This window comes from Polynucleobacter sp. AP-Sanab-80-C2 (assembly GCF_035012965.1).
In the GTDB taxonomy this organism is placed as follows: Bacteria; Pseudomonadota; Gammaproteobacteria; order Burkholderiales; family Burkholderiaceae; genus Polynucleobacter.
Genome location: NZ_JAYGQS010000002.1, coordinates 173,015 through 228,688 on the forward strand (window position 1 = coordinate 173,015; position 55,674 = coordinate 228,688).

The 55,674-nt window shown below is 44.3% G+C and carries 65 protein-coding genes (1 of these 65 running past the window's edge); 46 read left to right on the forward strand and 19 right to left on the reverse strand.

Features of this window, described 5'->3' with window-relative positions; all coding sequences use genetic code 11:
* The 13 genes from VC178_RS04025 to VC178_RS04085 all read left to right on the forward strand — a co-directional run.
* Positions 1–296: the 3' portion of a L,D-transpeptidase family protein gene (locus tag VC178_RS04025; protein ID WP_323481675.1), read on the forward strand. The gene continues 775 nt to the left of window position 1, outside the view; 296 of the gene's 1,071 nt are visible here — the last part of the coding sequence; its start codon lies beyond the left edge, outside the window; its stop codon occupies positions 294–296.
* A gap of 391 nt (positions 297–687) precedes the next feature.
* On the forward strand, positions 688–1,086 hold the full coding sequence (locus VC178_RS04030) for a CBS domain-containing protein (protein WP_323481676.1): 399 nt from the start codon (positions 688–690) through the stop codon (positions 1,084–1,086).
* A gap of 59 nt (positions 1,087–1,145) precedes the next feature.
* A complete protein-coding gene (locus VC178_RS04035) occupies positions 1,146–2,762 on the forward strand; it encodes a hypothetical protein (RefSeq protein ID WP_323481677.1) in 1,617 nt (538 codons plus the stop codon).
* Between the two features lie 130 nt (positions 2,763–2,892).
* The gene (locus VC178_RS04040; RefSeq protein WP_255534249.1) at positions 2,893–3,939 is read left to right on the forward strand and encodes a fumarylacetoacetate hydrolase family protein; all 1,047 of its coding nucleotides are present in this window, start codon (positions 2,893–2,895) and stop codon (positions 3,937–3,939) included.
* Positions 3,940–4,008: 69 nt separating this feature from the next.
* The gene (locus tag VC178_RS04045; protein ID WP_088524989.1) at positions 4,009–4,359 is read left to right on the forward strand and encodes a hypothetical protein; all 351 of its coding nucleotides are present in this window, start codon (positions 4,009–4,011) and stop codon (positions 4,357–4,359) included.
* A 25-nt stretch (positions 4,360–4,384) separates the two neighbouring features.
* Positions 4,385–4,591, forward strand: a complete 207-nt coding sequence (locus VC178_RS04050) for a hypothetical protein (protein WP_088524988.1) — start codon at positions 4,385–4,387, stop codon at positions 4,589–4,591.
* Between the two features lie 183 nt (positions 4,592–4,774).
* Complete coding sequence (locus tag VC178_RS04055) at positions 4,775–5,161, forward strand: hypothetical protein (RefSeq protein ID WP_215296724.1); 387 nt, start codon at positions 4,775–4,777, stop codon at positions 5,159–5,161.
* 176 nt (positions 5,162–5,337) lie between these two features.
* Positions 5,338–6,639, forward strand: coding sequence for an EAL and HDOD domain-containing protein (locus VC178_RS04060; RefSeq protein WP_323481678.1), 1,302 nt, complete (start codon positions 5,338–5,340; stop codon positions 6,637–6,639).
* A gap of 78 nt (positions 6,640–6,717) precedes the next feature.
* Complete coding sequence (locus VC178_RS04065; protein ID WP_323481679.1) at positions 6,718–7,368, forward strand: response regulator transcription factor; 651 nt, start codon at positions 6,718–6,720, stop codon at positions 7,366–7,368.
* A 172-nt stretch (positions 7,369–7,540) separates the two neighbouring features.
* Positions 7,541–7,840 (forward strand): flagellar protein FliT, encoded by a 300-nt coding sequence (locus VC178_RS04070; RefSeq protein ID WP_215296727.1) that lies wholly within the window; start codon positions 7,541–7,543, stop codon positions 7,838–7,840.
* Positions 7,841–7,851: 11 nt separating this feature from the next.
* Positions 7,852–8,757, forward strand: coding sequence for a flagellar hook-length control protein FliK (locus VC178_RS04075; RefSeq protein WP_323481680.1), 906 nt, complete (start codon positions 7,852–7,854; stop codon positions 8,755–8,757).
* The gene (locus VC178_RS04080) at positions 8,750–9,016 is read left to right on the forward strand and encodes an EscU/YscU/HrcU family type III secretion system export apparatus switch protein (protein WP_088524982.1); all 267 of its coding nucleotides are present in this window, start codon (positions 8,750–8,752) and stop codon (positions 9,014–9,016) included. The genes VC178_RS04075 and VC178_RS04080 overlap by 8 nt, the downstream gene beginning before the upstream one ends.
* Positions 9,017–9,110: 94 nt before the next feature.
* A complete protein-coding gene (locus VC178_RS04085; RefSeq protein ID WP_088524981.1) occupies positions 9,111–9,425 on the forward strand; it encodes a hypothetical protein in 315 nt (104 codons plus the stop codon).
* 28 nt (positions 9,426–9,453) lie between these two features.
* Here VC178_RS04085 and fliE read toward each other — a convergent pair whose 3' ends face one another.
* A complete protein-coding gene (gene fliE / locus VC178_RS04090) occupies positions 9,454–9,834 on the reverse strand; it encodes a flagellar hook-basal body complex protein FliE (RefSeq protein ID WP_323481681.1) in 381 nt (126 codons plus the stop codon).
* Positions 9,835–10,086: 252 nt separating this feature from the next.
* On the opposite strand from fliE, the gene fliF reads away from it, so the two are divergent.
* From fliF to VC178_RS04195, 21 genes are all read left to right on the forward strand, one after another.
* A complete protein-coding gene (gene fliF, locus VC178_RS04095; protein WP_323481682.1) occupies positions 10,087–11,706 on the forward strand; it encodes a flagellar basal-body MS-ring/collar protein FliF in 1,620 nt (539 codons plus the stop codon).
* The gene (gene fliG / locus VC178_RS04100) at positions 11,706–12,716 is read left to right on the forward strand and encodes a flagellar motor switch protein FliG (protein WP_088524978.1); all 1,011 of its coding nucleotides are present in this window, start codon (positions 11,706–11,708) and stop codon (positions 12,714–12,716) included. The genes fliF and fliG overlap by 1 nt, the downstream gene beginning before the upstream one ends.
* A gap of 1 nt (position 12,717) precedes the next feature.
* Positions 12,718–13,365, forward strand: a complete 648-nt coding sequence (locus tag VC178_RS04105) for a FliH/SctL family protein (RefSeq protein WP_323481683.1) — start codon at positions 12,718–12,720, stop codon at positions 13,363–13,365.
* On the forward strand, positions 13,362–14,819 hold the full coding sequence (gene fliI / locus VC178_RS04110; protein ID WP_215320162.1) for a flagellar protein export ATPase FliI: 1,458 nt from the start codon (positions 13,362–13,364) through the stop codon (positions 14,817–14,819). Before VC178_RS04105 ends, fliI begins: the two co-directional genes overlap by 4 nt.
* A gap of 2 nt (positions 14,820–14,821) precedes the next feature.
* Entirely contained in the window at positions 14,822–15,283 is a 462-nt protein-coding gene (gene fliJ / locus VC178_RS04115; protein WP_215296733.1) for a flagellar export protein FliJ, read from the forward strand.
* A gap of 11 nt (positions 15,284–15,294) precedes the next feature.
* Positions 15,295–16,455 carry a flagellar hook-length control protein FliK gene (locus VC178_RS04120; RefSeq protein ID WP_323481684.1) on the forward strand — a complete coding sequence of 387 codons (1,161 nt, stop codon included), beginning with the start codon at positions 15,295–15,297 and terminating at the stop codon, positions 16,453–16,455.
* Positions 16,456–16,460: 5 nt separating this feature from the next.
* Positions 16,461–16,811, forward strand: a complete 351-nt coding sequence (locus tag VC178_RS04125; RefSeq protein WP_088524973.1) for a BLUF domain-containing protein — start codon at positions 16,461–16,463, stop codon at positions 16,809–16,811.
* Positions 16,812–16,924: 113 nt separating this feature from the next.
* Positions 16,925–17,347, forward strand: a complete 423-nt coding sequence (locus VC178_RS04130) for a hypothetical protein (RefSeq protein WP_323481685.1) — start codon at positions 16,925–16,927, stop codon at positions 17,345–17,347.
* A 171-nt stretch (positions 17,348–17,518) separates the two neighbouring features.
* Positions 17,519–18,004 (forward strand): flagellar basal body-associated protein FliL, encoded by a 486-nt coding sequence (gene fliL, locus VC178_RS04135; protein ID WP_216124204.1) that lies wholly within the window; start codon positions 17,519–17,521, stop codon positions 18,002–18,004.
* A 13-nt stretch (positions 18,005–18,017) separates the two neighbouring features.
* Positions 18,018–19,037 carry a flagellar motor switch protein FliM gene (gene fliM / locus VC178_RS04140; RefSeq protein ID WP_323481686.1) on the forward strand — a complete coding sequence of 340 codons (1,020 nt, stop codon included), beginning with the start codon at positions 18,018–18,020 and terminating at the stop codon, positions 19,035–19,037.
* A complete protein-coding gene (fliN, locus tag VC178_RS04145) occupies positions 19,024–19,374 on the forward strand; it encodes a flagellar motor switch protein FliN (RefSeq protein WP_088524969.1) in 351 nt (116 codons plus the stop codon). Before fliM ends, fliN begins: the two co-directional genes overlap by 14 nt.
* A gap of 50 nt (positions 19,375–19,424) precedes the next feature.
* The gene (gene fliO / locus VC178_RS04150; protein ID WP_323481687.1) at positions 19,425–20,042 is read left to right on the forward strand and encodes a flagellar biosynthetic protein FliO; all 618 of its coding nucleotides are present in this window, start codon (positions 19,425–19,427) and stop codon (positions 20,040–20,042) included.
* Entirely contained in the window at positions 20,035–20,832 is a 798-nt protein-coding gene (gene fliP, locus VC178_RS04155) for a flagellar type III secretion system pore protein FliP (RefSeq protein WP_323481688.1), read from the forward strand. The genes fliO and fliP overlap by 8 nt, the downstream gene beginning before the upstream one ends.
* Positions 20,833–20,907: 75 nt before the next feature.
* Entirely contained in the window at positions 20,908–21,177 is a 270-nt protein-coding gene (gene fliQ / locus VC178_RS04160) for a flagellar biosynthesis protein FliQ (protein WP_088524967.1), read from the forward strand.
* Positions 21,178–21,195: 18 nt separating this feature from the next.
* Positions 21,196–21,972 carry a flagellar biosynthetic protein FliR gene (fliR, locus tag VC178_RS04165; protein ID WP_088524966.1) on the forward strand — a complete coding sequence of 259 codons (777 nt, stop codon included), beginning with the start codon at positions 21,196–21,198 and terminating at the stop codon, positions 21,970–21,972.
* A 139-nt stretch (positions 21,973–22,111) separates the two neighbouring features.
* Positions 22,112–22,615 carry a DUF4423 domain-containing protein gene (locus tag VC178_RS04170; protein ID WP_215320178.1) on the forward strand — a complete coding sequence of 168 codons (504 nt, stop codon included), beginning with the start codon at positions 22,112–22,114 and terminating at the stop codon, positions 22,613–22,615.
* Positions 22,608–23,336, forward strand: a complete 729-nt coding sequence (locus VC178_RS04175) for a Fic/DOC family protein (protein WP_323481689.1) — start codon at positions 22,608–22,610, stop codon at positions 23,334–23,336. The genes VC178_RS04170 and VC178_RS04175 overlap by 8 nt, the downstream gene beginning before the upstream one ends.
* Before the next feature lie 28 nt (positions 23,337–23,364).
* The gene (locus VC178_RS04180) at positions 23,365–23,556 is read left to right on the forward strand and encodes a hypothetical protein (RefSeq protein ID WP_323481690.1); all 192 of its coding nucleotides are present in this window, start codon (positions 23,365–23,367) and stop codon (positions 23,554–23,556) included.
* A gap of 124 nt (positions 23,557–23,680) precedes the next feature.
* A complete protein-coding gene (locus VC178_RS04185; RefSeq protein WP_088525037.1) occupies positions 23,681–23,947 on the forward strand; it encodes a prevent-host-death protein in 267 nt (88 codons plus the stop codon).
* A complete protein-coding gene (locus VC178_RS04190; protein WP_323481691.1) occupies positions 23,947–24,222 on the forward strand; it encodes a hypothetical protein in 276 nt (91 codons plus the stop codon). Before VC178_RS04185 ends, VC178_RS04190 begins: the two co-directional genes overlap by 1 nt.
* Before the next feature lie 29 nt (positions 24,223–24,251).
* The gene (locus tag VC178_RS04195; RefSeq protein ID WP_323481692.1) at positions 24,252–25,856 is read left to right on the forward strand and encodes a tetratricopeptide repeat-containing glycosyltransferase family protein; all 1,605 of its coding nucleotides are present in this window, start codon (positions 24,252–24,254) and stop codon (positions 25,854–25,856) included.
* Between the two features lie 87 nt (positions 25,857–25,943).
* On the opposite strand, the gene VC178_RS04200 is transcribed toward VC178_RS04195, so the two are convergent.
* The 6 genes from VC178_RS04200 to flgA all read right to left on the reverse strand — a co-directional run bounded on the left by VC178_RS04200 (position 25,944) and on the right by flgA (position 33,100).
* Positions 25,944–26,357, reverse strand: coding sequence for a hypothetical protein (locus VC178_RS04200; RefSeq protein ID WP_088526022.1), 414 nt, complete (start codon positions 26,355–26,357; stop codon positions 25,944–25,946).
* A gap of 126 nt (positions 26,358–26,483) precedes the next feature.
* Positions 26,484–28,832 carry a flagellin gene (locus tag VC178_RS04205; RefSeq protein WP_323481693.1) on the reverse strand — a complete coding sequence of 783 codons (2,349 nt, stop codon included), beginning with the start codon at positions 28,830–28,832 and terminating at the stop codon, positions 26,484–26,486.
* Positions 28,833–29,023: 191 nt separating this feature from the next.
* Positions 29,024–30,523: a hypothetical protein gene (locus tag VC178_RS04210; protein ID WP_323481694.1), complete on the reverse strand. Its 1,500-nt coding sequence runs from the start codon at positions 30,521–30,523 to the stop codon at positions 29,024–29,026.
* 295 nt (positions 30,524–30,818) lie between these two features.
* Positions 30,819–31,649 carry a hypothetical protein gene (locus VC178_RS04215; protein ID WP_323481695.1) on the reverse strand — a complete coding sequence of 277 codons (831 nt, stop codon included), beginning with the start codon at positions 31,647–31,649 and terminating at the stop codon, positions 30,819–30,821.
* A gap of 87 nt (positions 31,650–31,736) precedes the next feature.
* Complete coding sequence (gene flgM, locus VC178_RS04220) at positions 31,737–32,042, reverse strand: flagellar biosynthesis anti-sigma factor FlgM (RefSeq protein ID WP_215320196.1); 306 nt, start codon at positions 32,040–32,042, stop codon at positions 31,737–31,739.
* A 191-nt stretch (positions 32,043–32,233) separates the two neighbouring features.
* A complete protein-coding gene (gene flgA / locus VC178_RS04225) occupies positions 32,234–33,100 on the reverse strand; it encodes a flagellar basal body P-ring formation chaperone FlgA (protein WP_323481696.1) in 867 nt (288 codons plus the stop codon).
* A gap of 216 nt (positions 33,101–33,316) precedes the next feature.
* On the opposite strand from flgA, the gene flgB reads away from it, so the two are divergent.
* The 9 genes from flgB to flgJ all read left to right on the forward strand — a co-directional run bounded on the left by flgB (position 33,317) and on the right by flgJ (position 41,098).
* Complete coding sequence (gene flgB / locus VC178_RS04230; RefSeq protein ID WP_088526016.1) at positions 33,317–33,757, forward strand: flagellar basal body rod protein FlgB; 441 nt, start codon at positions 33,317–33,319, stop codon at positions 33,755–33,757.
* A 27-nt stretch (positions 33,758–33,784) separates the two neighbouring features.
* A complete protein-coding gene (flgC, locus tag VC178_RS04235) occupies positions 33,785–34,195 on the forward strand; it encodes a flagellar basal body rod protein FlgC (RefSeq protein WP_088526015.1) in 411 nt (136 codons plus the stop codon).
* Positions 34,196–34,207: 12 nt separating this feature from the next.
* Positions 34,208–34,936, forward strand: coding sequence for a flagellar hook assembly protein FlgD (locus tag VC178_RS04240; protein ID WP_323481697.1), 729 nt, complete (start codon positions 34,208–34,210; stop codon positions 34,934–34,936).
* 53 nt (positions 34,937–34,989) lie between these two features.
* Positions 34,990–36,570, forward strand: coding sequence for a flagellar hook-basal body complex protein (locus VC178_RS04245; protein WP_323481698.1), 1,581 nt, complete (start codon positions 34,990–34,992; stop codon positions 36,568–36,570).
* Between the two features lie 46 nt (positions 36,571–36,616).
* Positions 36,617–37,357 (forward strand): flagellar basal-body rod protein FlgF, encoded by a 741-nt coding sequence (gene flgF / locus VC178_RS04250; protein WP_088526012.1) that lies wholly within the window; start codon positions 36,617–36,619, stop codon positions 37,355–37,357.
* A gap of 41 nt (positions 37,358–37,398) precedes the next feature.
* Entirely contained in the window at positions 37,399–38,187 is a 789-nt protein-coding gene (flgG, locus tag VC178_RS04255; protein ID WP_112294522.1) for a flagellar basal-body rod protein FlgG, read from the forward strand.
* Positions 38,188–38,192: 5 nt separating this feature from the next.
* Positions 38,193–38,870, forward strand: a complete 678-nt coding sequence (locus VC178_RS04260; protein WP_323481699.1) for a flagellar basal body L-ring protein FlgH — start codon at positions 38,193–38,195, stop codon at positions 38,868–38,870.
* Positions 38,871–38,990: 120 nt separating this feature from the next.
* Positions 38,991–40,067: a flagellar basal body P-ring protein FlgI gene (locus VC178_RS04265; RefSeq protein WP_251372144.1), complete on the forward strand. Its 1,077-nt coding sequence runs from the start codon at positions 38,991–38,993 to the stop codon at positions 40,065–40,067.
* Positions 40,068–40,078: 11 nt separating this feature from the next.
* Positions 40,079–41,098 (forward strand): flagellar assembly peptidoglycan hydrolase FlgJ, encoded by a 1,020-nt coding sequence (gene flgJ / locus VC178_RS04270; RefSeq protein ID WP_323481700.1) that lies wholly within the window; start codon positions 40,079–40,081, stop codon positions 41,096–41,098.
* A 32-nt stretch (positions 41,099–41,130) separates the two neighbouring features.
* Here the strand turns inward: flgJ and VC178_RS04275 are convergent, their stop codons facing one another.
* Positions 41,131–41,490 carry a hypothetical protein gene (locus VC178_RS04275; RefSeq protein ID WP_323481701.1) on the reverse strand — a complete coding sequence of 120 codons (360 nt, stop codon included), beginning with the start codon at positions 41,488–41,490 and terminating at the stop codon, positions 41,131–41,133.
* A gap of 107 nt (positions 41,491–41,597) precedes the next feature.
* On the opposite strand from VC178_RS04275, the gene VC178_RS04280 reads away from it, so the two are divergent.
* The 3 genes from VC178_RS04280 to VC178_RS04290 all read left to right on the forward strand — a co-directional run bounded on the left by VC178_RS04280 (position 41,598) and on the right by VC178_RS04290 (position 43,748).
* The gene (locus tag VC178_RS04280; protein ID WP_112294526.1) at positions 41,598–41,924 is read left to right on the forward strand and encodes a hypothetical protein; all 327 of its coding nucleotides are present in this window, start codon (positions 41,598–41,600) and stop codon (positions 41,922–41,924) included.
* Between the two features lie 276 nt (positions 41,925–42,200).
* Complete coding sequence (locus tag VC178_RS04285) at positions 42,201–42,452, forward strand: helix-turn-helix transcriptional regulator (protein ID WP_323481702.1); 252 nt, start codon at positions 42,201–42,203, stop codon at positions 42,450–42,452.
* On the forward strand, positions 42,453–43,748 hold the full coding sequence (locus VC178_RS04290; protein ID WP_323481703.1) for a type II toxin-antitoxin system HipA family toxin: 1,296 nt from the start codon (positions 42,453–42,455) through the stop codon (positions 43,746–43,748).
* A gap of 102 nt (positions 43,749–43,850) precedes the next feature.
* On the opposite strand, the gene VC178_RS04295 is transcribed toward VC178_RS04290, so the two are convergent.
* The 11 genes from VC178_RS04295 to motA all read right to left on the reverse strand — a co-directional run bounded on the left by VC178_RS04295 (position 43,851) and on the right by motA (position 55,652).
* Positions 43,851–44,141 carry a hypothetical protein gene (locus tag VC178_RS04295; protein ID WP_088526004.1) on the reverse strand — a complete coding sequence of 97 codons (291 nt, stop codon included), beginning with the start codon at positions 44,139–44,141 and terminating at the stop codon, positions 43,851–43,853.
* Between the two features lie 60 nt (positions 44,142–44,201).
* Positions 44,202–45,104: a flagellar motor protein MotD gene (motD, locus tag VC178_RS04300; protein WP_323481821.1), complete on the reverse strand. Its 903-nt coding sequence runs from the start codon at positions 45,102–45,104 to the stop codon at positions 44,202–44,204.
* Positions 45,088–45,828 (reverse strand): flagellar motor protein, encoded by a 741-nt coding sequence (locus VC178_RS04305; RefSeq protein WP_088526002.1) that lies wholly within the window; start codon positions 45,826–45,828, stop codon positions 45,088–45,090. Before VC178_RS04305 ends, motD begins: the two co-directional genes overlap by 17 nt.
* A complete protein-coding gene (locus tag VC178_RS04310; protein WP_088526001.1) occupies positions 45,810–46,544 on the reverse strand; it encodes an RNA polymerase sigma factor FliA in 735 nt (244 codons plus the stop codon). The genes VC178_RS04305 and VC178_RS04310 overlap by 19 nt, the downstream gene beginning before the upstream one ends.
* Before the next feature lie 4 nt (positions 46,545–46,548).
* Positions 46,549–47,085 carry a hypothetical protein gene (locus VC178_RS04315; RefSeq protein WP_323481704.1) on the reverse strand — a complete coding sequence of 179 codons (537 nt, stop codon included), beginning with the start codon at positions 47,083–47,085 and terminating at the stop codon, positions 46,549–46,551.
* Positions 47,078–48,385 carry a flagellar biosynthesis protein FlhF gene (gene flhF, locus VC178_RS04320; RefSeq protein ID WP_323481705.1) on the reverse strand — a complete coding sequence of 436 codons (1,308 nt, stop codon included), beginning with the start codon at positions 48,383–48,385 and terminating at the stop codon, positions 47,078–47,080. Before flhF ends, VC178_RS04315 begins: the two co-directional genes overlap by 8 nt.
* Positions 48,382–50,460 carry a flagellar biosynthesis protein FlhA gene (gene flhA, locus VC178_RS04325; RefSeq protein WP_088525998.1) on the reverse strand — a complete coding sequence of 693 codons (2,079 nt, stop codon included), beginning with the start codon at positions 50,458–50,460 and terminating at the stop codon, positions 48,382–48,384. Before flhA ends, flhF begins: the two co-directional genes overlap by 4 nt.
* Positions 50,457–51,617 (reverse strand): flagellar biosynthesis protein FlhB, encoded by a 1,161-nt coding sequence (gene flhB, locus VC178_RS04330; RefSeq protein WP_215296772.1) that lies wholly within the window; start codon positions 51,615–51,617, stop codon positions 50,457–50,459. Before flhB ends, flhA begins: the two co-directional genes overlap by 4 nt.
* Before the next feature lie 189 nt (positions 51,618–51,806).
* The gene (locus VC178_RS04335) at positions 51,807–53,729 is read right to left on the reverse strand and encodes a methyl-accepting chemotaxis protein (protein WP_323481706.1); all 1,923 of its coding nucleotides are present in this window, start codon (positions 53,727–53,729) and stop codon (positions 51,807–51,809) included.
* A gap of 90 nt (positions 53,730–53,819) precedes the next feature.
* Positions 53,820–54,785 carry a flagellar motor protein MotB gene (gene motB / locus VC178_RS04340; protein WP_216127516.1) on the reverse strand — a complete coding sequence of 322 codons (966 nt, stop codon included), beginning with the start codon at positions 54,783–54,785 and terminating at the stop codon, positions 53,820–53,822.
* 3 nt (positions 54,786–54,788) lie between these two features.
* On the reverse strand, positions 54,789–55,652 hold the full coding sequence (gene motA / locus VC178_RS04345; RefSeq protein WP_088525993.1) for a flagellar motor stator protein MotA: 864 nt from the start codon (positions 55,650–55,652) through the stop codon (positions 54,789–54,791).
* Positions 55,653–55,674 lie beyond the last annotated feature (22 nt).

Genomic DNA, 55,674 nt, shown 5'->3' on the forward strand with positions numbered 1-55,674 from the left:
TTGAGTTAGCGAGCAAGCGCCAAATTAATGTAACCGTAGTGCCCTCCGTTCAATGGCTCAAGAAAGCTGATTGGAGTGCACGCGCCACTAAGGTTAGTAATGAAATTGCCGCATATCGATCAGAAGGCCTTAAAAAGAAAATTGTTCGTCCGCCCGAGGCTATCTATGCTACTGAGTCGACATCCACCTTGGTGATTGACCAGCCGATTGGTCAGGGCGAAGGCTCTGCAGTCTACCGAGAGTATTGGGATAAAAACGGTAATGGCTGGAACTTGAAGTTCAAGAGCCGTACCTAATTCCTGAGCTATGAGCCAGCCCCTCCGGCATTAGCATTTAGAGCGCCAGTTTTGAACTAAGCAAATACTTTGCTTGAGGCATTTGGGGCTGGTTTTGAGCTTCTTTGCCTTTCTTCCTAAGTTACAGAACCCGATTTAAGCTCCTTTTTTTAGGATTTTCCCTAAGATTGCACAAAAAACAGGCCAATCAGGATAGGATATACGCATAAGTTGGCATGACTTTTGTTTTTGTTTGGATCAGCCTATGGCTTGGATAGAATCGATGAATGACCAATGTATGTTGCTAGCTGGATTTTCCGGCGCTGATATTGCTCTGAAGATATAAAAGGATAAGCGTCGTATGCCAATGGTAAAAAACTGTTTAGCCAACAAATCGAATACACTGATTTCAGTGAGTTCCTCTGACTATGTTGTCAAAGTATTAGAGCTGATGCGCGATAATTTAGTGCGCTCTGTATTGGTGATTGATTCCGATCAATTAGTAGGAATCGTTTCTCAGGGTGATTGCGCTATTAAAGTGCTGCTTCCAGGTTTGAGTGCCAAAGAAGTATTAGTCAAGGCGGTCATGACCCCAAACCCCATCTCAGTAGCTTATGAAGATGATTTGCGGGACTGCATGCAAATCATGATTTCCAAAAGAATTCGTCACTTGCCCGTAGTGGATGAGGGCAAAGTCAGGGGTGTGATTTCTGTTGGAGATGTGGTGAAAGATACTTTGGAACACAGAACAGGTCAGATTCAATTTTTAGAGCGTTATATAAAAGAGTGGGATAGCTCAAAAAAAAAATGATTCATAACCTTTTTAAAATCGTATTCATTCAAAAGGAAATCTTCTTAGTAAGAAAATAAATGGCACTATTTGGTAAAAAAACGCAGTCCGCTCCCGTACAGGCTCCTAAGGGACCTGAAAAAGTTGCGCCTGAAAATTCATATTTAGGACGTGAACCTATCATCGATCGCGATCAAGCGATCATTGGGTATGAACTTTTTTTTCGCCCGGGAACTACTCTGAAGGCAAAGCGGGTCAATGAACGTAATGAGGTGTTAGCGCAAATTGCCAAACGCTTAGCAGCAGATCCGAAGGCAGAAGTCACTTATCCCGATGAAATTACAGATGCTAATTTGCGGGATGATGAGGGCAATGAAGTCAAAGAAGTCACTCTTAGTGAAATGCTCTACGCACTCAAGACTAAGGGTGTGGCTCAGTCACTTGGCTTGCATCTGGGTTTTATCAAAATTCATCCCCATCAATTAGGAGATGAGTTGCGCGGCATTCCTGCCATGAAGTTTCCTTTGCAAATTGATTTGGCTGAGATCTTGGAGGCGATTAAAACTGAAGTCCCTCCGGATGAAACTGTGAAAGATAGTAAGAAGGATGCCAAAAATCCCGATGATCCAGATGCGCCTAAGGTGCCTGAGATTCTGGAAAAGCTCGAGAAGATGTCGAACATCGGTTACAAGTTTGTGCTGACGGGTTTGACAGAAGTATTTGATGGTCTTGAAGATATTTTGCCGAAGTTTCGCTATGTCAAGCTTGATATTCACCAGGTAGAGAATGCAGCCAGCTTGATCGAATTATGTAAAGCCACGCCTTTACCAAGAGATACTAAGTCGCCTGCGAAAAAAGGCGCAAAAGCCGGTAGTGATGGTGCTGTGATGCAGATGATTGCAACACATGTAGAAACTCCTGAAGATTTTCATAAGGCTCGCGACTTGGGTTTTGATGCTTATGAGGGCTTCTATTTCATTAAGCCTGATCCAGATCTGTCCTTACATCGTGGTGATGACTACCGCAAGATATTAAAGCTACTGACTTTGCTGCTTTCGTCGCCTGAACTCCACGAGCTGGTTGATGAAATTGAGATCAATCCAGTAGTGGCAAAACACTTAATGGTGATCGCAGAAGTCGATGCTGGCAGGAAGCGTGCAAAGCCAGAAAATGTTCGAGACGCTGCAGTGATTTCTGGAGTTAAGCGGATTACCCGTTGGACTCAACTCTTGCTCTATGCAGATAGCAAGGCTAAAGTTTCTTTGGAATCTACCCCCTTACTACAATTGGTTTGCGTCAGAGCATTCTTTATGGAATTAGCATCGGCTAAATTGCCAGCTGGGGCTGGATTGGGCTCGAGTGATTTGGCTTTCTTGGTTGGCGGATTATCCTTAATTGATAACCTCTTTGATGAGTCCAGCCGAGAGATTTTGTCTAAATTCAATTTGCCTGGAGTTGTTGTCGATGCGATTGCAGATCGCAGTGGCGTTTTAGGTAAATTACTCACCCTGGCTGAGGCTGCCGAGATTGGCGACTTAGAAAAATGTCAGCAGCTATGCGCTGGTGAATTGGGGTCATTGACTTTGGATGATGTTGCCCAAGATTCTCTGTTGGCTATTAAAACCTTCGTTGCGCAAACCCAGCTGGCTCCAGATGAGGACGTTTGGGAGCAAGCCGAAGTGACAGAGGAAGAGTAATTTAGTTAATAACGGAGTTTTAACCTGCTTATTAGCTAAGTTGTTAACTGCGTGATGAGCTTATATTGACTCAATTAGTGGCTCATTTAGCCGTTAAACTATCTAACTCAATTACCACGCTGGAGCAATCATGAGCGCACGTCGCCGCTTTATTAAGACCTTTTCCTTGTCTGGAATGGGTATTGTGGCCGCCTCAACTCTAGGTTTTTCTTCGGATGCTGCTGCGCGTAGATTTAAATTTGCCAAAGAGCAAGAGGCCTATAGTGGTCCTCACATCATGGTCAAAAATGCCAAGATCCTATCCATTAAGAATAGCGATGGTACAGAGACTATGGGAGTCATTAGCACAAAAGGAGTGATTGACGTTCGTGCCGTTGCGAAGAAACTCAATATCGCGGCTCCATACACTCTGGATCAATTGCTACAAGAGGGTAACGCCACCGCGTTTAATAAGGTGGTTGCTGGCGCAGAAAAGTCTGGCGTGCCTTATTTGTCGGAATCGAAAATTCGCTATGGCAGACTTTTCAAGAATCCAGGCAAAATTATTTGTGTTGGCATTAATTACCGTCAGCATGCAGAAGAGGTGGGTGTCGCTAAGCCAGCGGTTCCAGCCTTGTTTAATAAGTATGACAATAGCTTAGCTGCTCATAATTCTGTATTAGAGATTCCTGCACCCGATGTTTCTTATAAGCTCGACTATGAAACAGAGCTCCTTGTAGTAGTGGGCAAAAAAGGGCGCAACATTCCTGAATCAGAGGCACTCAATTATGTTGCTGGCTACTGCACCGCAAATGATTTCACCTCACGCGATTTGCAACTCGATCTTCCTGGTGGTCAATGGATGATTGGTAAAACCTTAGATCAATATGCGCCTATCGGGCCAAACTTTGTGACCGCTGATTTAGTAGGCGATCCCAATCAGTTGCAAATTCAGACCTTTGTGAATGGTGAGATGCGACAGAACTCGAATACCTCTGACTTTATTCATAATGTTCAAAGATTGCTTGCCTATATCAGTACTTACTGGACACTCGAACCTGGCGATATTATTTTCACCGGTACCCCACAGGGCGTGATCGCCAATATGCCCAAGGATCAGCAAGTTTGGTTGAAAAAGGGCGACGTGGTCACCAGCGTTGTAGAAAAGTTGGGAGAGCTCAAATTTACTTTGGGCTAGGGACTATAGCTAGATTCAAGAGTAGGATAGAGTCTTAGGGTATCAAAAGCTTAAAAGGGAAAAAAGCTAATGAAGCACAAGCCATTCATCATCCTCGCTGCTCTCATGATTTCTTCATCCGCCTATGCCCAAAGAGAGGGTGGGGGACGAGATATTGGGCATGGCAATAACGGTAACAACGGCTACGGTAACAATAACAACTATGTTGTGGTGCCCTATGACGCTGGTAATGTACCTGGAGCTCCCAATAGCAACCAGCCCGTGACCGTAATGAATGGTCCAAACGGCTCTACTCAAACCCAGGTCGGCACTACCACCTACTATTCCCCTGGCGGAAGTTCTGTGACGAACGGCAATCGCACCATTTATTCCAACGGCAGCAATTGCGTTGTGCAGGGCAATAAAAAGACCTGTAACTAGTTTTGCCGTCAAAAATAGATACGCAATGGATCAAAGAACCGAAATAGAGACTCTGTTGCATGATTTGGGTCAGCCATTGCTTGCTATTCGCTTAAATGCTGAGTTATTAATGCACTCTCTTGGTGAATCGGGCTCTGATCCCATTAAGAAGAAAATCCAGGCTATTTTGCAAGCTAGCCAAGAATCGATGGATATTGCAGCCCAAATTGCCGCTCTAGATAATAATAAATAATCAATTAAATCAATATCTTAAGAAACATTAGCCATAATAATTAGAAATTTCTAGTCATTGAGCTTAAGTTTTGAGTTTATGGGTCGTAAAAGATGGTGAGGGCTTGTAAGTTATGTAGGCTCGGGTTGAATTTTAAGGTTTCATTGCACGATTTGAAAGGATAGCAAGGTTAGAGGAGGTTATATGAATATGCAAATAACACCTTCGGCTGCTGTTTCTAGTTATTCATCAGCCAGCGAATCACAAGCACGCCAAGGGTACTTGGGCGCTTTGGCTGCTGCTTTGCGCAATGGTGATGTAGTTGCTGCTCAACAGGCATTAATTGAGTTGCGTGGTGTTGGCGGTGGCGTTAGCCCAGATGCTCTGTTTGAAAAGATCGATAACTCCATCAAGTCAAGCCGTACGGATGAAATTAAGTCAGCCTCTTTGGCTCTTGATGAGTACAGAAAATCGGGCCAAGTTGACCCGTATCACAATAGCGAAAAGATGCCTGGTGCTCAAAAAGCACCTTTGCCAGTTCAGTTAATGGCTGCCTCCGGTACAGGCACCCTGGTCAATATCAAGGTTTAATAGTCAATTATCAGGCTCAGTTTCAGGTTAAACCTGGAATCTTGAGAATAAGCCCGAAAAAGTGGCCTTATTCTTCGAATTGAAAATCCCCTCTTTCCTCTACATTGGTAGCTTATTTATCAGGATAGCCAAAGTCCGTCCATTAGCTGGCTGGGGCACCTTTCAACAAGGATCATATGATTGCGACTACTGAGTCTTCTGTGGATTTAAGCACCTCCGAAATCTTTCTTGCGCGCAATTCCGTGTTTGATCGCTCGGGCAGGGTGATGGCCTATGAAATGCTTTTCCGTTCCCGTGAAAGCGTAGATGAAGGGCGACCTGATGATTTAGCAACAAGTACCCAAGTGATTGTCAATTCGATGAGTCACTTTGGTTTAGAAGGCGTGCTCGGTTCAGCCGATGGTTTTATTCATGTCACTGAGAAGTTACTCAAGAGTAATACCCTGGAGATTCTGCCTGCGCAGCGCATCATTTTAGAAATCTTGCCAGACGTTTCTCTCAATGCAGAAATGCTCAAGCGCTTACAAGACCTAAAAACTGCTGGATTTCGGATTGCGCTCATAGATACTAGCTTGAGCGATGCAACTCCAGCAAAGGGCGTAGTAGAGAATATCGACGCTATTTTGCCTTTGATTGACATTGTTAAGGTAAACCTCCAAAACACTTCACCTGAAAATACATCTGATTTGATGAGCCGGGTTCGTCAATTAGCAAACCCGATTTTTTGGGCAACGCAAGTTAAGACTGGTGAAGATTTAGCAGCTTGTAAGGCACAGGGTTTTAGTTTATTTAGCGGACCTTATTTTTCCCAGCCTCTAGTGATGCGCAGTAAAAAACCGCAAGCATTGCAAGTCAGCCTAATGAAAATTGTCGGACTCCTATTTAAGGATGAGGGCATTGCGACTTTAGAGCCTCTGTTTAAGGCCAACCCCGATCTCACATTGGGACTGTTTCGCTTAGTCAATTCTGTTGGTGTAGCAGGGCATTTACAAATTAGTTCGGTACGTCAGGCTTTGGTTACCTTGGGCCAAAAGCAACTATTGCAGTGGATGTTGCTCCTCATCTACACAGAAGCAGGGAATGCCGCTACTTCAGAACTCCAGCGCCGTGTCGTGAACCGTGCTCGTTTAATTGAACTACTCTCACAGCATGAGGATATTACTCAGCCAGGATTAAGTGATCAGGCTTTTGTAGTGGGCCTCCTTTCTTTGGCGCACAAGGTCACCGGTCAAACTTTGGAAGAAGTGCTCAAGCATATTCACCTAGCTGAGCATTTGCAAAATGCGCTCTTGCATCATGAAGGTATTTTGGGTCAATTACTCGTCTTGACGGATGCGATTGAGGCAGCTGACTTTGGTCGCATGGAAGCCTCTAGGAGTCACTTGGGAATTTCAGCACAATCTCTCACGGATTTGCAGCTTCAGGCAATCCATTGGACCAATGAGCTTGATCGGCAGATGAGTGCGGTGAAGGGCTGATGTACTGGTAATTTTGTCATTTTCGGCAATTCTGTAGATTTCGTTAGAATGTCATAAACCTAAATTGAGACGGCTTTTATGACATTAATGAAGCACCTACGTATTGCCCTTGCAGATGATCATGCGATCATTCGTGAGGGTCTAGTCCAGGTGCTCAATACACACCCTGGTATCGTGGTTGTGGCCGAGGCCAAGTCAGGCAAAGAGGCAATTAAATTAGCCGATAATCCAGAATTGGATTGTTTGGTGCTCGATATTGATTTGCAGGACCGCAATGGTATTGAGGTCATTAAATCGATTCGTCGCAATAATCAAAAGCTACCGATTCTGGTGCTCTCAATGCATCCACCTTCTCAGTATGCGGCTCGGGTTTTATCTGCGGGTGCCTTGGGCTATATCACGAAGAGTGAACCCACTCAGGAGTTGGTCTTAGCGATTCGTCGCGTCGCAACCGGTGCAAAATATATCAGCCCTGTCGTTGCAGAAATTTTAGCGGAACGCTTTGGGGATGCCCAAACTGCTGCAGACCCGCATCAATGTCTATCTGACCGCGAGCATCAATTTATGATGATGGTAGCTACTGGATTGACCGTTAATGCAATTGCTGAAAAGCTCAGCCTTTCGCCGAAAACGGTCAGCATGTACCGCACTCGTACGCTGAAAAAGATGGGTATGAAAACGAATGCAGAATTAGTGCATTACGCAATTAAAAACAATTTATTGGCTTAATTCGGGTCTTTGCAGTATAAAAGTTGCTATTGGTGTCCCTAATTAATCTAGTTAAACCGCTTTTACAGGTCTTATATTGGAATTGTCTAGACTCAAAGTTTTGTAGTATCTATATTCGATAAACAAGGTTTTCTTACGATCATCGCAATCGCTTTTACAAGTCAAAAATTTAATGCCCAATAGCGATATGCTCTCCCTCTATGAAGCTGTGACTGAAATCAGTCAGCAGATGTTGCAAGCTGCTCGTCAAAAAGATTGGGATGGCTACGGTAAATTAGAGATTTTGTGTCAGGGCTATATTCATCAAATTCCGGTGCATGGTGAGCAAGCTCCGCTTACTCCTGAAGCTCTTGAGCGAAAAATTGCTTGCCTTAAAACCATCCTTTCTAACGATAAAGAAATTATGGATTTAATGCAGCCGTGGATGTTGCGCTTGACTGACATCATGAATGGCCAGTCTTTCAAGAAATAAGTAGATCATTCATGGCTATCAATCCGATTGGTGGTATCAATCCAGCAATCGCGCCAACGGCAACCGGGCAGTCTAGCCAGCCTGCCCTCAAGGTAGGTCTAGAGTACGTCGGAAAAATTGTTTCTTTTGATCCTACTGGAACGGCTGAGGTACAAATTGGTGAACAAGTATTCGGCATGAAGCTGGGCAGTAATTTTGCAGTAGGGGATGTACTGCATTTTCGCTTTCTCGGCAGCGATCCAAACCCTACCTTTCTATTATTAAGTGCTGGTGCTAATCAATCTGCTTTTGAGAATGTGATTTTGAGCGGCACTAGCTTGCTGATTACACAATTGCAAGACGAAGCTCAGTTACAAGGACAGCTTTCGAAGGTAGAGAGTTTGCTGCCCCCTTTAATGCAAAGCCCCTTGAACTCACAACTCACGGCAGCCCAATTGCAAAACGCCATCATCATGAGCGGGCTCTTTTATGAATCCCATCTGGCGAATTTTGCTAAAGGGAAGTGGCCTTTAAATACATTGATGAAAGAGCCTCAAAATCGTCCTAACTTTAATGCGTCACAAGTTGTGAATAAACAGTTAGATGCTTTGGAGAATCAGACGATTCGCTGGAGCGGCAATATTTGGCCAGGGCAGCCAATGGATTGGCAATTGACTTACGAGGAAGAGCAGTCACCCCAAACGGTCTCAGAGGAAGGTGTCGCTCAAACCATTGTGAGTGTGATTGAGTTAGATTTACCCAACTTAGGTAAAGTGCAGGCTCGTCTGACCTTGCGGGATAAGGCCTTAAGTGTGCAACTTAAAGCTGAGAAGTCGCAGACTGAAAATCTCTTCAAACAAGAATTATCAGATCTCAAGAATACCTTTAATGCTAATGGTCAGGAGCTTAAAGCGATGGAGGTCATCGCACATGGATAAGGCCAAGAATTTGCAGCAGGCGGTAGCTTTGACTTATGAGCATGGTGAATTTGCCCCTAAGGTATTGGCAAGCGGGAAGGGCTTAGTGGCCGAGCAAATCATTGCCAAGGCAAAAGAACATCAGATTTATATTCATGAATCAAAGGATCTGGTGGGCTTGCTCATGCAGGTTGATCTTGATGAGAATATACCGCCGGCTTTATATCAGGCGGTAGCAGAAATTCTGGCGTGGCTATATCAGCTCGAAAAGCAGGCTTAGGGAATTACCTGATAGAGTAATGTAATGGATTGCTAAAATATCAGTAGTGAGCATAGTCATTGAGTTTCAAACCTATATTGCATGAATTGAGAATATGTCTGTATCCATTGAGAGCACCCTAATTTTGCAAATGAGCGCTGCTTATAACGCCCATTTTATGCAAAATGCAAATGCGGGCGAAGCCCTAGTGCATATGATGGAGATGTGCAATTCGCTACACCCCAAGCTCAGATCTGTGAACCCTAAGGAAGTATTAGCTTTATTCTCCATGGGAAAAACCTTTACCAGCAGAGCGCAGTTACGAAACTTTGCTGTAGATGTGATCGTCTATCTAGTGGGTGATGTTGTGGGTTCTCATTACTCGCGTGCTGAGTTGACTGAGGCTACCCAACAAAAGATAACGAGCTAATTGTCACTATTACACTGGTGACAGGGTATTACACCTGCATATTCATGATGTCGTGATAGGCGGAAACGAGCTTATTACGAACCTGAACAGTTGCTTGAAATGACAGACTGGCCTTTTGTGTTGCTACCATGACATCGGAGAGATTGACGCTATCGTCACCGAGAGCAAAGTTTTTACCTAGCTCAACTGCCTTAGTTTGGCTTTGGTTTACTTGATCAAGAGATGACCTCAGTGCGGTAGCAAAATCAATCGATGGGGCAGACTTTGGGCCATCCCCGTTGTTAATACCCTTAATACTATCTAGGCCCTGAATTGGGGTAGCTAGGTTTGCAGGGGCGGCAGAAGACGCAGCCTTTAATTGGGCCAACATTGCTTGAATACGCCCTGAATCAATAGCGCCGACACTCATGATGGAACTCCTCACTGAAACTTTTCAATGGAAGTAATGTAGCAGTAAAGAATGGCGGCAGTTTTGGCAATAAGAAGGAAAAAAAGGCCTTATTCCTTCAATTGAAATGAAATTTCCCTATTCATAATGACGTCTAAACATCATATTTATTTAGGGCGTATTGGACAAATCATGCAAAAAACCGATCTTATCAGTTTCCAGAATGATCTTCAATCTGCCTTTTCATATCACTAGTAGGTCGGGAAAATTGTTATGGAAAGCTTGTTAGCGCGCTTAAATTTGCAGGGCACTAGTAAAAAAGTGCTGCTGTCCGCGGGTATTGCTGCGGTGATTGCAATCATGGCCGTCTTTTGGATCTGGAGTCAGGGACCTAAATATAAGGTCGTGTTCTCTAATTTCAACGATAAAGATGGCGGTGCCATCGTGTCTGTTTTAGAACAGCAAAACATTCCTTATAAATTAGCGGATGGTGGTGCTTCCATTCTGGTGCCAGCCGAATTGGTGTACCAGACCCGTTTAAAACTAGCAGCTATGGGTTTGCCTAGAGGGGGCAATGTTGGCTTTGAGCTTCTGGAAAACCAAAAGTTTGGAGTTTCTCAATTTGTAGAACAGGTCAACTTTCAACGTGCCTTAGAGGGTGAATTAGAGCGCAGTATTCAATCCATCTCTGGGGTTGAGGGTGCTCGAGTCCATTTAGCTATCCCTAAAACGTCCGTGTTCGTGCGTGATGCGCAAAAACCAACGGCATCCGTTTTAGTGAAGTTAATGCAAGGTCGTACCCTAGACCAAAATCAAGTCAGTGCAATAGCCCATTTAATTTCTAGTAGCGTCCCAAATTTAAGTCTAGCCAGTGTTGATATCGTTGATCAGACTGGTAGCTTGCTTTCTGATGCCAAAAAGGGCGGTTCAAAAACTCTAGATGCAAACCAACTCAAATATGTTGAGGACTTGCAAAAAAATATTGTCTCGCGAGTACAAGCGATTATTACCCCAATTGTGGGCGAGAAAAATGTGCGGGCTGAGGCGAATGTCGAAATTGATTTTTCAAATACCGAAGAGGCTAATGAAATTTATAAGCCAAATCAAAAGCCTGAGGTTGCCGTTATACGTAGCTTGCAGACTAATGAATCGATTGTGCCTTCAGGATCAACCAATGGTGGCGTACCAGGTGCTTTAAGTAATCAGCCTCCCGCAAATGCAACGGCTCCTCTGAACACCACCAATAATGCTGCTCCTGGCGGCGCTGCTGCTGGTGCCGGCGCCGGAGCCAATAATGCTGCTGCTCAAAATCCGATGAGCACGCAAAGAAATTCGATTACGAATTATGAAATTGATAAAACGATCTCGTTTACCCAAAAATCCATGGGCGGAGTGAAGCGTTTATCAGTAGGCATCGTTGTTAATAACAAGGCTGATGTTGATGCTGAAGGCAAGCCTACTACACGCCCTTTAAATGATGCTGAAAAGCAGCAGATTATCGATTTGGCTAAACAAGCGATGGGCTTTAATGAAACGAGAGGCGACACCTTAAGCGTGGTGAATACCCCATTTACCCCTGCTAAAGAGGCCGATGTATCTGAATTGCCAGTCTGGAAAGATCCTGTGTATATCGAAATGGCCAAAAATATTGGTCAAATTCTGGTCGGCTTAATCGTGCTATTCATTATGTATCGCAAAGCAATTAAACCGATGCTAGCCAATTTATTGGCGCCAGATGAGGCCCCTGTGATTGATGATAGTCTTGACGAAAATGGCAGACCCATACCAAAATTGACGCCATATCAAAAAGACCTCAAGACCATTCAAGCTTTGGCTAAGGAAAATCCAAAAGTAGTAGCTGATGTGGTTGCGGGTTGGGTAGGAAATAGCTAATGGCAACAAATCCAAACGAAAGTAGCGTTCTTAAAGCTGCTATTTTGATGTTGGCTCTCGGCGAAGAGGGTGCATCACAGGTGATGAAGCACGTCTCTCCACGAGATGTGCAAAAGTTAAGTGCCGTCATGACTACCCTACGTAGGGTTGAGCAGGCTACGGTAGCCGATACGCTACGGGATTTTTTTAGCTATGCCGGTGAAGGCGCCTCTCTTAATATTGACACCGATTCGTTTACCCGCAATGTCTTAACTCAGGCATTGGGGCAAGAAACTGCCTCAGGTCTATTTGAGCGCATTCTAGAAAATAAAGATTCAGAGGGTATTGATAACCTCAAGTGGATGGATGCAACAGCTGTCGCTGATCTTATCCGTTATGAGCATCCTCAAATTATCGCCACGATTTTGGTGCATCTTGAGCCTGAGCAGGCTTCTCAAATTCTGACCTTGTTTAATGAAGATTTACGCAAAGATACGATGTTGCGTATTGCTACTTTGGAAGAAGTGAAGCCACAGGCACTTAAAGAGTTAAATGTGGTACTGGCCCGTTTATTGAGTGGAGCTCAGACTTCCACTAAAAAACAAATTGGCGGCATTCGTGCGGCTGCAGACATCATGAACTATATTGGCCAAGCTCCGCAGCAAGTGCTGATGGATCGCATTAAAGAATACGATATTGAAATTGCAGAAAAGATTAATGATGAAATGTTTACCTTTGACGACATCATCAACATTGATGATCGTGGTATTCAGACCATCTTGCGTGACGTTCAATCTGATGCCTTGGTAACTGCTCTCAAAGGCGCTAGCGCTGAGTTGCGTGAAAAGATCTTCAAGAACATGTCATCTCGTGCAGCCGATATGATGCGCGACGACTTAGAAAACAAAGGCCCTGTCAAACTTTCTGAAGTGGAAGCACAGCAAAAAGAAATTCTGATTGTTGTCAGGGGCTTGATCGAAGATGGCTCAGTGATGTTGCCAGGTGCCGGAGGCGGTGAGGATTATCTCTAATATGGAAACTTCTCGCGCCTGGCCTAAAGCAATAGGCGAATCCTTTTTTAGTGATCTGATCCCAACTAAGCCGGCTGTTAAGCCCGAACCTAGTCCTGCTCAATCGATGAGTTTTTCTCCTGAGAAAATCAAGGAGATTTTAGATAAAGCCTATTTGGATGGCTATGACCGTGGCATGAAAAGCGGTCACGAAGCCGGCATGAATATGGCGAATGAAAAATTGGCAGTTGAACAAGCCGATTTGAAAAATCTGATGAATGGATTTTCGAATACCGCCAAAGAGAAAAGTAAGGTCTTGTGTGAAGACGTATTAGCCTTATCTCTAGATATTGCTAAAGCAATGCTCAAAGAGCATCTCAAGATCAATCAAGAAGCCATCTTACCCATATTGCGACAAGCTACCAATAGCCTGATCGATAGCGAAGGGCCACTCCATCTCAAGTTAAACCCTGAGGATGTGCAGATTGTGCAGAAATATTTACAAGCTGAATTAAGTAATTGGCAGATAGAAGAAGATATTCGGATTGAGCGTGGCGCTTGCATCATTGAAACATCAGGCAACACCGTAGATGCTACGCATGAAAATCGCTGGCGCTTAATTTGTGATGCCTTAGGTCAGAACCATGATTGGCTGGTGGAAAAATCATGAGCATTGCGAACCCCTTAGATTCAATCGGCAGTGATCATGCTCACCTGAATCTAGATGGGCTTCTCAGTAATTATTTACGTCATTGCTCTAGCGCAGTATCGACTGTCGATAATGTTGAAGTGGCTGGACGTGTCACGAAGGTGACTGGTTTAGTGATTGAAGCGGGCGGCATATTTTTACCGATTGGTAGTGTTTGCGTGATTCCAATGGGTGATGGACAGCAGGTTGAAGCCGAAGTCGTTGGTTTTGATCATGGACGCTTGTTTTTGATGCCTCAAAGCAATATCGAAGGCATTGCTCCAGCCGCTAAAGTGATCTTGAAGTCTATGCCAGTGCGTACTTCACAATTTCATAAGCCCTTTGATCTCAATGACGATTCTAATCAGAGTGAAACTCGTGTAACCCGCTTGCCAGTGGGTGATCATCTCTTAGGTCGTGTACTTGATGCCGCAGGCGTGCCTTTAGATGGCTTAGGCCCTCTACAGGCGGATCATTTTGCTCCTTTGCAGTCAGAGCCGATTAATCCTTTAAAGCGAGCTCCGATTGACACAATTTTAGATGTTGGTGTGAAGGCAATTAATAGTCTGCTGACAGTAGGACGTGGTCAGCGGATGGGCCTATTTGCAGGCTCCGGCGTTGGTAAAAGTGTGCTGCTTGGTATGATGGCCCGCTATACCGATGCTGATGTCATCGTTGTCGGCTTGATTGGTGAGCGTGGCCGCGAAGTAAAAGAATTCATTGAACATATTTTGGGTGAGGTTGGTTTGGCACGCTCCGTGGTGATTGCAGCGCCTGCGGACGCTTCACCCCTCATGCGTTTGCAAGGCGCAAATTATTCAGCCACGATTGCAGAACATTTCCGTAGTCAAGGTAAACATGTATTGCTGATCATGGATTCATTAACCCGCTTTGCTATGGCGCAACGTGAAATCGCTTTGGCTCTCGGTGAGCCGCCTGCAACTAAGGGTTATCCGCCTTCGGTATTTGCAAAACTCCCTAAGCTGGTTGAGCGTGCTGGCAATAGTGATGTTGGTGGTGGTTCGATTACTGCTTTTTATACTGTCTTGACAGAAGGTGATGACCAACAAGATCCGATTGCCGATTCAGCACGAGCGATTTTAGATGGCCATATTGTGCTAGATAGAACTTTAGCCGAAGCAGGGCACTACCCAGCCATTGATATTGAGCAGTCGATTAGTCGCGTCATGCATAGTATTGTGGATACACAACATCAACAATCGGCTCGTAAGCTCAAACAGCTCAGCTCGAAATATAGTCGTAATCAAGATCTGATCAATGTGGGTGCTTATGTACCTGGAGCGGATGCCGTTTTGGATGAAGCGATTCAGAAACGCATAATGATTGAAAGCTTCTTGCAGCAAGATTTTGCGACACAGTGCAACACCCAGGAAAGTATTGAGCAGCTTAATCAGATTATTACGCAGCAAGGCTAAGCATGGCGAACACTCTGAATGGCATGAATACCCTCTTAGAGCTTTCTAAGCGAAATCTGGATAAGGCAGCCGAAAGATTGGCTAAAGCGAATCGTGATGTCGCGCAGGCGCGTGAACAAGAAACTCGCTTGCAAACCTATCGTGATGAATATATTGCTCAGCGTAATGCTTTATCACTTGAAGGGGTTAGTGCTACTGATCTGCAAAATTACATGCTCTTCTTGAAGAATTTAGATCAGGCCATCGTTAGTCAGGGCGGCGCTATTCATCAATACGAAGAAATCGTCAAACACCATTTAGCGTACTGGCAAAAATGTCAGGCTAAAAAAAGATCATACGAAGTCATCATTGAAAGAAATCAATTGCAGATGCAAAAGTTAGCGAATAGGCGCGAGCAGAAGCAAATGGATGAGTTCAGTAGCAATCAACGCCGCTTTTTATCGGCCAATCACTCTGGTGCATAAAAAAGATCGCCATGAATATTGACCTCAAAGCGCAAACCCAATCCTTGCTCAACAATAGTGTTGGGCAGGAGGCTGGCGGATCGTCTAATGCCAAAGCGGGTGCAGCGACTTTGCCCATCTTTAGTCAATTGCTTTCTTCTCAAGTCAAAGTATTTCAAGAGCTAGATGCTAAAAACACGGTGAATACCGCGCAATTACTTTCACCTAATGTCGTGCAGGCTAGCAAATTGCAAGCCAAGGATAATCCTCACCAGGAAGAGGTGAGGGCTGCTGTGAGTAGGCAAGCCGATGCCTTTATCAACATTGCTAAGGCAGGCGAGGTCCATTCTGTTCAGACAAGCACAGCGCAAAATCCTCAGAGTACGCAGCCTCGTACTGAGTTCGCTTTTGCCAAGCTAGCTGAAATGCAAGCGCAAGCCAAGAATATGCGGGTCATTTCAAGAGAGCCAGGACTCAATACTGATGCTGAGATTCTGCAAGCGCAGGCTAGACGCCAAGGTCCTCCCCAAGCGCTATCCAAAAATGCGACGTTTGAGATGCCAGAGAAAGATCAGTTGGTAGCCAAAAAGAGTACAAATCTAGAAACCGAGGCGATTACTGCCATGGGAATTTTAGCATCAGAAAATCAGGGGCAAGGCGGTCAAGCGGGTACTGGTGGCGAATCAGAGTTTGGTAATGTACCTATTCAAGCCAATACGATGCATGGCCAAGTGCATGCCCAGTTTGGTTCTTTACAGTGGAACGAAGAAATCTCTCAGAGAATGATTTTGATGGTTGGTGCTAATATGCATTTAGCTGTTTTAAATCTCAATCCTGACAATCTTGGACTTCTAAAAATTGTGATTACCGTTAAAGATCATCAGGTGAATGCGACTTTTGTATCGAACAATGCCGATGTACGCCAAGCCTTGCAAGACGGCTTAGAGAAGTTGCGTAGCTCGATGAGCCAAGCAGATCTTGTTTTGGAGCAGGCGGATATCCGCTCTGGGCTTAGTTATGAAGAGAGTCAGGCGAGCGCTCTAGCTTCTCAGGCCGAGTCTGGTGCCAATTTTGACCTTTCATCAGAACATCAAAGTGCTTTGAGCCAGTTGCTCAATGAGCAAGCACCCAAGGGTAGCCAAGCTCAGGGCCTGCCGATGCAGTACGATGGCACTGTTAGCGTATTCGTCTAATTTTTATGGCTATTTATCAACTCATCTACGTCAGCTCTGCAACAGAGACTTTTACTCGAGAAAAGTTTCTGGATATGGCTTTTGTGATGAGCAGTGAAAATACCAAGGTGGGTATCACTGGTATGTTGGTATTTAAGGATGGTAATTTCATGGAAGTCCTCGAAGGTGAGGAGTTGGCTGTGAAAGGACTTTTTGGCAAAATTGAGCAAGATTCTCGTCACACCCTAGTAAGCGTGATCCAGGAGGGTGAAATTAGCACCCGTGAGTATCCTAGTTGGGCAATGACTTTTTATAACCCTCAGACTGAGGAATACGAGCATGTTGGCTCGCCGATTCAGTGGCAGGACAAGCTTTGAAACTGGTCATGAATAGTCAAATCATCCGTCTAGAGCCTGCCCAAAATTCAGAATTGAGGGTAAAACCCCCCTTTATTCTCCGATTTGAATCCTGCCCATCCCTCTAAAATCAGATGATGACTAATTTAGGCAACCTACCTAGCTCTTTTGGTAATTCACTGAACTCCGGCTTTCTAGCTAAAGGGGTTTCTGCTGAATTTCATGGTGCACCCGGAAATAGCAAATCTTCTGTGGGCGAGCCTTCATCCAGTTTTATGGATGGATTAGGCAGCCTTTTAGGTAAAACACTGTCTGGTGGTTTAGCAGTTGCCTCCGTTGCCATGCCTGGCGCCTCTTTGGGTATTTCTAAATTGGGTGATGCAGCAGCCAGTACTTTGTTACATGGTTTACTGAGCTCGCAAACTTCGAGTACGCCTAAAAATGAGATGTCTGCATTAGCTGGTATGGCTGCTTCTGCCGGTCAAATGATGCCACGTCACCCTTATCAAGCTCAGCCTGCTGCCTTCCCAGGGGCTAGTTTAATTACTTCGGCCTAAGTTTTACTGAATACTCCCTTTTAAGGGAATTTAGTCTCCAGTAAACCTCTTAAGAAGCTTCAAAAATAGCCTCTAAACGCCTTTATAAGGGGTGTTTCTCCCTCTTTTCTAAGTATCTAGTGTCATCAATTCCATTGATAATGAGGAATAATTTTCACAATGGAGCGGTAAATGGCAGAGAACGAACAACCGGTTAAGCCCAAATCTAAAAAGATGTTATTCATCATCCTAGGTGTGGTGCTCGCATTGGCCATCGGTGGCGGGGCGGCTTACTATTTCTTGGTCATGAAAGCCGATTCTAAGTCGGCAGAATCCTCCAAGCCAAAGGTTCCAGAACTCCAGATTTTTGTACCTTTGGAAGTGTTCACAGTGAACTTGCGCCCTGAGAGTACAGAGCCGCAACAATACCTACAAACTACTTTGAACTTACAAGTGCCTTCTGAAGAGATGAGTGCCAGTTTGAAAGCGCGTATGCCAGAGTTGAGAAGTCGTATTTTGTTAATTCTCACCAATAAAAAAGCTTCAGAAATCACTTCAGTTGAAGGTAAGAATGCCTTGATGACTGAGATTATTGAGCAACTCCAAAAACCATTTAGCGGTAGTGAGACAGAACAAAAAATCACTGGCGTCTATTTCACTTCTTTTATTATTCAGTAAGTAAGAGCCCATCATGGCAGATGAGAATCTCACCGAAGGTGAACTTGACGAGCTGTTAAAAGACGTTGAGCTCACTGAAGAGCAAAAAAATGCTCAAATGCAGGAACAAAGCCTGCAGGGTGCACCAGCGAAGACTTTTAATTTAGGCACCCAAGAGCGCCTAGTTCGTGGCCGTATGCCCACGATTGAAACGGTTCATGAACGTTTTATTCGTTTGCTGAGAATTACCGCCTCTAACTTATTTGGGGCGCTCATTGAGGTAAAGACCTCGGCAACGACAACCTGTAAGTATGGTGAGCTGCTATCCAAACATAGTCAACCAAGCAATATTAATTTGATCAAACTCAAACCACTGCGTGGTACCGGTTTGTTGATCATCGATCCCAATTTGGTGTTGTACACCGTCGATAATCTTTTTGGCGGTGGAGCTCGCTTCCCAGTGTCCATCGAGGGTCGCGAGTTCACGGCTACTGAGATGCGGATTGTAGGTACATTATTAAAGACCTTCTTCACTTCATATCAAGAAGCATGGGCCCCGGCCTACGAGATCGAATGTGAACACGTTAACTCAGAAATGAATTTGTCATTTGTGAATATCGCTATGGCAAGTGAATTGATGTCAACCACTACATTTACATTAGCGATTGGTGAAGCCAGCTACGAGATTGACTTATGCATCCCTTATATGATGCTCGAGCCAATCATGGATATTCTGACATCCCAGACTCAGGGTATGGTTGCTGAGCATGATCATGTTTGGGAAGAGACCTTGCTTCAACAGGTAGAAGCAGTTGAAGTAGAGGTGGTTGCTAATTTAGGCAATAAAACCATGCTGATGGAAGAAATCATTGCCTTAAAGAGCGGCGACGTCATTCCCTTCCCTTATTCAGCAGAAATACCGGTAACGGTAGATAACGTGCCTGTCTTATCTTGCCGTTATGGCATTTATAACAATCAATACGCATTGCGAGTTGAAAAACTCTTGAAACCTGACGCATCTGAATATATTAAAGGAGCCAATGATGGCAAATGAAATTGAATCCGGCAATCAAACGGGTGCCGAAGTATTTAATGAGTTGGAAGGGGCCGACAAGTCCCTGCCACAAGAAAAGGATTTGGAATTCATTAAAGATATTCCGGTTCAATTCTCGGTAGAAATCGGCCGCACCAAAATTCCAATTAAGTCACTTTTGCAACTCACACAGGGCTCTATTGTTGAATTAGATGCTGCCTCTGGCGATTTGATGGATATCCTCGTCAATGGCACGATGATTGCTAAAGGCGAAGTGGTCGTGATTAATGAAAAGTTTGGTATTCGCCTGACTGAAATCATTACCCCAATTGAGCGTATTCGCAAGCTTAATAAATAAATCAATCGATCATCAAACCATACAAGCTCAATAAGCCAGAAAACAGCACGATGACCATCCTGAAAACACCAAACTGGGCAATACTCGCAAGCTTCTTCTTTGCTGAAGTGGCGCTGGCTCAGGTTACCCGTGTTCCAGAGTCTGACGGTGGCCCATTTCGAGTGATTCTGGGTTTGTTGTTAGTGTTAGCCTTAATCGCTGGTTTAGCGTGGGCGATGAAAAAACTCAATCATGCCAAGATTGGCAATCAATCGGTTGCCAAAATTGTCGGTGGTGTGAGTGTCGGTCCGCGTGAGCGTGTGGTAGTCGTTGAAATTGGCGGTAATTGGGTGGTTGTTGGTGTTGCCTCAGGTCAGGTCAATAGCTTGGCCAACTTTAAGGTGGCAGATCTTGACTTTAGTGATGGCTACGATGAAGCGCCATTCTATGAAGATGAGACTGCACCAACTACTAACCAGGGCGGTCGTGAGCAACGCCAATCCGAACCCCGTTTTCAATTTAGATCTGAATTTGATGAAGAGCAGTCACCTCCTTCGTCTAAGTTTCAAGAAGAGCCGCGCAATATGCAAAGTAGTTTTAAACCTCAAACCAATTCTGCCAAGTTTCATAAAGAAAATGTGAAGCGTTTTTTACGCAAGGTCCTTAAAGTAGGTGATGGCAATGAATGATCTTAATGAACTGAAGCCCATCCATCTCAATGCCAAGACTGTATTTTGGGCGCTGTGCTTGGGCTTTGCCTTGGCTTGTATTTTTTACACGATTCCCAGTTATGCAGCCAATAATTCATCATTGAATGTTTTATCCAGCTCCGCTGGACCTGGTGGCAGTCAAAACTACAGCTTGAGTCTGCAGACTCTGATTCTGTTGACTTCATTATCCTTTTTGCCAACCGTCTTATTAATGATGACCAGCTTTACCCGCATCATTATTGTGCTTTCACTCTTGCGCCAGGCGATTGGTGCGCAAGCAACCCCACCAAACCAAATCTTATTAGGCTTAGCGCTATTCTTAACCTTCTTTGTGATGGGCCCGGTGTTTGATCGAGTCTATAACGAGGCGTATCAGCCGCTCAATGAAAACAAGATCACGATGCAGCAGGCTTTAGAAAAAGGTTCAGTCCCGATTAGAGAGTTCATGCTCAAACAAACCCGCGAAACCGATCTGGCTTTATTCTTAAATATGTCTGGCAAGAAAGTCGCCTCACCTGAAGATATTCCGATGAGTGTTTTGGTGCCTAGCTTTATGACCAGTGAGTTAAAAACCGGCTTTCAGATTGGCTTTAGTATTTTTATTCCTTTTTTGATTATTGATATGGTGGTCGCCAGTGTGCTGATGGCCATGGGCATGATGATGGTCTCGCCGGCGATTATTTCCTTGCCCTTTAAGCTGATGCTATTCGTATTGGTAGATGGCTGGCAGCTCTTATTGGGCTCCTTAGCAGCTAGCTTTGCATCCTAAGTGGTGGCAGCAAAAACTAAATAATCCAACAGATAAAAAATAGAAAAAATAAATAATAGGACCAGGACAAAAGTCATGACACCAGAATCAGTAATGAATATCGGACGCCTTGCAATGGAGACCACCTTACTGGTCGGCGCACCTTTGCTCTTGGTTTCTCTATTGGTTGGTTTGATTATTTCGGTATTTCAAGCAGCCACTCAAATTAACGAAGCGACTTTATCCTTTATTCCAAAGCTATTGGGTATCTTACTGACACTTCTCATCGCAGGGCCTTGGATGATCTCAGTATTGGTGACCTATATGCGGGGTATGTTTAGTAATTTCTCGCTCTTGATGGGCTAACACCATTCATTCTTACCCATGCTGACGCTCAATAGCGAACTCATCCAAGCTTGGGTTGTCACGATCTTAATACCGCTCACGCGGATTCTGGGCTTTGTAGCCATCGCCCCGTTTTTTGGTAATCAAGCAGTCTCACCGCAAATTAAAGTGGCTATGGGTATTTTGCTCGCCATGGTGATTGCGCCTGCAGCACCAGCAATGCCAGACATTGACTTACTCTCCCTGAGTGGTGTTTTGATTGTTGCCGAGCAATTGATCATAGGCTTGGCAATCGGTTTTATGGCGCAGATTATCTTTAGTGCGATTGAGTTTGCCGGGCAGGTGAGTGGTATGACTATGGGCTTTGGTTTTGCAACCAACTACGATCCTCAATCAGGCGGCACAACCGTGGTGATTAGTCAGCTCATGGGTATCTTGGCACTCTTAGTCTTCCTAAGTATGAATGGCCACTTGATCATGATTTCTGCATTGCTCCAGAGCTTTTATGACTTCCCCGTCACAGCACAAGCCCATATGGTGGATGGCATGATGATTGCTCTGTGGGGCGCTAAGCTATTTAGCATCGCTTTACAACTCTCACTACCCATTGTGGCGACTTTACTCATTACTAATCTAGCTTTAGGTATTTTGACAAGATCATCACCGCAGCTCAATATTTTTGGTATCGGCTTTCCACTAACCCTATTGGTTGGATTCTTAGTAATCATGTTGATGCTACCCACGCTAGCTGCCCCTTATCAAATCGTGATCGAGCAGGGGATTGAGGCGAGTAAAAATATGCTGAAGTTGAGGTGATGTTTGGATGTGGAAAAAGAGCTAGCCTTATGCGGCATTGAATACTATCCCCCCAATATATGGATCTATAAACCGGCATATAGTAAGTCTTTAAGTTATTGATATTGCTTTATATTTACATCTAAATTACAATAACCACATGGATATTAAAGGCCGCATCTTGCAATCCCTTCGCCCGCGTCGAGATGGGCTTTTATTGCGCTTAGACACCAAGTCTTTTGGCAGCCCTAGTCAAGTTTCTGATGCCCTGCGTTCTTTGGTTGATAGTGGCCTTATTGAAAAGCTAGATCGAGGTGTTTACGCTAAGCCTTCTAAGGTGTTGGAATTGGGTAAGGAAGCGTTGCTAGCAAGCGCTTCTTTGAGAGTAAAAAACTTGCGCGATCAATTCATACGCCTCAGTAAGCGAACTCGTTTGACGCCAACCGCTCGATATGTCAAGAGTTTGGCAAAAAGTGAGGGCGTTGTATTTAATCCCATCTATGCAGATCGTTGGGCGAGTTCAGTTACTGAATTAGCCGGTGATGAAGTAAAGAGTGACTCAACCGATGATTTACTGGTCGCTCTTACACGCTCAGGAAAAATGACCCCCAAAGATATGGTGGCACTCGTAATCAAACACCATAAAGACCTCAAGCGTGTTTGATCCATTTGGCGATTATGCTTCACGTGGTTATCTGCGCAACACCGCTGGCGAAAAAGATATAGAAATCATTAAAATTGCGGAGCACGAACTATTTCGTGCTCAGTTACCAATTGCTTTGGATTTTTTAGCACAATGCAAAAGAATTGAGTACTCTGATTTTTTGGAGGTTCACCGCATTCTATTTTTAGGTCTTTATCCTTGGGCTGGTGAAGATCGAAATACGCTTTTGCCAGATAGGTCCATCAGCAAAGGTGAGGTGTACTTTTGCCACCCAAAAGATTGTCAGCGTGCGATTGAGGAGGGGCTTTCATCCGCTCAAGACAAACAACAAATGGCAGTAAGGCCAGGATTTATTATGGGCATGTTTGCATTTGGTCACCCATTTCTAGATGGCAATGGGCGTGCCATGCTCCTTGTTCATGCTGAGTTATGTTTTCGTGCGAATATGTCGATTGATTGGATTGCTACTGACAAGACTGCTTATCTAGAGGCATTAACTCGTGAAATTGAATATCCCCATTCTGGTGCTTTAGATCAATATCTGCGCCCATTCATTGGCGAGAAAATTCACCGAGATCAGTGGTTGGAATGTATATCAATCTTGCCAGGCCTTGATGGGGTCAATGCAGGGGTAGATTCTTCAGCGCAATATGCGGATCCGCAAGTGGCTGAGAGTTACCAAGCTTTCGAACGTCGGCGTGACTATAAGCTTGCAAGCTAGATAACCAGCCAGCTATTCAAAACAGCCTATGAATACAACCTTCCAACAAGCCTTCACCCTTCACCAGCAAGGCGAAGTAGAGCAAGCAAAATTGCTTTACGAAGATATTCTCCAAAATGATCCCAATCATTTTGACGCACTGCATAAGCTCGGAGTGGCAGTTACCGATGAAGATCCTTCAAGAGCAGTGCAGTGTACCTGGGCTACTTGTGCAAATTGACGCGCAATGAATGCCGCTATTTGAACTCTCCATGTTAGGCATTGATTTTTACCCAACCAAGAGCCTTGCCAGCATAAATAATATTCTATACAATACTATTAATAGTGTTATTAAGGGGGCGATAATGGGTACCGTCGTAGCAAATAATTTAAAAACTAAGGGCATAAAAGCCATTGAGGAAGCTTTACTAGATCAACTAGAAGCACCTGTATCCGTGCGTGGACAGGTGAAGTATGTGGTGATGAGCCAGGAGCAATATCAGTATTTACGTGAATGCGAACTGGAGGCTGCACTGGCTGAATCCAGGGCTGATTTGGCGGGTGGACGCTTTGTTAAAGAAACCGTGGCTCAGCATATCAAACGTCTCAAGCAAATCAACAAGTCAGCCTAATGAGTTGGCAGTTAATCTTTACTGAGCAATACAACCGGCGCGCTGCGAAGTTTCTAAAGCGTCATCCTGATGTGGAAACACAGTATGCCAAAGCATTGGAACTGTTAGAGCTCAATCCCTATCATCCCTCTCTGCGTCTTCATAGTTTATCTGGAAGGCTTGATGGCTTACAAAGCATTTCGATCAATCTGAAATACCGAGTCACTATTGAAATGATTATTACTGAATATGAGATTGTTTTGATCAATGTTGGTGATCATGATGCGGTTTATTAAACTAGCTACTGAGTGATTCAATAAAGCACATGAGTACATCCTTCGAAAAAGCCTTCATATTTCACCAGCAAGGTGAAATAGAGCAAGCAAAATTACTTTACGAAGATATTCTTCAAAATGATCCCAATCATTTTGATGCTCTGCATATGCTCGGAGTGGCAGTTACCGATGAAGATCCTTCAAGAGCAGTGCAATTACTCTCCAAAGCGCTTGAGATCAATTCAACGATGCCAGAGTGCTTTAATAATGCAGCCCATGCGCTGATGAAGCTGGGGCAGCATGCTTTAGCACTAGAGTGCTGCCGTCATTCCATCGCACTTGAAGCTGGAAATTGGACCACATACGCGAATGCTGCAGAGGCATTACGTAATCTCCAGCGCCAAGAAGATGCTTTGGTCTCGATTAATGCCGCTATTAGTATTGCGCCAACTATGGCTAAGCTCTATTCCAACCGAGGCAATCTCTTTAAAGAACTAGGGCAGCATGATCAAGCTTTACTCGAATATCAAACAGCGATTGAGCTAGACCCAGAAGACGCTACTTTCTACGTCAATCGAGGGTTGGCGTATCAAGACTTAAACCTGATTTATCCTGCGATTGAGAGTCAAGAAAAGGCGATTGCTCTAGACCCTCAGTTAGGAGCGGCACACGATAACCTGGCAAAGTTGTACTTACTCAATGGTAATTTGCAATCGGGTTGGGGTATGTATCACTGGCGCTGGAAAGGCCTTGGCCTGACATCCCAGCCCTTAAAAACCAGCAAGCCAAAGTGGCAAAACGGCAGCACAGCCAAAAGACTATTAGTTTGGGCAGAGCAGGGCGCAAGCGAACATATCCTCTTTGGCAGCTTACTCTTAGAGATGCAGCGATTAGTGCCAAATCTATTGGTGCAGATTGACCCGCGTTTAATACCAATTTTTGAACGCTCGATGCCAGAAATTACCTTTTATTCATCAACAGAAACCGTAGATGAATCACTCTACGATGCTCATATCGCCTTAGGGGATCTACCTGGACTCTTTAGAAATCAAATCGATGATTTTCTAAATGTCAAACTTCAGTATCTCAAGCCAAAATTTGAGCAAAGAAACCTCATTAAAGAAACGCTAACCAAGCAAGATGAGTTACTCATTGGTATTGCTTGGAAAGAAGGAGATCACTTAGCCAATAAATCAAGCAAACCCAATAAAACAAACAAAACAAACAACATAGAGCTGACTCAATTAGTCTCTTCTTTGAACATGCCTGGCATTAAATTCGTGAATTTACAACAGGGTATTAGTAATCAAGAGCTTGCAGATCTTCAGTCCAAACTGATGATCCAGGTTTATGGATATGAGCAGCCTAATCATTCATTGGGGCTTGATGACTTAGCAGCACTTATCAGCGCATGTGACATCATCATCTCAGTAGATAATGAAGTGGCTCACTTGGCAGGTGCTATGAATATCCCTTGTTGGGTCTTATTACCCAAGGCGCCTCATTGGCGTTGGCTATCTGGTGTGACTTTAAGCCCTTGGTATCCTAGCTTAAGGCTTTACCGACAAGAGCAGCAGGGCGTTTGGGATGCGCCTCTAGATAAAATCCGCCATGATCTGGTACCGCTATTAAAGCAGTCTACTCAATACAACTGAGCAAGGTAATTAATGCATAGCACAAAGCAATACACCTAAGCTACTGCTTAGGTGTATTGAATATCAATCGAATTGAGAATTACAGAATTAAGCAGTGTGCTTCATTGGTTCTGCAGCCTCAGCTGGTGCTGCTATGGTTCCAGCTGTTCCCTTGTTGTAAGGGCCTAAGATAACTTCCATTGATGCAATCACTAGGGGGAGGTACTCAAAATTCTGTGACTGAATGGCGCCATTGAGAATCTGAATGTTAGTGCTGTAGATTGTCTTGAGCATGGTGCGGTGTTGAGAATGTAATTTCTCATTGAGGTTCTCTTGCACCCACTGCAAGCCTTCAGCGATTTCTAATAATCTTTTGTGATTAGTTACAGGATCAAATTCACCAGCCATGATACGTTTGACCATGCTAATGACAGATTCAAACCAGCGTTTTTCAAAGCTAGCACCAGTCAGATTGTTATCAACTGACACATAAGCATTAATGGCGTTTTTGCTATTAAACATGATGGTCTCTCGTTATTCGTTATTTTGTGTTCTTAGTTAAAAGTATTCTATCTGAAACCCCTTTGATTTGTATGAACTAATGGTGAAATGATCATTAGCGCAAATCAAAGGGTATCAGTGTTCAAATTAACGGAATATTGACAAAATTGCAGCCGCTGCGGTGTTCATTTGACTTACCAAATAGTAGTCAACGCTTTGCTGAGTATTCAATTGTTGTAGATTAGCCTGCAAAGCAGTCGGATCAATATTGGCAATTGCATCAATTGTCTTTTGCATACCATTCTTGATATTGGTTGCATTTTTCAATTGAGCTTGAATACCAGCTGTTGCTGCAGCAAGAGATGCTTGTGCAGTAGAAACGGTATCAATTTGTCCAGTAATCACCTGAGTGGCTTTATTAGCATTAGCAATTGCAGCATTTTGGGTATTCCACTTGATTTCAGGAGGAACTGTTGAGGTATTACCATCTTTATTATCAATTGCTAAAACGTTATTGCCTAAGTCAATCGCAGTGAAGTAATTGGTGAATTCAGAAACCTTACCAGTTAAAGAGCCACCACCAACATCGGTATTGGCAAAGGTGCCATATAGATTGCCTGTATCGCCGCTATTAATCACATTCTTGAAAGCGTCCAAAACTTGCTGAGGCGTTGTAGTTTGTGATGCAGTAAAAGTGAGCCCATTAATTGTGACGCTGTCACCAGGAAATAAGTTGGCAGTACCAGCCAATAAATTAGTGTTGGTGAATGTTAAGGTATTTCTGGTGGTGGTATTACTGTTTTGAGACAGCAAGGCAATTCCGCCAGGAGCGCTGCCTGTTGTTAGTGGATCTATTGTTGTTAGGCTAAATGTGTTGCTTGAAGTAACAGTTGCGCTGACACCGTAGGCGGAGCCACCGGTAATCTTCGTACCAGTATTAGCGTTCATACCAATTTTTGTAATAGTTGAAGGCACTGCTACAGCGCTCTGGCCCGAAAGGGTATATGAAGCAAGACCGGTGGATGTGGTGCCAGTAGTCAAAAGATTGGTTAACTGACCACCAGCCGCACTGTAGCTCCACGCAATCGATGTTGTCGAACCACCAGCACTAACTGCTGCTCCTAGTCCACCTACTTTAGAGCCACTCCAAGTACCATATTGACTCAGCGAAGCGGAGTTACCAATTTTGGCTAGAAATGCTGTTGAAAGTTGAGCCGCTGTTGTAGTTGCTGTAGCGGTAAAGGTCAAGCCACCAGCAGAGAAGCTATCACCAATTGCTAAATCACGGAAAGTAATTGTTTGAACTTGAGCAACCGCACTTGTTGTAGTGGTAAAAGTTCCAATGCTTGGATCAGGTTGAACACCATTATTAATGTAGTTAGCAAACGCCGCACTCACTTGTGATGGTGAAATGCCAGCAGCGCTAGTTCCTGGTCCAGGACCTGCAGTAAAAGTTAAATTACCAATAGTCAGAGAGTTACCCTGAGCCATGCTAGTAGTTGGAAGAGTTATCGTTTGAGTTTGAGTAACTGCTGGGCTTGCATTTGAATTTGTATATGTGATAGACGTATCTGAATTACCACCAGTCGCTGTTACAGTAATAACATGAGTATTGGAGCCTGTACCAACGGATGTAGTAAGCGATGGGTAAGCGACAACAGTACCACTTCCAGTGGTACTAACAAAAGTGCCGCTTGTTATCTGAGTCCCTGACTGGATATAATTTTTGAAGGCAGTAGCGAGTTCAGGACCCGACATATCACTTGTAAGGGTTAGCGTTACAGTTACTGGAGTTGGCAAACCTATCGTAATGGCACATGAATCTCCAGCCTTCAGTCCAGTCAATGGCAAAGTAATGACTGGAGTAGTTTGACTGCTACTTACAATTGCTGCTACGTTTCCAATGGCCGATCCCACAAGGGTTACAACTGGAGTAGTTAAATTCGTTGCAGCAAATGTCTGGTCGGTAATTTGCATACCAGTAATTAATAACTGCTTTAGAGCCGTAACCAATTCACCCACATTGGTTGCATTGACTTGAGTTTGGGAGTCCGGAGTGCCATCAATGCCCGTCGTTATTTGTAGACCAAAATCAGTATTCAGCAGGTTAGCGCCATTAACACTGGCACTAGTGACTAATTGTTGTATTTGGTTTGTTAGGTTTTGAAAGGTCAGATTTAAGCTATCTCGATCAGTTGAGGCAAATCCCGCGCTTGATGCTTGGGTAGCCAGGCCTTTCAATTGAGACATAATCTCAGAGATTGAAGTTAAGGCCGATTGGGCTACATCAATTGCGCTGCCAGCATCAGTTAAGTTTTTAGTAACTGAGCCATAGCCTGAGACTTGAGCAGTCATACGACTGACAACCCCAGTTTCAGCGGCATTTAGTGTCGCCTTACCAGAGGCAAGTTGGGCTTGGGTTTCAACAATGCCTTTCTGTACCTCATTTACAGACTGAGTCAGTGTTGAGGCTAGCGAAGTAATAGTATTGCTCATGATATTTTTTCCTTAAATATCCAATCTTTTTATGTAAAATCCAGGTGGAAATTCTTGAAATACCTGGCCCTATACACGACAAAAATCAATAATTAGGGAAACTATATAAGGGAATCATCCCTTTGAATCCATTAAAAAAGCCGGGATTTACCCGGCTTTTCTAAGCTTAGACAGCTAAAACACTAGTTAAATCAACGGAATATCGACAAAATCGCTGCTGCTTCGGTATTCATTTGGCTAACCAAATAATAATCGATCGATTGTTGATTGTTCAATTGCTGTAACTTAGCTTGCATCGCAGTAGCATCAATGTTTTGGATTGAGTTTACTGTGTCTGTTAAGCCAGTTTTAAGAGCAGTATTAGCAGAGCTTTGCGCTTTCAAGCCAGTAGCAGCGGCAGCTAATGTAGATTGACCAGTAGATACGGTTTGTAGTTGAGTCGCAATTGACTTAATTGCAGTAGCTGCATTGCTAACGCCATTATCGTTAGTAGCAACGGCCGTCTGGACTCCACTTGTAAGGTAACTTAAGTTCATTTGACCTGTGCCAGCACTAGCAGCTGAGTATAGGGAGTGAGCCGTTGTATAGCTTGTCCCAGTGAAAGTGCCGGCAACTCCGGTAGTAGTTCCACTTGTAATGAAGTTGATGAAATCAGTTTTTTGCTGATCAACTGTAGCTGTCGCAGTAGCGGTATAGATGATTCCGCCAACACTTACAGATTGTCCCGAAGATAAGGAGGCGTTAAAAGTTACCTTATCGATCTGATTAGCAGCACCTAAATTCAGACTTCTTGCGGGTGTAGCATTACCAGTTGTTGATACTACTGTATTTGACTGATCACCAGCGTTTGCGAATGTGAGCGTCAAAACACCAGAATCTGCTGTTGCTGCTGAATATACTGCTGCCATTCCTGATTGTGTGGCTCCAGAAAAGCTACCATAGGTACTAGTAAGAGATGATCCAGTAATGTAATTTGCAAAAGCAGTAGCTAAAGCTGCATCTTGTGCGGCTGCATTGGCAAGTTGGTTGGTATCAACAAAGTTACTATTAGTAGTGAAGGTTAGACCACCAACAACATAAGTTTTAGCTGAAACAGTATCAGCTGTGCCACCAAAAGTAATGTCATCTTTTTTATGAACGTTGGCGGTTGTTGATACTGATGGCGCAGAAGAGGAAGCATTAATCTGTAATGCGCTTAAGGTGCTTGCTATCGTAGCAATATTTACTCCATTTACTGTCGTGTTCGCACTTGAAGATCCATCAATACCAGTTGTAACAGTCAAGCTATTGCCACTGAGTAAATTATTTGAATTTACTGAAGCGCTAGTTCCTAAAGTAGCAATTTGACCAGCAAGATTTGAAAAAGTTGCGTTTAGACTGTCGCGGTCGCTAGTTGTTAAACCTGCGCTGGAGGCTTGGTTGGCCAACGTTTGCATTTGTGTAAGAACTGAAGTGATAGATGTTAAGGCGGCTTGGCCGACAGTAATAACGCTCTGTGCCGCAGAGATATTTGATAAAGTTGTTTCGTAACTAGCAGCTTGCGCTGATAAACGAGTGACAACTCCGTTCTCACCCGGGTTTAGTGTCTTCGTACCTGTGGCTAATTGGTTCTGTACATCAACGATCTGATTTTGAACTGATGCAACAGAATTCGATAGGGTCTGTGCTAAACCTGATAATGGCATTGGCATGATTCTTTTCCTTTAGTATAAATTTATGCATCCACAATGGATTGCAATAAACGGTCTGGTTACGCGAAATGCATAACAACAAACCAACTTACGAAAAAGCATCAGTGCGCAGTGCTTAGACCACATCAACAGAGCTTGGCGCTAACTATTACATTAGCTATTTGAAAACTTCCGAAGAAGCCTTCGTTCTATATATTCTTTAACGGAGTGGGTTGGTAAAACTTAAGTATTTTTTTGGATTTAATTCTGTGTTGCCACATCGATATTGGCAACTATCCATCTTTAGATGGAGGGCTTAAATGTTTGCGTTTGCCTTGGCATTGGCAACGATTAGCTTCTTGTATGCGATTGGGTCTAGCTGACTAATCAATTGGTAATCAACGTTTTGCTTACTTTGTAATTCAGCCAGCTGGGCTTTAAGCTTGACTGGGTCAATATTCTGTATTGCATTGACCGAATCTTGCGCAGTCTTTGCTTGACCTGTAAGTTTATCAGCCTGGGCTGCGAGACGTGTCGAAGTCATCTTGAGCAAGGCTTGACCATTGTTGATCTGGGCTAGAGCGCTATTGAGAGCATTCATTGCTGCTTCAGCGTTTTGCGGTGTATCGAGCTTGATATTACTCATCAGGCCGGTAGTCATCATGCCGTAGATATTGACGCTATTAATGAATGATCTTGAGGCAGGTGTTTTATCAGTACCAATGATGACATTCATACCAGCAGTGCCGGAGAGTAGGTTGGTGCCATTTAAGCCTGCTTTAGTAGCTAGCTTACCAATCTCAGTGACGAGTTGTTGAAATCTAAAATTGAGGTTAATACTGTCAGAAAAACCTAGGGTGGGATTGCTAGCTTGAGCTGCCAGCTGTTGCATCTGCGGCATCAGTTTTAAGATGGAAGTAATTGCAGTTTGCGCAACCCCAATCGTCTTCTGCGCATTCGCAATACTGTCTTGCGGTGTTGCATAACTTTTTGCCGCTGTAGAAAGTTTGGTAACTTCGTCTTGCTGCGCAGTTGTTAGCGTGGCTTTGCCATTCTTTAACTGCGTATTAATCGAATTAATTTTTGTCTGAAAATCTTTTACATAGTTTGTAAAAGTATCAACTAAGGTAGTTTTGGCAATGCTCATAATGATCTTTGATCTTGCCTAGGTTCTGTGTGTTGTTGCTTTGCTTACTGTAGTTAGGTTTGTTGCGTCATTACGCAACAGAGTCAATTATTTTTTGAGCAAAGCAACGGCATCGTTAATCATGCCATCGGCTACTTTGCCAGAATCAACTGTGAACTGACCGCTTTCAATTTCACTGCGGATCATATCGACTTTTTTAGAATCAAACACTGGACTATTAGCAATAGTCGCTTGTAATGCTTGCAACTGACTAGAAAGTGTAGTGATATCAGCAGCAGGTGGCTTTACTGAATTAGCACTAGGCCCAATCGTTGAAGTAGGGTTGCTCTCGCTCGCAGCGGGTTTTTCCACTACGGTGTTCAGCGCGGTCTTCAAAGAATCATTAATTTTCATGGGAACACTTTAGCCTAATTTAGGTACTGCTCGTTTCTCAGTTTTTTGAGTCAAACTATCAAAACACTATACAACTTACTGCCACATCACCTGAACTACTTCTACATCTTCTCTAACGGCTTTATCTAGCCTAACTTTAGCTAAATCCGGCTTTCCTTGGCGCGTTAGAAGAATATAAATTATTGGTTAGCCTACTTGCTTTGGCCGCCTACCTCAACTACGCCATTTTCTTTGGCAATTCCGGTCACAACACTGCCATTACTGACCTTGACTTTGACTAGTTCACCTTCTGAGGCTTCATTTAGAGCCTGACCGTCGGTGCTAATCGAAAATCCCTTGCCGCCACTAGAAACCCTCACAGATTGCCCTTTTTGCACAATCAGGGGCATTTTGAGCATTTCTTTTTTGAGGACTGTGCCTGCTACTAGGGACATTCTGGCGGTTTGACCAATAACACGGTTAAATTCCGTAAAAATGCCAGCTGGCAGGATGGTTAGATCGCCTTTTTGGAGTTGTAATTCATTGGCGGAGATGGTTTGACCCTGTCCAATTGGGGCTCCGGCGACAACATAGTTGGCAATGATGCTCACATTCGCTTGGACATACACGGTCCAAGGTTTAGGTTGGCCGCAGCGCACGCCCACTGTTGTTCTGCCCCAAGCAGCGCTATTTGGGGGAAAAAAGGCTTCTGGAGAAGGGCAATAGGTTAATTGCGTGCCTTCTTCCATCGGAGTAACGGTAATTTCTGGTTTGCCAGGGGAGCCGGCACTTTGGGTGGTCAAAAAGTCTTTCACTTTTTGATTAATGATGCGCAGATTCTGGAAAGCAGGTGGATTACCAGCGTTAGTGGCTGAGTTAGATCCTGGGTTCTGTCCTTGGGCTGGTGCTTGATTTTGTACCTGTGCCCAGCTGATTTTGGGGTAGAGCACCATAAATGAGAGCAACACGCTGGCAATCATGCCAATGATTAAGGTCTCAAAAACATGCAAAAAAGACCCGAAAAGGGGCTTTTCAGTACTTTTCTTGAATTCTAAGGGCGTTTCGTATGAGGAATGCATGCTTAATTCCAGTCCAAAAGGATGGCGAAAACATGATTTTAGGATTTTGGGGGCCAGTCAATGCCTCAATTAGCCGAACTATTACCCCTTTTATTGGCAAATCAAGGAAGGGGTGGGCAAATTACATTAGTGAAAATGCCATAAATAGGTATTTGTAGTGATACAGAACCTATTACGGCTGACTTGAGGATTTCTTTAGGGAAATTGGAGAAATAAATGGATAAATTAGACGCGCTATTTGATTTTAATGCAACCGCCCTGCGGGTGAGGGCCCAACGCCAAGAAATTTTAGCGGCCAATATCGCCAACGCGGATACCCCGAACTATAAAGCACGGGACATCGACTTTGCCGCCTCACTCAAAAAAGCCCTAGAAGCCAATGTGGCTAGTGCTGCTAATAATGCGGCGGTGAGCTCTAACGGCAATATGTCGCTCGCGACTACTCATGGCAAACATATTCCCGGGGGTACTGGCGGCGTTAATGAAGCTGACTTACTCTATCGCCCCTTGATTCAGGGCAGCGTTGACGGTAACTCGGTTGATGGTGAGGTGGAAAGAACAGCCTTCGTCGATAACGCGATTCATTACGAAGCCAATATCACGATGCTCAATGCTCAGATTAAAGACATGACTGCAGCACTCAGTCCTACTTCCTAATTCTTTTCGATAGAACGGTAAATTCAAATGGCCTCCTTACAAAACGTTTTTAATATTTCTAGTTCAGCGATGAGCGCACAGTCGCAGCGCTTAAATACGGTTGCCAGTAACTTAGCGAACGTAGATAGTGCTACTAGCTCAAACGGTCAACCTTACAAAGCCAAGCAAGTTGTTTTTGAAGCAACACCAGTAGGTAGCTCTGGTCATCAAGGCGTCAAAGTCAACAAGGTAATTGAAGATCAGTTACCACCACGTATGGTGCACGATCCAGCAAATCCATTAGCAGATAAAGATGGCTTTGTGGCGATGCCAAACGTGAATGCAACTCAAGAGATGGTGAACATGATTTCGACATCACGCTCTTATCAAAACAACGTTGAAACCATGAACGCTGCAAAAACAATGTTGCAAAGAACATTAACCATTGGTCAAAACTAATAGGGACTAAAGATGAGTGCGATTCAAAATAATACAGTCAGTAACAGTGCAAGCAATAGCGCAAGTAATAGCGCAAGTAATGGCATCAATACCAAATCCATCGGCGGTAGTGCTACTGCAGCCTTGAACGCATCTGCTAGTTCTGCAGCGCAGATCCAAGATCAGTTTATGACCTTGTTGGTTGCGCAAATGAAATATCAAGATCCTACTGATCCAATGAAGAGTGCGGAGATGACCAGTCAAATGGCTCAGATCTCTACAGTAGAAGGCGTCAATAAGCTTAATAGCTCCATGAACTCTCTCTTGTCGCAAATGCAATCGAGTCAGGCATTTCAGGCTTCAGGCCTGGTTGGTAAAAGTGTGCTGGTTCCAGGTAATACATTAAACCTCACAAAAGGACAGGCGACTTTTGGCGTACAACTAGATTCTCCCGCATCTTCCTTGAAGGTCAATATTTTGAACGGCGCAGGTCAGTCAGTCGATGTGATGACATTGGGCCCACAACCTGCCGGTACAGTGCCTTTAGCTTGGGATGGTAAAGATATCAATGGCAATCAGTTACCAGATGGCCCATATAGATTTCAACTAGCAGCTAACGTAGCTGGTAAGAATGTGAATCCAACTGGCTTAGCAACGGCTAATGTCACTGGCATTCTCAATCCTACGGCGAACACCAGCGCACAGATCATGTTGGATAACAACACAACCACCAATATTTCAAATGTGGCGCAGATTCGCTAATTTGTCAGTTAAACACTAATAACCAAAACACTGTTAATCATTAAAGGATTCATATGTCATTTGTCGAAGGATTGAGCGGTTTAAATGCAGCCTCAGAACATTTGAGTGTGTTGGGCAATAACATTGCCAACAGTGCAACGGTCGGCTTTAAAGCTTCGAGTGTTGACTTCACCAATGTATTAGCACGTCACCTTAATGCCGCTAATTCTGGATCACCAGTACAAACTGGGGGTGGGGTACTGGCATCAAATGTGATGCAATCGTTTACCCAAGGTCCGATTAATACAACAACCGTACCACTCAATGCGGCCATTAATGGTCAAGGTATGTTTGCATTACAAGACCCGGTTTTAGGTCAAACAGTCTATACCCGCAATGGTCAATTTACTCAGAACGTCGAAGGTTTCTTGGTGAATGGTTCTGGCTTTCAGGTACTCGATATTGCAGGTGCACCTATTGAGTTACCAGTAGCACCAAATGATATTCGCCCTGGTTCTGCTAACACTAATCAAGTAGATGCGGTTGGCTTCAATTCACCGCTATCACCTTATGGCACTGTTACTTTTGGCGGCTTAAGCTATACCAATACCGATGGCAAAGTATTAACTGCAGCACAAGTAGCCTCTTTATTTAGTGGTCTGCAAGCAGGCGATACACCGGCAACGATTGCAGTGCGCTTTAGTAATTCAAGTACAAACAATTACCCATTATTTACTCCTGCAAACAATACAGTGAGTTTTAATAATCTGGCTGCTAACGAAAGCGTTACCGTTGCTGGACTGACCTTTACCGCTGGTGCATCAGGTGCAACGTCAGCGAATGTGGCAGCAGCATTTACTGGTTTAGCTGATGGCACTGTGAAAAATAGTGTGAGCGTGACTAATGGTGTTCTCAATGGCACATTGGCTGGTGTACAAACAACGAGTGCGCAAGCAAGCAATGGCGCATTAGCGTTTACTAATAGCAATAACACGTTAAATACACAGCTGTCTATCAGCGCTTCGAATGGAAATACTCCAATCGTTGCCAATACAGCACCAGTCATGACGGGTATGTTTGGTGGAGTGTTGAGTAACTACAACACCTTAGCTGCAATACCAGCCAATATTCCAACAACGTACTTAGGTCAAAACATCACACCAGCTCAGCAAGCATATACCAGCTGGGTCCAAGCGACTTTTACTGGATTTGGTGAACAGCCTGCGATTAATGTGACTGCATCTGGTTTCTTGACGGGTTCTATTCCGATGGTGGCGACTAAAACTCCCGGTACCGCTATTGCACATTTAAATACGATGGCGATTAACGAAACGGGCATCATCATTGGTACTTATAGCGATGGCCTTACTAGTGAACTCGCGCAAATTGGTGTGGCAAGCATCCCAAGCTATACCGGTTTGAAGGCAGTGGGTAACGATACCTGGGTAGAGACCTCTAAATCAGGTGCGCCCTTGTTAGGTAGCGTGCAACTGGTCGGTAGCAAGATTCAGGGTTCTGCATTAGAAGGCTCGAACGTGAATCAAACGCAAGATATGGTGGCTTTGTTGGCAGCTCAGCAGGCTTATCAAGCTAGTGCTCAGGTGGTCAAAATTGAAAACCAAATCTATCAAACCCTCATCGGGATGAATGGCTAAGGCGGCTATTAATACTTTGAATGCCAGAGAAAGCTAAGGAGAAACCATGGATCGTGTAATTTATACCGCAATGACTGGAGCCCAACATATCTTGGACCAGCAGGCGACGAACTCCAATAATTTGGCTAACGTATCGACTACTGGCTTTAAGGCGCAGATTGATTCTTTTCTATCTGTACCGATTCAAGGGGGCAGCTTAGACACACGCTCTTTTGTAGTCAATGCTTCAGGCGGCACGGATTTTTCTCCAGGTGCTATTAAACAAACAGGGCGTACTCTGGACGTGGCAATCGAAGGTAAGGGTTGGTTTAGTGTGCAACGCCCTGATGGTACAGAAGGTTTGACCCGTAATGGCTCATTCAAAATTAGTGAGAATGGTATTTTGCAAACCGCTGGTGGCCGCAATGTTCTTGGTGGTGGTGGTCCGATTACGATTCCTCCGAACGTCAATATCTCGATTGGTGCCGATGGCACGATCTCCAGCGTGGATCCTGCTGTGAGTGGTGGTCCTTCTACACCGATTGATGTTATCAAGCTCTCTAATCCTGATGAAAAAAGCTTAGTTCGCGGTGACGATGGATTATTTAAATCTGCTAGTGGTGCTGGTTTTGTAGCTGATCCTACGGTCAAGGTAGTGAATGGCGCATTAGAAGACAGCAACGTGAGTGTGATTCATAGCATGGTCAATATGATTTCGTTGGCGCGTAGCTTTGATATTCAAATGCAACTCATGAAGAATGCTGAGAATAGCGACCAACATGCCGCTCAGCTCTTCAATTTAAGTTAAGACTTTATGTGTCAAGATGCACCTAAATTAAAGGAAATAAGATGATACGCTCGCTCTGGATTTCAAAAACTGGCCTAGAAGCACAACAAACTCAAATGGACGTAATCTCCAATAACTTGGCGAACGTGAGTACTTCTGGCTTTAAAAAATCACGTGCGGTGTTTGAGGATTTGCTCTATCAGACTCTACGTCAGCCTGGTGCGCAGTCATCACAACAAACCCAACTCCCTTCTGGTATGCAAATTGGTACTGGTGTAAAGCCTGTTGCAACTGAGCGCATCTTTACCCAAGGTAACCTACAGCAAACCAGTAACAATACCGATATCGCGATTAATGGTAGCGGCTTTTACCAAGTCTTGATGCCAGATGGCACAACCCAATATACTCGCGATGGTAGTTTTCAGATTAATAGCACTGGTCAGTTAGTGACTTCTAGTGGCTACACCATTCAGCCGCCGATTACGATTCCAGCAAATGCTCAAACCGTTACGGTTGCAGCCGATGGTGTCGTTTCCGTCACCTTGCCAAATACTGTTGCGCAAACGCAAATTGGCCAAATCCAGTTGGCAACCTTTATTAATCCAGCAGGTTTGAGCGCTAAGGGTGAGAACCTCTACGCCGAAACTGCAGCGTCTGGTACGCCAAACCCATCGAATCCTGGAGCTAATGGTACGGGTGTTTTAGTACAGGGTTTTGTGGAAACTTCAAACGTGAATGTCGTTGAAGAAATGGTCAATATGATCCAAACTCAACGCGCATATGAAATCAACAGTAAAGCGATTACAACATCAGATCAGATGTTGCAACGCTTAGCTCAATTAGGCGGCTAATCCAAATGCGTTTAATGTTTAATTCTTGCAACTCCGCTATCAAGCTTGTTAGCGCTGTCTCGGCACTATCCATCTTAGGCGCTTGTGCCGTGACGCCTTCAACCATTACCCAAAACCCTGGTCCCGGTACTACACGACAATTTAATACCCAGAATGCTCCTGGAACAATTTTTAGTACCGCAAGCTACAGACCCATTTTTGAGGGTAATCGTGCGCGTACTGTAGGCGATATTGTCACGATTGTCGTTGCCGAGAGTACTCAAAGTAAAACAACTTTAGATAACTTGTCATCTAAGACTGCCTCATCTACTGCCACTGCAAAAGACCAGTTTGGCAATACGATTAGCCCAACTTGGAGCTGGGCTAACGGCCTCTCCAATGAGAACAAGGGTGGTGGCCAGCAAGACAATACCTTTACCGGAAGTATTGCAGCAACGGTGCTTGAAGTATCACCTAGTGGTTACTTAACTGTCGCGGGTGAAAAGCAAATCGGCTTTGACGAGGGAGCGCAGTTTATTCGCTTCTCAGGAACCGTAAATCCAAAGATGATCACTGTCAACAATACGGTTGATTCCAATACAGTCGCTGATGCTCGTATCGAATATCGTACTAATAACACCATGGATAGTTCTTACATGGCGAGTTCGATCACCCGTTTTTTCAAAACTATGATGCCTTTCTAATTACTTATGTTATTACCAACCAGAACCCACCGTTTTTCATTATTTAGAGCAGATAAAACTCCACAATGGCAAAAAAGCCTAGCGGCGTTCTTAGTGGTCTGCGCTGGTGTTTTGGCAAGCATGGTGATTATTCCTGCAGCGCAAGCAGAGCGCATCAAAGATTTGGCTAATATTCAAGGCGTTCGTAGTAACCAATTAATTGGTTATGGTTTGGTGGTGGGCTTAGATGGTACAGGTGACCAAACTACCCAAACCCCATTCACGCTCCAAAGTACTTTGAATATGTTGCAGTCCTTAGGTGTCACACTGCCGCCAGGTACCTATTCACAAATTCAGTTAAAGAACGTTGCTGCAGTCATTGTGACTGCCAACTTGCCGCCATTTGCGCAAATTGGTCAGAACTTAGACGTGACTGTTTCCGCTATGGGTAATGCCAAAACACTGCGAGGTGGCACACTTTTATTGACCCCTTTAAAGGGTGCTGACGGACAGGTCTATGCAATGTCTCAGGGCAACGTGGTGATTGGGGGCGCAAGCGCATCTGCTAACGGCAGCTCTGCAACGATTAACCAACTCAATGCCGGCCGTATTTCAGCAGGAGCAACCGTTGAAAGAACCATTCCGAGTAATTTGTTGGGCATGGAAATGGTCAGTCTTGAGTTAAGAAGCTCAGACTTTTCTACTGCCAGCATTGTGACTGCGGCCATTAATAAGCGTTTTGGCAAGCCCATTGCTTTTGCCCAAGACTCTAGAGTGATTCAGATTGATCCGAATACTGTCGAGAACGGTAATCGAGTGCAATTCTTAGCTGCCTTAGAAAGTATCGACGTCATTCCTGCCAAGGGTGAGGCGAAGGTTATTCTCAATGCGCGTACTGGTTCAATTGTGCTTAATCAAACGGTTGAGCTAGAGAACTGCGCAGTAGCGCACGGTAACTTGACTGTGGTGATCAGTACAACACCAGTAATCAGCCAGCCAAGCGCATTCTCGAATACGGGCAATACGGTTGAGGCGAAGGTATCTCAAGTGAGCTTGAACCAAGACCCAGGTAATGTGATTCAGTTAGCTGGTGGTGCATCCTTATCTGATGTAGTTCGTGGGCTCAATGCCGTTGGTGCCACACCACAAGACTTGGTCGCCATCTTGCAGGCCATCAAAGCAGCTGGTTCGCTACGTGCTGAGCTTGAGATTATTTAAGCAACACCACCATGGCATTGCCTAGTAACTCTATTTCAGCGTCTGATGTCAGCAATCAACTGGCATTGGATACTAATAGCCTATCTAGTCTCAAAAAATCTGCTAAAGAAAATTCTCCTGAAGCTATAAAGGGAGTCGCAAAGCAATTTGAGGCGATCTTTATCAATATGATGCTCAAAAGTATGCGAGAGGCTAGTCCACAGGATGGTGTCTTTAATACTGAGCAAAATAAACTCTACACCTCCATGTTCGACCAACAGTTGAGCCAAAAACTCTCGTCAGGCAAAGGCATTGGCTTAGCCGACGTCTTGGTTAAACAGCTCAGTAAAGCCGCAGGTATACAAACCGATGCGATCAAGCCAGGGGATGAACCCATTAGCTCAAAAGCACTAGGTCTAAATCGATTTGATACCAATATCAGTTCTAAGGTATCTGCCTATACCTCGGTAGCATCCATGTATGGCAGCACTAAGCCCACTCCCTCATTTATGGATAAGGTCTCCAAACTCTTTAGTTCGCTCGAAGATGCAGGTGACGCAATGGCTTCTTCAGTGGGCAATGCTGTTAAAGAAACCGTTAGCTCATTTACGAACAAAATGTCTAGTTATGCGCAGCAAGCCAGTAATGCTACCGGACTACCAGCACAGTTTATGTTGGGTCAAGCTGCACTAGAAACGGGTTGGGGTAAAAAAGAAATCAAAGGCGCTGATGGTACCCCCAGTAATAATCTATTTGGTATTAAGGCCAGCGGGAATTGGACGGGTAAGACTGTTTCTGCAGTCACGACTGAATTTATCAATGGTGAGAAGCAGACCAGAGTTGAAAAATTTAGAGCCTACGACTCTTATGCAGACTCATTTAAAGATTTCGCGAACCTGATTTCGAGTAACCCGCGTTACCAGAATGTCTTAAACAATCTGAGTAACATCAACAGTTATGCCGATGCAATGGCCAAAGCAGGGTATGCAACTGATCCTGATTACGCTAAGAAGTTGGCTAGCGTGATCAAGCGGGTAGGCAATCCCTCTTAGGGAATGCTTCTGAATAAGTCGCTTTAGTGACTTTATTGCAGCCACTCTTTGAGTGGCAGCAACTGCTCATCAATAAACGCTTCCAATATAAAACGGTCTGCGCCACCGAGATTGGGGTTGATATGCTTATACAAAAGAAAGGTAATCATTTGGATGGCATTTTTACGAAACTCATTCGGAAACATGACATTGACTTGCAGATTCGAGGCTGCCAAGACGCTTTTGGAGTCCAGGGACCTGAGCTCCGGAATCAGCGATTTTTGACCATCCATCATCTTTACCAAAGCAGCCTTGTATTCAGCCCCACTGCGCATCGCATCATTAAAAGCCTGGCATAAGAGGCGGGCAGCTCGTTTGTCGGCTACCCTGATTTTGGAGGCACTGGTTTTCATGGGATTTGGGCTATAAAGTCCTGAGATACCGCTTCATTTTAGAAGATGTCATAATGCCATGACTATTCAGATGTAATGTATTCAAAACTATTAAAACTGGACCCTGTATGGCTGCTTTAACCGAATCCGAGCTCATTGAAAGATTATGCAGAACCTTTAACACCCAGTTTTCTGGTAACCGTAATGCCATGCAATCCCTGGCAACGACTATTGAAGTCTCAGAAAATTTACACCCTGGATTACGGGGTCTGAATGGCAAGAATTTTTTATCCTCATTCACAGATCGTATGAATGTTTGGCACCCAGATGAGGTGAGAGCACTCGTGATTGATATGTTGATTCATTTGGTCAAAGAAAAAATTACTACGGATTCATCAAAACAAGCCCTCAGCAGAGAAATTGACGGCTACTTATTGCCTATCAAATTTTGGTGATGTGAACAGGCTCATTGCAGTTATTCAGGATGAGACTGGAAATGACCTCTTCATGAGACGCAAGATTGAGGGCTAGACTCTCAACGAACTGCATCTTGATAGCCATTATTAAACTGGTGGGTTATTCACTATTAGTTAGTGGTGATATACAGTAATATTTCCCGATCGGGAATATATGCCTATAATTTGAGCAAATAATCTATAAATTTCCCGATCAGGAAATTATGTTGAAAAAATAGGCATATTTGATTAAAATTTCCCGAACAGGAAATATTTATGAGCATATCCATTCAAAATTCAACAGATTTAGGTAGTCTGATCCGTGAAACTCGTAGGCGTTTGAAATTGACTCAACCACAATTGGCGCTCGCCGCTAACGTGGGGGTAAGGTTCATCGTTGAACTGGAGGCGGGTAAACCCACGCTTAGATTGGAAAATATTCTCAGGGTGTTGCAAGCCTTGGGTGGTGTATTAAGCGTAGAGGGCATGGACCCATTTATTGTAAACAAGCAAGAGGGTGCGCGCTAAATGGTTCGAGAACTAAACGTCTGGTTTTTTGGTGAGTGCGTTGGTGTGCTAACTCAAGACGAGGGTTATCTGTCTTTTCGATATTTACCTCAATGGCTAGAATCAAAAAATGCTAAGCCTCTTTCGCACTCTTTGCCTTTAATTCCCGAATCATTTGGCGACAAGATTACAAAACCTTTTTTTGCTGGCTTATTGCCAGAGGGTGAGAAGCGTGCTGCAGTAGCCAGCATCTTAAAAGTATCCAGTAAAAATGATTTTGCATTATTGGATGGTATTGGGGGTGAGTGTGCAGGTGCATTGATTTTATTGGAGCCTGGTCAAATACCTCCTCTAGAAGCGCATGCAAGTGAATCGATAGAGTGGCTTAAGGAAGATCAATTACTTGGAGTCCTAGAGAAGCTGCCGAAGCGACCATTGCTTGCTGGAGAGTCCGGATTAAGACTTTCTCTTGCAGGAGCCCAAGAGAAGTTACCGGTAGTTGTTAGAGAGGTGCAGAGTGAGGTTGCTCGAGGTAATTATTTTGAAATTGGCCTACCAAAAAATAATATTCCCAGCTCGTACATACTTAAGCCAGAGATATCGGATGTGGATGGAAGTGTTTATAACGAAGCCTTTTGCCTTGCCTTGGCTAAGGAGCTAAAGCTAAGTGCAGCTACCGCTCAGATTGGCTGCACAAAAGGTAAAACGTATTTGTTGGTAGAACGATATGACCGTTTTTGTGACAGCAATGGACTATTAACAAGATTGCACCAAGAAGATTTTTGTCAGGCATTGAGTGTGGGTCCAGAGTTTAAATACCAAAATGAGGGTGGGCCATCTATTGTCGATGGATTTGCATTGGTACGTAAGGTCACCACACCGAGTGCCCCTAATCTTTTGAGGCTACTGGACTACATCATCTTTAATTGCTTGGTTGGTAACAACGATGCCCACGCAAAGAACTTTTCATTACTATATGGTCGAAATGGAATTCAATTAGCGCCACTCTATGACGTGTTATCAACAGCGGTCTATCCAGGCCTTACCGATAGTATGGCCATGAAGATTGGCAGCAAATACCGCTTCGATGAATTGCATGCACGCCATTGGGTACAGATGGCCGAATCAGCCCAGTTAGGTGCACCTCAATTAAAGAGGAGAGTACTTGAGATCGCTGATGTATTGCCAGGACTTGCGCAGAGTCTTCACACTCAATTCAAAGCCAATGACTTGGATCACCAAATTCTTGGTCAAATTACTTCATTGATTGAGGAGCGCTGTAAAACAACAATCAAGCGCTTTGCTATCAGCGAGTAAATACATAATGACTGGCGGAGATCAATTTTTGAAGTGAGCAATTTTCTCTTGATTAAGCTAGTCGCCGATCAATTAGAAAGGCGAAGAACTTATAGCTCAGTTTTATTTTTTAATCGCCATTTCTTTCATTTTGTCCCGCATACCCTTTAATTCAAACTCGACACTTTCTACGCGGGTGCTGACACTGACCACTTTTTCACGGGTTGATTCAAAGGCATCAATGGCATTTCGAGCTTCAGCCTGATTTTCCTCAATAATTCTAAATATAGTTTTGATTACTTTTTCTTGCTTATCAATCGCATCACTCAGCTTGACCACAAAAGCAGCAATACCGATCACCATGATGATCAAAATGACAAAGAGGAGGGGGCCGAGTAGATCGAGGAATGACATAGGGTGAGATTATAGCGTCAGTGTGTTTCTGCAGTTACAGATGATTCTTATATCACTATTTTATTGACTCTTGGTTTCCATGGGCTGAGTCTGAGGCAGTATCGCTGGTTGGGCTAATGGTTGGGCTAACTTAGCAGGAGTAATATCTGAGCCTGGTTGTTGACCAGAATCACTTAATAACAAAATAGAGACCCTTCTATTTTTTGCTTTACCCGCCGCAGTGTCATTGGACTCTATCGGTCTGGATGAGCCAAATCCGGTTGCACTCAAGCGTGCCTCACTAATGCCTTTTTGATTCAAGATATTGAGAACGGTAGTTGCCCTGATAGCGGAGAGCTCCCAGTTGGAGTTGAAGGCTTTGGTATTGATGGGTTGGTTATCAGTGTGACCTTCAATATCAATCGCTTGATCACTTTTGGCTAGAATAGGGGCAATTTGCGCTAGCGTATTGAGCGCCGCAGGGCTAGTGACACTGGCTGATCCAGGGCTAAATAAATAGCTATCAATGATGTCAATGCGCACGCCTTTAGAGGTTTGCATGACGCCAATCTTGCCATCTTCAATCAGCGGTTTTAAAGCCGTAGTCAGGTCTTTTTCAACCCGATTCATCTTCTCCCGCTTGATAAAAGCCATGTCACGTTTGAGTCTAATGAGACCCAGGGGGTCAATCAAGATAGGGCTTGATTCAGTTTGAGTCCCTGCGATCTCTCCACTAGGCTTTATTTTGGCATTGATTTTGCTATCACCCTCAGTCGTTTGTACTGGCGCAAAAGCCGATATCAGGGAATTGGACAAGGCATCATACTTTTTCTCATTAATGCTTGAGCTAGCGTACATCACCACAAAAAAGGCAAAGAGCAGGGTGATGAAATCGGCGTAGGATACCAACCAGCGATCATGGTGTTCGTGATCTTCTGGGCGTTTACGTCGCTTTAAGGGAGGATTTTTAAAGGAGGTATCCAGACAAACGGTCCTCTATCACCTTGGTATGTTCGCCATAAGCAATCGATGCTAAAGACTCAACTAACATCTCGTATTTTGAGACCTCAAGTTGTAATAGGGTTTTGAGTTTATTGGCAATCGGAATGAACACCAGGTTAGCTAAGCCCACACCGTAAATCGTTGATACGAAGGCGATTGCAATGCCGCTACCCAGCAATGTCGGATCAGATAGGTTTTCCATCACATGGATCAAGCCCATCACTGCTGCCAAAATACCAATCGTGGGAGCATAGCCACCCGCAGAATCCCAAATCTTGATCGCATTACGCTCATGTAGTTCATATTGATAAATATCATTGGCGCCAATTTCTTTAATGGTTTGCGGTGGGGCGCCATCAATGGCTAAACGGAGAATCTTTTTCACAAAAGGATCGGGCGTCTCAACCATGAAGTTTTCTAACTTTAAGACACCTTCTTTTCTAACCACCATACTCCAGTGAGAAATTTCCATTGCCAAAGCAGTGCGCTGATCAATGGGCTCTACAAAGACATATTTGAGTTTGGCAATGCCGCTACGAAAATTAACGGGGCGACTTTGCAGTAAAACCGCACCAAAAGTGCCAAAGGTCACAATAAAAAAGGCTGAAGGCTGGAGTAGTGATCCAATTCTGCCGCCATCAATCGATTGACCAATCAAAATACCAATGAGTGCAAGTGCAATACCGCCTAGGCTGGCCCAGTCCATAATTTCTCTTTTAAGGTTGCGCGTATCCGAGCGACTGCTTGGCTATGCATTTGGGAAACACGGGATTCAGTGACGCTCATGACAGCGCCAATTTCTTTTAAGTTGAGTTCTTGTTCGTAATACAAGCCCATTAACATTTTTTCTCGTTCTGGCAAGGCGTCAATCGACTGCTTCAGGGCTTCTTTAAAGTCTTTGGACAGTAAGCCATTAATGACATCACTTTTATTATTCTGAATAAAGCGATCTAAGAAGTGATCTTCTTCTTCGCCCTTATGGACATCTTCAAAATAAATGAGTTGATGGCCACTACAGTCAGTCAGCATCTGAAAGTAATCGGCAATATCAAGCTTGAGCTTTTTGGCAACTTCGCTTTCTGAAGGAGCTCTGCCAAGGCTTTGTTGCAAGCTAGCAATCGCTTTTTCAACATCGCGCATTTGTTTACGAACATTGCGAGGCAACCAGTCCGCATTACGCAGTTCATCCATGATCGCCCCATGAATGCGCTGGGTCGCATAGGTCTTGAACTGGGCACCTTGATTATCTTGGTACTTACCGGCGGCATCTAATAGACCCATCATGCCCGCTTGGATCAAATCATCTGCTTCCACACTAGCCGGTAATTTGGCCTTGATCTGATAAGCCATCTTCTTGACCAGGTCGGCGTATTGATGGACCAGAGTTTCTTTCTGGTCTGTTTTTCCGTCGGCCTTGTACATGATCTTATTGAGTAGGGGCTATACCAAATTGGGTAGTAAAAATAGGGTCTCTAGTAATCATGCGTGTCACTACAGGGGATGAGTCCATGACGACTGGGCTTACCCAACTGTTGCTTAGTGTACTAAAACCCATGATTTCCAGTTGAATCTGTGAAAAAGCCCGGCTGGCATGCTTGAGGTTGCGAAAGACGGTCTTCGCAGTCTCAGGATTTTGGGCGCTCACGATGATCCCAAAGACCCGGTTTTCAGGGCTTTTCGCCAATAATTTGATGATCCCAAAGGCACGCTTAATAGACTCTGAGCTTTGCGCCAACTTGAGTACGATTTGATGCTGGTTCAAAAGGGCTAAGGGAAGCTCTTGGGTATGATCCAGACTCATATCGATAAAGTGGATATTGCTCCTATCGATTTCCTTGACCAAATCGGACAATAGGTAGCCTTTGCCTTGGGCTAGCTTCGCACCCAAGCTTTTGATAGCACAAGCCTTGGTAGGCATCAAAATTCGTCTGAGGCCCTCTGCTTGATCGCGTGGATTAAGCATATTGTGCTTGCCCTAATGTCATGACGCTAGATTTGCTGAAAAAAGCGGGCAAGTCTTCTGGTCTGACAATCGAGAGGTGATCGCTAGAGTCTTCTTGTTTGAAGGCTTCTTCAATCAAAGCGATTTTATCTACCAGAGCAATGTCTTCTGGAACGCGCTGACCATTAGTGAGATAGAGTACTTTGAGCTTGTTTTGCAAGATAACATTGATTACGCTTCCCAAACCAATGGCTTCATCTGCCTTAGTGATGATGCAACCATCTAAACCTCTGCCAGCAAAAGCCTTGCTAACATTATTGAGGGTATCTAAGGTACCGCTAGCATTTAAGCAAATGATTTTTTTGATATCGCGTGATGCCTCGCAGAGCATATCGAGTTGGCTGCTGACCATCTTATCTTTTTGGCTCAAACCGGCCATATCGATCAGAACGAGTTTTTTGTCTTGCAACTTCTCTAAAGTTTGTTGTAATTCTTGAGCATCTTTAGCGGCAAACACTTCCACACCCAAAATCTTGCCATAAATGCGTAATTGCTCATGGCCGCCAATACGGTAGGTGTCGGTGCTCACTAAGGCAATGTCTTGGTTGCCATGTTTGAGGACAAAGCGTGAAGCAATTTTGGCGATCGTCGTAGTCTTACCAACGCCAGTAGGCCCAAGCAAAGCATAGATACCATGTTGATTCATGATCTCTGCTTCATTTTCTAGAACTTGCATATTCTTGGCGAGTAAGTTCATTGCCCAAGGTTTAGCTTCTTTAGCTGAAAAATCAGACGGTAATTTGCCAATGACGCGTTTAGCTAAATCTAAATTAAAGCCAGCAGATAAAAACTGGCTCATCAAATCACGCTTATTCGGGCTGAACTCGAGGGTGCTATTAGAGAGGGTTTCTAACTGTGCCTGAAACTGGTTGCGCATCTCGCGCATCTCCTTGAGCATTCCTTGAATCTGTGGATGGTTGATGATCTCTACAGGCTGCTCTTTAGGTACCATGACTTCCATATGAGAAGGAGTCAACTCCACAGGAGTAGCGGTCACCTTTGAGGTAGATCTACCATTAAGTAAATCGACCGTCTCTTGTACCTTTTTAGCTTGCAAGGCTTTTTCTGCCTTTTCCTTAGCACTGCTGACGCTGTCGAGTAGCTTGGAGCCTGGAAGGGTGATCGATTCACTGCGTGCCAAAATTTCGGTCCAGCCGTTAATCGAACGATTAGAAATAATGGTAGCGTCTTCACCAAGCTCTTCTTTGACTTGCATCAAAGCCTGACGAGTCGTTTTGGCTAGAAATTTTTTCATGGTCATACTGAACCTCCAATTAAGTTGGCAACACGGATAGTTTTAGAATCGGGTAATTCTTCATGAGACAGCACACGTAAGTTAGGTGTGACTCTCTTCAAAAATTTGGCTAAGGTAGCGCGTAAGGGTGAAGCAACGAGCAATACTGGAGAGTGTCCGTTTCTCTCTTGCTCTTTGGCGGCTTCATTCGCCTCATTGGCAAGGGTTTTGGCAATACCAGGCTCAATCGAGCTATTGTCACCAGAACCCGTGACTGCTTGCATCAATAAACGCTCAAGATTGTTCTCTAATGAAATCACTGACATCTCATTGCTATTGGGGAAGAGTTGCTGCGTAATCGCGCGACCCAATTTCACTCTGACTTTGGCAGTCAGATCAGCGGGATCTTGAGTATGAGGTGCGTATTCAATCAGCGTTTCCATAATGGTGCGCATATCGCGGATGGTGACACCTTCAGCTAAGAGGTTTTGCAGTACTTTTTGCACTACTGAGATGGTGAGTAATTTTGGAATCAGGTCTTCAACCAATTTTGGCGACTCTTTGCCGAGTAAGGTTACTAATTGTTGAACCTCTTGATGACCTAATAGCTCTGAAGCATGCATGCCCACCACATGATTTAGGTGAGTAGCAATTACGGTGCTGGCGTCTACAACGGTATAGCCTTTACTTTGTGCTTCTTCGCGTAGTGAGTGATCAATCCAAGTAGCTGGCAAATCGAAAGCAGGGTCTGAAGTGACAGGACCAGGTAATTCACCGGTGACATTGCCAGGGTTGATCGCCAAGAACTGACCGTAGTGAGATTCGCCTTTAGCAATTTCAACGCCCTTGAGTTTGATTACATAGGCGGAAGGCTTGAGATCTAGGTTGTCACAAATATGCACAGGCGGGGTTAAGAAACCCACATCTTGAGCAAACTTTTTACGCAAGGCCTTGATCCGCTTAATTAAATCGCCACCATGGCGTGCATCGACTAGCGGCACTAAGCGAAAGCCGACTTCAAGACCCAAAGCATCAACTGGCATGACATCATCCCAAGTCGCATCGATAGACTCTTGCGCCACTTCTTCGCTGGCTTTTGTCTCTGACTCCAGCAGTTTTTTGGTTTGACTCTTCAATGAGTAAGCAATACCGCCAAGGGTGGCTGCAAGCAATAGGAATGCCAAATTGGGCATGCCAGGAATGAGACCCATGCCGCCAATAATGATGGCGGTGATATTGAGAACCTTGGGATTAGTAAAGAGTTGCTTGGTCAACTGTGTACCAATATCTTGATTATTGGCTACGCGCGATACCACGATACCAGCAGCAACAGAAATAATGAGTGATGGAATTTGCGCGACTAAGCCATCACCAATGGCTAGCAGAGTGTAATTTTTTACCGCATCACTAAAGCTCAAATCATGCTGGAGCATGCCGACAATCAGGCCGCCCAAAATATTAATGACGATGACGAGGATGCCCGCAATCGCATCACCACGCACATATTTAGAGGCACCATCCATAGCACCATAAAACTCTGCTTCTTGACCAATTTCAGCGCGGCGGCTACGAGCTTCGTCTTGTCCAATCAGGCCTGCATTGAGATCAGCATCAATCGCCATTTGCTTACCTGGCATTGCATCTAAAGTAAAACGAGCACCCACTTCAGCAATACGACCAGCACCTTTGGTAACCACCGTAAAGTTAATGATGGTCAAAATAATGAAGACCACGATACCGACAGCGTAGTTACCACCAATCAAGAAATGACCAAATGCTTCGATTACCTTACCAGCCGCTGCGGGACCGGTATGACCTTCTGTTAATACTAAGCGGGTAGAGGCCACGTTCAAGCTGAGGCGCAACATGGTGGTGACTAAGAGTACTGTTGGAAAGGCTAAAAAATCCAAAGGCTTGGAAGTTTGCAGTCCAATCATCAATACCAAAATAGACAAGGCAATGTTGAAGGTGAATAAAAGATCTAAGCCAATTGCCGGTATCGGCAAAATCATCATGGCTAGCAACAGCACAATGATGATAGGACCCGCAACAGTCTTGCTGTTGAGGCTTTTAAGAGAGTCTAAAAATTGTGTGAAGTTCATGATGCAAGCTCAAGTTGCTTACTGCTAGATAAAGGATCTAATTCATCGGGCACAACAATGTTGTGCGGTTGAGTTGGGTACGCACCGCTGCGACCATTGAAGTTCTTGACCTGGAATACAAAGGCCAAAATCTCAGCAACCGCGAGGTATAAAGATTCTGGAATTTCTGCATCAAGCTCCGTATTAGCGTAAATCGCACGCGCAAGCTTAGGTGATTCCAGGATCAAAATTTCATGTTCTTTGGCAATCTCCCGAATGCGTAGCGCTAAGGTGTCGGTACCCTTTGCTAACAGCATTGGTGCTCGCATATCACCTTCTTTGTATTGAATAGCAACCGAGTAGTGCGTAGGGTTGGTGATAATCACATCTGCTTTTTGCACATTAGACATCATGCGGCGGCGTGACATCTCTCTTTGTTGTTGACGAATCTTGGCTTTGATTTCGGGGTTACCGTTACCTTCTTTAGATTCTTGTTTTAATTCTTGACGGCTCATCTTGTGTTTTTCAGCGTAGCTATACAACTGATACGGCACGTCAACCAAAGCAATGGCTACCAAGGCACCCACAATAAAAATAAATGACTGCACCAGAAATAAACCGGTCTTTGCTAAACCGACCTCTACTGGAATGAGTGAGAGGGTGATCAGCTCTGCAAAATCAGCAGCAATAACGTAATAGGCCACTATGCCAATGAGCGTTGCCTTGGCGATGGATTTAAACAGTTCTACTAAAGAATTTTTAGAAAAGAGATTGCCCATACCTTTGATGGGATCCAGTCTTTCAAAGTTAGGAACTAATAAGTTGGTACTGAAGTTCCAGCCGCCCACCAATACTGGCGCTGCTAAAGCGGCAATGGTTAAAGCAAAGCCTAGTGGAGCAAAGGCAATTAACAAGTCGATGATTTGATCGGATAGGCGTCCAAGACCTGCTTCAGTGTTAAATGCTAGTCTGCTATCAAAGGTTAAGCCATTACTTAAGAGATCTTTGAGGGAAGCATTTAGGTGCGAGCCTAAGCCCCAGATAGATAGTCCGGCAGTAAACAGCAAGACGCAAGTCGCCAATTCCCTTGAGCGAGGAACGTCACCCTCTTCGTACGCTTTTTCTAGTCGCGTCGACGAGGCCTGTTCTGATTTTTCTAAATCGCTTTCTTCTGCCACCGCTACACCTTAAAAAGGATTAATTTGCTGATAAATGATTTTCAGCGAGCGGGGTGTAAATGAATTGCTGGAAAAGGGGGGTGAACCCCCCTTAATTCAAGCTTCTAAAACTGGGATTATTAGCAATAGATAGCTAAAAACACCGGTTTTAGTCAGATTTTTGGGTAAAAAACTTACCCAAGTTTGAGCTTAAAACAGCTTCCAGTCAGGGTCTTTTTCAGCTGGGTTTGCTGGGGGAATTTCAGCTTCTGGACTCTTTGGAGTATCAGGCGAAACGGTATTCAAAGGAGCATTTGGAGGCTCTGAAACCGTTAATTGACCGAAAGTTTGGGCTAGGGTGTTGGCGTGTTGCAAGAGCGCCTCGCCACTATGGACCGTATCTTTCATGGTTTCTACATTTTTCTGGGCAATTTTTTCGACCTGAGATACGGCGCTGTTCACTTCATAGAGGTTCAAGCTCTGATCTAAAGAGGCGGTAGTGATGTTGGCGCTCATATCGGCGACATATTGTGTGGAGCTAGCAATACGCTCGACCACCTTATTAATACTATCCATTTTTTCAGCAGGAATTCCTGACTGAGCTACTTCAGCAGTGAGGGTATTCGCCATCTCAGAGGTAGAAACTGCCATGAGACGAGCCTGTTTGGCGTTTTCAGCGTTTTGTTTTGTGCTATCACCCAAGCTTTGCATCTTGAGATTAGAGCTTTGCAAGACCTGAGCTTGCTCTTCGGCGCCCTTGATGAGGCTTGTATGGTAAAGCGTTAACTCTTTAGCCAACTTTTGAATCTCAACCCCTTGACCTTTAGCAAAGCTACTGAGCTCTTCCATCTTATCTAGGAGTTGATTCATGGTTTTATTGAGTAAATTAACTTCTTCCAGTTCGCTATCAACCGCAAGACGTTTACTCAAATCATGATTTTGTAGCGCTACGGGAATAGCTTGAGCTTGTGTTAAGGCTTTTTGGAGAGCTTGTTGCACACTACGTTGCGCAGACTCAGAGACTTGACCCTTTTGCATTGCCAGGTCAATAGTCGTATTGAGTTCTTGCGCGAATTCATAAAAAGCACCACGATGCTGATCAGCATCTCGGCGGCCTAATAACTTTCCATCTTGCATGGCGGCATTCAAAATGCTGGTATCGAGCATGAACTGCTTCCATTCACCCTGAATCGCTTTAATAGCTGCCATCGCACTGCTATGGTCACCTGCGCTCAATGTAATGCGGTAATCCAATTGACCACTAGCGATATAGCCTGCAGCCTTAGTTAATTCTTCAGGGCTAGCACCTAAGCTGTGTTTCAGAGTTCTTGAGATTAGGAGTGCCAAGCCAAGCATGATCAGCATGCCAACAGTAATGATCATGAGCTTATCAGTAGGCATGCCATTAACAGAGGATGGCGCATTTGACTTAACTGAAGAGACTTCACCACTTGGCGTGTTTGATGTTTCAACTACTGGAACTGAAGGTGCTGCAGGTGCAACTTCTGTCGCACTTTTCTTTTGTAAGGCAATGAGTTTTGTACTCGCTTGGGCTTTGATGAGCGCATCTACATCAGCTATTACTTGTGTTTGCATGCCTTGGGTGCGGGCGAGCAGGGCGCTGGCTTGCGATAAGTAGTTCACTTGCAAAAGGTCCACAGTCGGCTTGATCGATTGGTTAACCAGTTTGTCAAAATCGCTTGTAAATTGTGTTGCTAATGTTTTTTCTTCAGCGCTTAAAGGACTCGCTAAATAAGATTGCCAAATAGCATTCATATCGGCGAGATCTTGAGTAACACGGTCCGCTAAATTGCGCACTTCTTCTGAGACAGGATCAGGCGCTTTTTTTTCTGCATAAGCAGTATTTAAAAAGAGGCGATTTTGTGCAATTAACTCTTTGAGCTTATTTAAATCGACAGGTGCCGGAGCCTCATCTTTTGGTGAGTCAGGAGTTGTGTTTTTAGCGGAAGTAGAGCTTGCAGACTTACCAGAGATTTTGAACTCCGGTGCCCAGCTTTGGGTATTGAGCAAAAGCAGACCCGCCATCAAGAGCGCGGTCAATAACATGCCGATTAAGCCAACTTTGACTGGCAAGTAAGGGAGCTTAGGGAGACCGGTCTTTAGTGTCATCATGATCTACATTATTACAAATAGGCGAAAGGGTAAATGCTTTTAATAGTGCATAGAGTAGAGGCGATAGGTATCACTGATTAGGGCTCAGCATTACGGCTTAGCGGCGGGCTTAACATCAGGCTTAGTGTCTGTTGCCTTAACTGCGGCTGCCTTTGCATCAGGAGCCCCTGCTTGAATGCCTTTTTGAACTGATTCGGCATTACCTGCCTCAATAGACATATTTTTCTCAATGCGTTCTTGAGCTTTTTTGTTCATCACAATAATCGAGATGCGGCGATTAATGGGGTTTAATGGGTCTGCCTTGTCGTATAAAACGGCAGAAGATAGACCGATAACCTGCAATAGTTTGGTTTCATCCATGCCGCCATTGACTAATTCTCGTCTCGCAGCATTAGCTCGGTCTGCAGATAATTCCCAGTTGCTATAAGACTTTTCTTTATTAGGGAAAGGGTGTGCATCGGTATGGCCAGATAGGGTGAGTTTATTTTCAACACCATTCAATGACTTGCCAATGGCCTTCATAATATCGCGTGCATAAGACTGGAGCTCATCATCGGATAATGCAAACATCGGTCTCTTGAGGTTATCTACAATCTGAATTCGCAAACCATCGTCAGTAATGTCAATTAATACTTGTTGTTTATAGCTTTTAAGTTGAGGATTATCTTGAATGACAGATTCAACTTTGGTCTTCAGTTGCTTAAGACCTTCTTCATCCAGCATTTTTTGCGGAGATTTATCGCTGTTGTCATCCGCTTTAGAAACTTCACCATCTTTACGTGTGAGATCTTTACCGCCGCCAACAAAAATGCCGCTTGCTCCTGTAGTGCTAGGGCCGGTGGAGACAATTTTTTCAATTGGCATCTTAAAGTATTCAGAGATACCTTTTAAATCTTCTTTAGAGACTGAAGCTAGTAGCCACATCAATAGGAAGAAGGCCATCATGGCCGTTACGAAGTCTGCGTACGCAATCTTCCATGCACCTCCGTGATGTCCGCCAGCAACTTTTTTAACGCGTTTAACAACAATGAGCGGCTTTTCTTCTTTAGTAGCCATGGATTAACGCGTTTTGGCGCCCTTAATATATTCTTCGAGTTCAAGAAACTCAGGACGCTCAGTTGAATTTAATACCTTACGTCCAAACTCCACGGCAATCGTCGGCGCGTAACCATTTAAGCTCGCTAGCAAAATGATCTTAGCGGTTTGGAGCATCTTGGTAGATTCATTGAGTTTTTGCTCAAGGATGGTAGAGAGTGGGCCCACGAAGCCATAGCAAAGCAAAATACCTAAGAAGGTTCCTACGAGAGCGTGTGCAATCATGACGCCCAGTTCATTGTTGGATACTTGACCAACAGATGACATAGTGTGAACCACGCCCATCACCGCAGCAACAATACCAAACGCTGGCATACCGTCGGCCATTTTTGCAATCGCATGACAGACTGCATGACCTTCATTATGGTGAGTCTCGATATCGATATCCATCAAATTTTCAATTTGGAATGGTTCCATATTGCCGGAGAGCATCATGCGTAAGTAATCGCATAAAAAGTCCATCAAGTGATGGTCTTTCATAATCTTTGGGTACTTGGTGAAGATCGCACTGTTCTCAGGATTTTCAACATCTTTTTCGATGGCCATCATGCCGTCTTTACGAATCTTGGTCAAAAACTCAAACATCATGGCTAGTAAATCTAAATAGAGGGCTTTGCTATAACTAGATGGAGCCAGCACAGTCGGCAGGGCTGCAACCGTTGCTTTAATGGTCTTCATGTCATTACCGACTAAAAAGGCACCAAATGCAGCGCCACCAATCATCAATAACTCGATCGGTTGAAGTAGAGCCGCAAGGTGACCGCCGGCCATCATAAATCCGCCGAAGACTGAGAAAATAACGACTACATAACCAATGATGACAAACACAAGAAGCCCCTTTTTGCCTGAA

What these genes read in the sequence shown, in the direction of transcription:
- VC178_RS04035 (WP_323481677.1), top strand. Translation starts at nt 1,146, where the DNA reads ATGGCACTATTTGGTAAAAAAACGCAGTCCGCTCCCGTACAGGCTCCT.
- VC178_RS04040 (WP_255534249.1), top strand. Translation starts at nt 2,893, where the DNA reads ATGAGCGCACGTCGCCGCTTTATTAAGACCTTTTCCTTGTCTGGAATG.
- VC178_RS04045 (WP_088524989.1), top strand. Translation starts at nt 4,009, where the DNA reads ATGAAGCACAAGCCATTCATCATCCTCGCTGCTCTCATGATTTCTTCA.
- VC178_RS04050 (WP_088524988.1), top strand. Translation starts at nt 4,385, where the DNA reads ATGGATCAAAGAACCGAAATAGAGACTCTGTTGCATGATTTGGGTCAG.
- VC178_RS04055 (WP_215296724.1), top strand. Translation starts at nt 4,775, where the DNA reads ATGAATATGCAAATAACACCTTCGGCTGCTGTTTCTAGTTATTCATCA.
- VC178_RS04060 (WP_323481678.1), top strand. Translation starts at nt 5,338, where the DNA reads ATGATTGCGACTACTGAGTCTTCTGTGGATTTAAGCACCTCCGAAATC.
- VC178_RS04065 (WP_323481679.1), top strand. Translation starts at nt 6,718, where the DNA reads ATGACATTAATGAAGCACCTACGTATTGCCCTTGCAGATGATCATGCG.
- VC178_RS04070 (WP_215296727.1), top strand. Translation starts at nt 7,541, where the DNA reads ATGCCCAATAGCGATATGCTCTCCCTCTATGAAGCTGTGACTGAAATC.
- VC178_RS04075 (WP_323481680.1), top strand. Translation starts at nt 7,852, where the DNA reads ATGGCTATCAATCCGATTGGTGGTATCAATCCAGCAATCGCGCCAACG.
- VC178_RS04080 (WP_088524982.1), top strand. Translation starts at nt 8,750, where the DNA reads ATGGATAAGGCCAAGAATTTGCAGCAGGCGGTAGCTTTGACTTATGAG.
- VC178_RS04085 (WP_088524981.1), top strand. Translation starts at nt 9,111, where the DNA reads ATGTCTGTATCCATTGAGAGCACCCTAATTTTGCAAATGAGCGCTGCT.
- fliE (WP_323481681.1), bottom strand. Translation starts at nt 9,834, where the DNA reads ATGAGTGTCGGCGCTATTGATTCAGGGCGTATTCAAGCAATGTTGGCC.
- fliF (WP_323481682.1), top strand. Translation starts at nt 10,087, where the DNA reads ATGGAAAGCTTGTTAGCGCGCTTAAATTTGCAGGGCACTAGTAAAAAA.
- fliG (WP_088524978.1), top strand. Translation starts at nt 11,706, where the DNA reads ATGGCAACAAATCCAAACGAAAGTAGCGTTCTTAAAGCTGCTATTTTG.
- VC178_RS04105 (WP_323481683.1), top strand. Translation starts at nt 12,718, where the DNA reads ATGGAAACTTCTCGCGCCTGGCCTAAAGCAATAGGCGAATCCTTTTTT.
- fliI (WP_215320162.1), top strand. Translation starts at nt 13,362, where the DNA reads ATGAGCATTGCGAACCCCTTAGATTCAATCGGCAGTGATCATGCTCAC.
- fliJ (WP_215296733.1), top strand. Translation starts at nt 14,822, where the DNA reads ATGGCGAACACTCTGAATGGCATGAATACCCTCTTAGAGCTTTCTAAG.
- VC178_RS04120 (WP_323481684.1), top strand. Translation starts at nt 15,295, where the DNA reads ATGAATATTGACCTCAAAGCGCAAACCCAATCCTTGCTCAACAATAGT.
- VC178_RS04125 (WP_088524973.1), top strand. Translation starts at nt 16,461, where the DNA reads ATGGCTATTTATCAACTCATCTACGTCAGCTCTGCAACAGAGACTTTT.
- VC178_RS04130 (WP_323481685.1), top strand. Translation starts at nt 16,925, where the DNA reads ATGATGACTAATTTAGGCAACCTACCTAGCTCTTTTGGTAATTCACTG.
- fliL (WP_216124204.1), top strand. Translation starts at nt 17,519, where the DNA reads ATGGCAGAGAACGAACAACCGGTTAAGCCCAAATCTAAAAAGATGTTA.
- fliM (WP_323481686.1), top strand. Translation starts at nt 18,018, where the DNA reads ATGGCAGATGAGAATCTCACCGAAGGTGAACTTGACGAGCTGTTAAAA.
- fliN (WP_088524969.1), top strand. Translation starts at nt 19,024, where the DNA reads ATGATGGCAAATGAAATTGAATCCGGCAATCAAACGGGTGCCGAAGTA.
- fliO (WP_323481687.1), top strand. Translation starts at nt 19,425, where the DNA reads ATGACCATCCTGAAAACACCAAACTGGGCAATACTCGCAAGCTTCTTC.
- fliP (WP_323481688.1), top strand. Translation starts at nt 20,035, where the DNA reads ATGAATGATCTTAATGAACTGAAGCCCATCCATCTCAATGCCAAGACT.
- fliQ (WP_088524967.1), top strand. Translation starts at nt 20,908, where the DNA reads ATGACACCAGAATCAGTAATGAATATCGGACGCCTTGCAATGGAGACC.
- fliR (WP_088524966.1), top strand. Translation starts at nt 21,196, where the DNA reads ATGCTGACGCTCAATAGCGAACTCATCCAAGCTTGGGTTGTCACGATC.
- VC178_RS04170 (WP_215320178.1), top strand. Translation starts at nt 22,112, where the DNA reads ATGGATATTAAAGGCCGCATCTTGCAATCCCTTCGCCCGCGTCGAGAT.
- VC178_RS04180 (WP_323481690.1), top strand. Translation starts at nt 23,365, where the DNA reads ATGAATACAACCTTCCAACAAGCCTTCACCCTTCACCAGCAAGGCGAA.
- VC178_RS04185 (WP_088525037.1), top strand. Translation starts at nt 23,681, where the DNA reads ATGGGTACCGTCGTAGCAAATAATTTAAAAACTAAGGGCATAAAAGCC.
- VC178_RS04190 (WP_323481691.1), top strand. Translation starts at nt 23,947, where the DNA reads ATGAGTTGGCAGTTAATCTTTACTGAGCAATACAACCGGCGCGCTGCG.
- VC178_RS04195 (WP_323481692.1), top strand. Translation starts at nt 24,252, where the DNA reads ATGAGTACATCCTTCGAAAAAGCCTTCATATTTCACCAGCAAGGTGAA.
- VC178_RS04200 (WP_088526022.1), bottom strand. Translation starts at nt 26,357, where the DNA reads ATGTTTAATAGCAAAAACGCCATTAATGCTTATGTGTCAGTTGATAAC.
- VC178_RS04205 (WP_323481693.1), bottom strand. Translation starts at nt 28,832, where the DNA reads ATGAGCAATACTATTACTTCGCTAGCCTCAACACTGACTCAGTCTGTA.
- VC178_RS04210 (WP_323481694.1), bottom strand. Translation starts at nt 30,523, where the DNA reads ATGCCAATGCCATTATCAGGTTTAGCACAGACCCTATCGAATTCTGTT.
- VC178_RS04215 (WP_323481695.1), bottom strand. Translation starts at nt 31,649, where the DNA reads ATGAGCATTGCCAAAACTACCTTAGTTGATACTTTTACAAACTATGTA.
- flgM (WP_215320196.1), bottom strand. Translation starts at nt 32,042, where the DNA reads ATGAAAATTAATGATTCTTTGAAGACCGCGCTGAACACCGTAGTGGAA.
- flgA (WP_323481696.1), bottom strand. Translation starts at nt 33,100, where the DNA reads ATGCATTCCTCATACGAAACGCCCTTAGAATTCAAGAAAAGTACTGAA.
- flgB (WP_088526016.1), top strand. Translation starts at nt 33,317, where the DNA reads ATGGATAAATTAGACGCGCTATTTGATTTTAATGCAACCGCCCTGCGG.
- flgC (WP_088526015.1), top strand. Translation starts at nt 33,785, where the DNA reads ATGGCCTCCTTACAAAACGTTTTTAATATTTCTAGTTCAGCGATGAGC.
- VC178_RS04240 (WP_323481697.1), top strand. Translation starts at nt 34,208, where the DNA reads ATGAGTGCGATTCAAAATAATACAGTCAGTAACAGTGCAAGCAATAGC.
- VC178_RS04245 (WP_323481698.1), top strand. Translation starts at nt 34,990, where the DNA reads ATGTCATTTGTCGAAGGATTGAGCGGTTTAAATGCAGCCTCAGAACAT.
- flgF (WP_088526012.1), top strand. Translation starts at nt 36,617, where the DNA reads ATGGATCGTGTAATTTATACCGCAATGACTGGAGCCCAACATATCTTG.
- flgG (WP_112294522.1), top strand. Translation starts at nt 37,399, where the DNA reads ATGATACGCTCGCTCTGGATTTCAAAAACTGGCCTAGAAGCACAACAA.
- VC178_RS04260 (WP_323481699.1), top strand. Translation starts at nt 38,193, where the DNA reads ATGCGTTTAATGTTTAATTCTTGCAACTCCGCTATCAAGCTTGTTAGC.
- VC178_RS04265 (WP_251372144.1), top strand. Translation starts at nt 38,991, where the DNA reads ATGGTGATTATTCCTGCAGCGCAAGCAGAGCGCATCAAAGATTTGGCT.
- flgJ (WP_323481700.1), top strand. Translation starts at nt 40,079, where the DNA reads ATGGCATTGCCTAGTAACTCTATTTCAGCGTCTGATGTCAGCAATCAA.
- VC178_RS04275 (WP_323481701.1), bottom strand. Translation starts at nt 41,490, where the DNA reads ATGAAAACCAGTGCCTCCAAAATCAGGGTAGCCGACAAACGAGCTGCC.
- VC178_RS04280 (WP_112294526.1), top strand. Translation starts at nt 41,598, where the DNA reads ATGGCTGCTTTAACCGAATCCGAGCTCATTGAAAGATTATGCAGAACC.
- VC178_RS04285 (WP_323481702.1), top strand. Translation starts at nt 42,201, where the DNA reads ATGAGCATATCCATTCAAAATTCAACAGATTTAGGTAGTCTGATCCGT.
- VC178_RS04290 (WP_323481703.1), top strand. Translation starts at nt 42,453, where the DNA reads ATGGTTCGAGAACTAAACGTCTGGTTTTTTGGTGAGTGCGTTGGTGTG.
- VC178_RS04295 (WP_088526004.1), bottom strand. Translation starts at nt 44,141, where the DNA reads ATGTCATTCCTCGATCTACTCGGCCCCCTCCTCTTTGTCATTTTGATC.
- VC178_RS04305 (WP_088526002.1), bottom strand. Translation starts at nt 45,828, where the DNA reads ATGGACTGGGCCAGCCTAGGCGGTATTGCACTTGCACTCATTGGTATT.
- VC178_RS04310 (WP_088526001.1), bottom strand. Translation starts at nt 46,544, where the DNA reads ATGTACAAGGCCGACGGAAAAACAGACCAGAAAGAAACTCTGGTCCAT.
- VC178_RS04315 (WP_323481704.1), bottom strand. Translation starts at nt 47,085, where the DNA reads ATGCTTAATCCACGCGATCAAGCAGAGGGCCTCAGACGAATTTTGATG.
- flhF (WP_323481705.1), bottom strand. Translation starts at nt 48,385, where the DNA reads ATGACCATGAAAAAATTTCTAGCCAAAACGACTCGTCAGGCTTTGATG.
- flhA (WP_088525998.1), bottom strand. Translation starts at nt 50,460, where the DNA reads ATGAACTTCACACAATTTTTAGACTCTCTTAAAAGCCTCAACAGCAAG.
- VC178_RS04335 (WP_323481706.1), bottom strand. Translation starts at nt 53,729, where the DNA reads ATGATGACACTAAAGACCGGTCTCCCTAAGCTCCCTTACTTGCCAGTC.
- motB (WP_216127516.1), bottom strand. Translation starts at nt 54,785, where the DNA reads ATGGCTACTAAAGAAGAAAAGCCGCTCATTGTTGTTAAACGCGTTAAA.